The 55243-nt window shown below is 72.2% G+C and carries 57 protein-coding genes, 2 pseudogenes and 1 riboswitch (1 of these 60 cut by a window edge); of the genes and pseudogenes, 30 read left to right on the forward strand and 29 right to left on the reverse strand.

Annotated features, from left to right (window positions below):
- On the reverse strand, positions 1–696 hold a 696-nt coding region (locus tag P3T37_RS08340; protein ID WP_280722828.1), incomplete at its 3' end, for a hypothetical protein.
- Positions 697–975: 279 nt separating this feature from the next.
- Positions 976–1722 carry a phosphodiesterase gene (locus P3T37_RS08345; RefSeq protein WP_280722829.1) on the reverse strand — a complete coding sequence of 249 codons (747 nt, stop codon included), beginning with the start codon at positions 1720–1722 and terminating at the stop codon, positions 976–978.
- A gap of 84 nt (positions 1723–1806) precedes the next feature.
- Between P3T37_RS08345 and cbiE the strand changes: the two genes are divergently transcribed.
- A complete protein-coding gene (cbiE, locus tag P3T37_RS08350; protein ID WP_280723138.1) occupies positions 1807–3066 on the forward strand; it encodes a precorrin-6y C5,15-methyltransferase (decarboxylating) subunit CbiE in 1260 nt (419 codons plus the stop codon).
- Positions 3063–3815: a precorrin-4 C(11)-methyltransferase gene (gene cobM, locus P3T37_RS08355; RefSeq protein ID WP_280722830.1), complete on the forward strand. Its 753-nt coding sequence runs from the start codon at positions 3063–3065 to the stop codon at positions 3813–3815. Before cbiE ends, cobM begins: the two co-directional genes overlap by 4 nt.
- On the opposite strand, the gene P3T37_RS08360 is transcribed toward cobM, so the two are convergent.
- Positions 3812–4951, reverse strand: coding sequence for a cobalt-precorrin-5B (C(1))-methyltransferase (locus tag P3T37_RS08360; RefSeq protein ID WP_280722831.1), 1140 nt, complete (start codon positions 4949–4951; stop codon positions 3812–3814). The genes cobM and P3T37_RS08360 overlap by 4 nt on opposite strands.
- Positions 4952–4977: 26 nt before the next feature.
- On the opposite strand from P3T37_RS08360, the gene P3T37_RS08365 reads away from it, so the two are divergent.
- Together P3T37_RS08365 and P3T37_RS08370 are read left to right on the forward strand one after the other, a co-directional pair.
- Positions 4978–5730, forward strand: a complete 753-nt coding sequence (locus P3T37_RS08365) for a cobalt-precorrin-6A reductase (protein WP_280722832.1) — start codon at positions 4978–4980, stop codon at positions 5728–5730.
- Between the two features lie 22 nt (positions 5731–5752).
- Positions 5753–6691 carry an SDR family oxidoreductase gene (locus tag P3T37_RS08370; protein WP_280722833.1) on the forward strand — a complete coding sequence of 313 codons (939 nt, stop codon included), beginning with the start codon at positions 5753–5755 and terminating at the stop codon, positions 6689–6691.
- Positions 6692–7213: 522 nt separating this feature from the next.
- Here the strand turns inward: P3T37_RS08370 and P3T37_RS08375 are convergent.
- The 6 genes from P3T37_RS08375 to P3T37_RS08400 all read right to left on the reverse strand — a co-directional run bounded on the left by P3T37_RS08375 (position 7214) and on the right by P3T37_RS08400 (position 12038).
- Positions 7214–7822: a hypothetical protein gene (locus P3T37_RS08375; RefSeq protein ID WP_280722834.1), complete on the reverse strand. Its 609-nt coding sequence runs from the start codon at positions 7820–7822 to the stop codon at positions 7214–7216.
- Between the two features lie 168 nt (positions 7823–7990).
- Positions 7991–9511, reverse strand: coding sequence for a precorrin-2 C(20)-methyltransferase (locus tag P3T37_RS08380; RefSeq protein ID WP_280722835.1), 1521 nt, complete (start codon positions 9509–9511; stop codon positions 7991–7993).
- Entirely contained in the window at positions 9508–10134 is a 627-nt protein-coding gene (locus tag P3T37_RS08385; protein ID WP_280722836.1) for a precorrin-8X methylmutase, read from the reverse strand. Before P3T37_RS08385 ends, P3T37_RS08380 begins: the two co-directional genes overlap by 4 nt.
- Positions 10131–11354: a cobalamin biosynthesis protein CobG gene (locus tag P3T37_RS08390; RefSeq protein ID WP_280722837.1), complete on the reverse strand. Its 1224-nt coding sequence runs from the start codon at positions 11352–11354 to the stop codon at positions 10131–10133. Before P3T37_RS08390 ends, P3T37_RS08385 begins: the two co-directional genes overlap by 4 nt.
- Before the next feature lie 55 nt (positions 11355–11409).
- The gene (locus tag P3T37_RS08395; RefSeq protein ID WP_280722838.1) at positions 11410–11811 is read right to left on the reverse strand and encodes a type II toxin-antitoxin system VapC family toxin; all 402 of its coding nucleotides are present in this window, start codon (positions 11809–11811) and stop codon (positions 11410–11412) included.
- The gene (locus tag P3T37_RS08400) at positions 11808–12038 is read right to left on the reverse strand and encodes an antitoxin (RefSeq protein WP_280722839.1); all 231 of its coding nucleotides are present in this window, start codon (positions 12036–12038) and stop codon (positions 11808–11810) included. Before P3T37_RS08400 ends, P3T37_RS08395 begins: the two co-directional genes overlap by 4 nt.
- Before the next feature lie 57 nt (positions 12039–12095).
- Positions 12096–12247, forward strand: a riboswitch (cobalamin riboswitch).
- A gap of 107 nt (positions 12248–12354) precedes the next feature.
- On the opposite strand from P3T37_RS08400, the gene cobN reads away from it, so the two are divergent.
- Together cobN and P3T37_RS08410 are read left to right on the forward strand one after the other, a co-directional pair.
- Positions 12355–15987, forward strand: a complete 3633-nt coding sequence (gene cobN, locus P3T37_RS08405) for a cobaltochelatase subunit CobN (protein WP_280722840.1) — start codon at positions 12355–12357, stop codon at positions 15985–15987.
- A 201-nt stretch (positions 15988–16188) separates the two neighbouring features.
- A complete protein-coding gene (locus P3T37_RS08410; protein WP_280722841.1) occupies positions 16189–17307 on the forward strand; it encodes a nucleotide disphospho-sugar-binding domain-containing protein in 1119 nt (372 codons plus the stop codon).
- 15 nt (positions 17308–17322) lie between these two features.
- Here P3T37_RS08410 and P3T37_RS08415 read toward each other — a convergent pair whose 3' ends face one another.
- The 3 genes from P3T37_RS08415 to P3T37_RS08425 are packed head-to-tail and all read right to left on the reverse strand — an operon-like array spanning position 17323 to position 19223.
- Complete coding sequence (locus tag P3T37_RS08415; protein ID WP_280722842.1) at positions 17323–18048, reverse strand: zf-HC2 domain-containing protein; 726 nt, start codon at positions 18046–18048, stop codon at positions 17323–17325.
- Complete coding sequence (locus tag P3T37_RS08420) at positions 18045–18584, reverse strand: sigma-70 family RNA polymerase sigma factor (protein ID WP_280722843.1); 540 nt, start codon at positions 18582–18584, stop codon at positions 18045–18047. The genes P3T37_RS08415 and P3T37_RS08420 overlap by 4 nt, the downstream gene beginning before the upstream one ends.
- A gap of 48 nt (positions 18585–18632) precedes the next feature.
- A complete protein-coding gene (locus P3T37_RS08425) occupies positions 18633–19223 on the reverse strand; it encodes a hypothetical protein (protein WP_280722844.1) in 591 nt (196 codons plus the stop codon).
- A gap of 464 nt (positions 19224–19687) precedes the next feature.
- Between P3T37_RS08425 and P3T37_RS08430 the strand changes: the two genes are divergently transcribed.
- From P3T37_RS08430 to P3T37_RS08440, 3 genes are read left to right on the forward strand one after another with little or no spacing between them, the layout of a single operon-like run.
- Complete coding sequence (locus P3T37_RS08430; RefSeq protein ID WP_280722845.1) at positions 19688–20068, forward strand: hypothetical protein; 381 nt, start codon at positions 19688–19690, stop codon at positions 20066–20068.
- A 3-nt stretch (positions 20069–20071) separates the two neighbouring features.
- Positions 20072–23209, forward strand: coding sequence for a DUF87 domain-containing protein (locus P3T37_RS08435; RefSeq protein WP_280722846.1), 3138 nt, complete (start codon positions 20072–20074; stop codon positions 23207–23209).
- A complete protein-coding gene (locus tag P3T37_RS08440) occupies positions 23202–23918 on the forward strand; it encodes a hypothetical protein (RefSeq protein ID WP_280722847.1) in 717 nt (238 codons plus the stop codon). The genes P3T37_RS08435 and P3T37_RS08440 overlap by 8 nt, the downstream gene beginning before the upstream one ends.
- 65 nt (positions 23919–23983) lie before the next feature.
- On the opposite strand, the gene P3T37_RS08445 is transcribed toward P3T37_RS08440, so the two are convergent.
- The 3 genes from P3T37_RS08445 to P3T37_RS08455 all read right to left on the reverse strand — a co-directional run bounded on the left by P3T37_RS08445 (position 23984) and on the right by P3T37_RS08455 (position 26197).
- A complete protein-coding gene (locus P3T37_RS08445; protein ID WP_280722848.1) occupies positions 23984–24619 on the reverse strand; it encodes a vitamin K epoxide reductase family protein in 636 nt (211 codons plus the stop codon).
- Between the two features lie 2 nt (positions 24620–24621).
- Entirely contained in the window at positions 24622–25461 is an 840-nt protein-coding gene (locus tag P3T37_RS08450; RefSeq protein WP_280722849.1) for a thioredoxin domain-containing protein, read from the reverse strand.
- An 85-nt stretch (positions 25462–25546) separates the two neighbouring features.
- Positions 25547–26197, reverse strand: coding sequence for a hypothetical protein (locus P3T37_RS08455; protein ID WP_280722850.1), 651 nt, complete (start codon positions 26195–26197; stop codon positions 25547–25549).
- 138 nt (positions 26198–26335) lie between these two features.
- On the opposite strand from P3T37_RS08455, the gene P3T37_RS08460 reads away from it, so the two are divergent.
- The 6 genes from P3T37_RS08460 to P3T37_RS08485 all read left to right on the forward strand — a co-directional run bounded on the left by P3T37_RS08460 (position 26336) and on the right by P3T37_RS08485 (position 31805).
- On the forward strand, positions 26336–27373 hold the full coding sequence (locus P3T37_RS08460) for a lysylphosphatidylglycerol synthase transmembrane domain-containing protein (protein ID WP_280722851.1): 1038 nt from the start codon (positions 26336–26338) through the stop codon (positions 27371–27373).
- A gap of 71 nt (positions 27374–27444) precedes the next feature.
- Entirely contained in the window at positions 27445–28884 is a 1440-nt protein-coding gene (locus tag P3T37_RS08465) for an NAD(P)/FAD-dependent oxidoreductase (protein ID WP_280722852.1), read from the forward strand.
- Positions 28885–28913: 29 nt separating this feature from the next.
- Positions 28914–29276 (forward strand): thioredoxin, encoded by a 363-nt coding sequence (gene trxA / locus P3T37_RS08470; protein ID WP_280722853.1) that lies wholly within the window; start codon positions 28914–28916, stop codon positions 29274–29276.
- Between the two features lie 285 nt (positions 29277–29561).
- Positions 29562–30614, forward strand: coding sequence for a 2-oxoglutarate and iron-dependent oxygenase domain-containing protein (locus P3T37_RS08475; protein ID WP_280722854.1), 1053 nt, complete (start codon positions 29562–29564; stop codon positions 30612–30614).
- 83 nt (positions 30615–30697) lie between these two features.
- On the forward strand, positions 30698–31408 hold the full coding sequence (locus P3T37_RS08480) for a MerR family transcriptional regulator (protein WP_280722855.1): 711 nt from the start codon (positions 30698–30700) through the stop codon (positions 31406–31408).
- A 49-nt stretch (positions 31409–31457) separates the two neighbouring features.
- Entirely contained in the window at positions 31458–31805 is a 348-nt protein-coding gene (locus P3T37_RS08485; RefSeq protein ID WP_280722856.1) for a hypothetical protein, read from the forward strand.
- Positions 31806–31820: 15 nt separating this feature from the next.
- On the opposite strand, the gene P3T37_RS08490 is transcribed toward P3T37_RS08485, so the two are convergent.
- The gene (locus P3T37_RS08490) at positions 31821–33716 is read right to left on the reverse strand and encodes an ATP-binding protein (RefSeq protein ID WP_280722857.1); all 1896 of its coding nucleotides are present in this window, start codon (positions 33714–33716) and stop codon (positions 31821–31823) included.
- Positions 33706–34422 (reverse strand): response regulator transcription factor, encoded by a 717-nt coding sequence (locus P3T37_RS08495; RefSeq protein ID WP_280722858.1) that lies wholly within the window; start codon positions 34420–34422, stop codon positions 33706–33708. Before P3T37_RS08495 ends, P3T37_RS08490 begins: the two co-directional genes overlap by 11 nt.
- A 113-nt stretch (positions 34423–34535) precedes the next feature.
- On the opposite strand from P3T37_RS08495, the gene P3T37_RS08500 reads away from it, so the two are divergent.
- Genes P3T37_RS08500 through P3T37_RS08515 form a run of 4 tightly spaced genes read left to right on the forward strand, consistent with a single transcriptional unit; the run spans position 34536 to position 38392 of the window.
- Complete coding sequence (locus P3T37_RS08500; RefSeq protein WP_280722859.1) at positions 34536–35216, forward strand: hypothetical protein; 681 nt, start codon at positions 34536–34538, stop codon at positions 35214–35216.
- Positions 35200–36483, forward strand: coding sequence for a hypothetical protein (locus P3T37_RS08505; protein ID WP_280722860.1), 1284 nt, complete (start codon positions 35200–35202; stop codon positions 36481–36483). The genes P3T37_RS08500 and P3T37_RS08505 overlap by 17 nt, the downstream gene beginning before the upstream one ends.
- Positions 36480–37172, forward strand: coding sequence for an ABC transporter ATP-binding protein (locus P3T37_RS08510; RefSeq protein WP_280722861.1), 693 nt, complete (start codon positions 36480–36482; stop codon positions 37170–37172). Before P3T37_RS08505 ends, P3T37_RS08510 begins: the two co-directional genes overlap by 4 nt.
- Positions 37169–38392 (forward strand): ABC transporter permease, encoded by a 1224-nt coding sequence (locus tag P3T37_RS08515; RefSeq protein ID WP_280722862.1) that lies wholly within the window; start codon positions 37169–37171, stop codon positions 38390–38392. The genes P3T37_RS08510 and P3T37_RS08515 overlap by 4 nt, the downstream gene beginning before the upstream one ends.
- 6 nt (positions 38393–38398) lie before the next feature.
- On the opposite strand, the gene P3T37_RS08520 is transcribed toward P3T37_RS08515, so the two are convergent.
- Entirely contained in the window at positions 38399–38842 is a 444-nt protein-coding gene (locus P3T37_RS08520) for an SRPBCC family protein (RefSeq protein ID WP_280722863.1), read from the reverse strand.
- Between the two features lie 517 nt (positions 38843–39359).
- Here P3T37_RS08520 and P3T37_RS08525 point away from each other — a divergent pair.
- A complete protein-coding gene (locus P3T37_RS08525; protein ID WP_280722864.1) occupies positions 39360–40559 on the forward strand; it encodes a hypothetical protein in 1200 nt (399 codons plus the stop codon).
- Between the two features lie 6 nt (positions 40560–40565).
- Complete coding sequence (locus tag P3T37_RS08530; RefSeq protein WP_280722865.1) at positions 40566–42638, forward strand: tetratricopeptide repeat protein; 2073 nt, start codon at positions 40566–40568, stop codon at positions 42636–42638.
- A 9-nt stretch (positions 42639–42647) separates the two neighbouring features.
- Here the strand turns inward: P3T37_RS08530 and P3T37_RS08535 are convergent, their stop codons facing one another.
- On the reverse strand, positions 42648–42818 hold the full coding sequence (locus tag P3T37_RS08535) for a hypothetical protein (protein ID WP_280722866.1): 171 nt from the start codon (positions 42816–42818) through the stop codon (positions 42648–42650).
- A 137-nt stretch (positions 42819–42955) separates the two neighbouring features.
- Between P3T37_RS08535 and P3T37_RS08540 the strand changes: the two genes are divergently transcribed.
- Positions 42956–44191: a histidine kinase gene (locus tag P3T37_RS08540; RefSeq protein ID WP_280722867.1), complete on the forward strand. Its 1236-nt coding sequence runs from the start codon at positions 42956–42958 to the stop codon at positions 44189–44191.
- The gene (locus tag P3T37_RS08545; RefSeq protein ID WP_280722868.1) at positions 44188–44874 is read left to right on the forward strand and encodes a response regulator transcription factor; all 687 of its coding nucleotides are present in this window, start codon (positions 44188–44190) and stop codon (positions 44872–44874) included. The genes P3T37_RS08540 and P3T37_RS08545 overlap by 4 nt, the downstream gene beginning before the upstream one ends.
- A 9-nt stretch (positions 44875–44883) precedes the next feature.
- Here the strand turns inward: P3T37_RS08545 and P3T37_RS08550 are convergent, their stop codons facing one another.
- The 6 genes from P3T37_RS08550 to P3T37_RS08575 form a co-directional block, all read right to left on the reverse strand.
- The gene (locus P3T37_RS08550; protein ID WP_280722869.1) at positions 44884–45288 is read right to left on the reverse strand and encodes a hypothetical protein; all 405 of its coding nucleotides are present in this window, start codon (positions 45286–45288) and stop codon (positions 44884–44886) included.
- A 21-nt stretch (positions 45289–45309) separates the two neighbouring features.
- Positions 45310–46620 (reverse strand): amidase domain-containing protein, encoded by a 1311-nt coding sequence (locus P3T37_RS08555; protein WP_280722870.1) that lies wholly within the window; start codon positions 46618–46620, stop codon positions 45310–45312.
- Position 46621: 1 nt separating this feature from the next.
- Positions 46622–46984 (reverse strand): type VII secretion target, encoded by a 363-nt coding sequence (locus tag P3T37_RS08560; RefSeq protein ID WP_280722871.1) that lies wholly within the window; start codon positions 46982–46984, stop codon positions 46622–46624.
- A 59-nt stretch (positions 46985–47043) separates the two neighbouring features.
- The gene (locus P3T37_RS08565) at positions 47044–48330 is read right to left on the reverse strand and encodes an NAD(P)/FAD-dependent oxidoreductase (RefSeq protein WP_280722872.1); all 1287 of its coding nucleotides are present in this window, start codon (positions 48328–48330) and stop codon (positions 47044–47046) included.
- 105 nt (positions 48331–48435) lie between these two features.
- Positions 48436–48768 (reverse strand): DUF6191 domain-containing protein, encoded by a 333-nt coding sequence (locus tag P3T37_RS08570; protein WP_280722873.1) that lies wholly within the window; start codon positions 48766–48768, stop codon positions 48436–48438.
- Between the two features lie 104 nt (positions 48769–48872).
- Entirely contained in the window at positions 48873–49691 is an 819-nt protein-coding gene (locus P3T37_RS08575; protein ID WP_280722874.1) for a MerR family transcriptional regulator, read from the reverse strand.
- 118 nt (positions 49692–49809) lie between these two features.
- Here P3T37_RS08575 and P3T37_RS08580 point away from each other — a divergent pair, with 118 nt between their 5' ends.
- Both P3T37_RS08580 and P3T37_RS08585 read left to right on the forward strand, forming a co-directional pair.
- A complete protein-coding gene (locus P3T37_RS08580; protein ID WP_280722875.1) occupies positions 49810–50211 on the forward strand; it encodes a nuclear transport factor 2 family protein in 402 nt (133 codons plus the stop codon).
- A gap of 23 nt (positions 50212–50234) precedes the next feature.
- Positions 50235–50561 (forward strand): antibiotic biosynthesis monooxygenase, encoded by a 327-nt coding sequence (locus P3T37_RS08585; protein ID WP_280722876.1) that lies wholly within the window; start codon positions 50235–50237, stop codon positions 50559–50561.
- Positions 50562–50608: 47 nt separating this feature from the next.
- Here P3T37_RS08585 and P3T37_RS08590 read toward each other — a convergent pair whose 3' ends face one another.
- Entirely contained in the window at positions 50609–51391 is a 783-nt protein-coding gene (locus tag P3T37_RS08590) for a phosphotransferase (protein ID WP_280722877.1), read from the reverse strand.
- A 22-nt stretch (positions 51392–51413) separates the two neighbouring features.
- On the opposite strand from P3T37_RS08590, the pseudogene P3T37_RS08595 reads away from it, so the two are divergent.
- Together P3T37_RS08595 and P3T37_RS08600 are read left to right on the forward strand one after the other, a co-directional pair.
- Positions 51414–51638: pseudogene (locus tag P3T37_RS08595) on the forward strand (IS5/IS1182 family transposase); the annotation flags it as partial.
- On the forward strand, positions 51635–51946 hold the full coding sequence (locus tag P3T37_RS08600; RefSeq protein ID WP_280722878.1) for a hypothetical protein: 312 nt from the start codon (positions 51635–51637) through the stop codon (positions 51944–51946). The pseudogene P3T37_RS08595 and the gene P3T37_RS08600, both read left to right, overlap by 4 nt.
- 51 nt (positions 51947–51997) lie before the next feature.
- On the opposite strand, the gene P3T37_RS08605 is transcribed toward P3T37_RS08600, so the two are convergent.
- On the reverse strand, positions 51998–52375 hold the full coding sequence (locus P3T37_RS08605; protein ID WP_280722879.1) for a helix-turn-helix domain-containing protein: 378 nt from the start codon (positions 52373–52375) through the stop codon (positions 51998–52000).
- Positions 52376–52494: 119 nt separating this feature from the next.
- Between P3T37_RS08605 and P3T37_RS08610 the strand changes: the two genes are divergently transcribed.
- On the forward strand, positions 52495–52884 hold the full coding sequence (locus P3T37_RS08610; RefSeq protein ID WP_280722880.1) for a hypothetical protein: 390 nt from the start codon (positions 52495–52497) through the stop codon (positions 52882–52884).
- Between the two features lie 27 nt (positions 52885–52911).
- Positions 52912–53646: a class I SAM-dependent methyltransferase gene (locus P3T37_RS08615; RefSeq protein ID WP_280722881.1), complete on the forward strand. Its 735-nt coding sequence runs from the start codon at positions 52912–52914 to the stop codon at positions 53644–53646.
- On the opposite strand, the pseudogene P3T37_RS08620 reads toward P3T37_RS08615, so the two are convergent.
- Positions 53601–54029 (reverse strand): annotated as a pseudogene (locus tag P3T37_RS08620) (transposase); the annotation flags it as partial. The gene P3T37_RS08615 and the pseudogene P3T37_RS08620 sit on opposite strands and share 46 nt — an antisense overlap.
- A 57-nt stretch (positions 54030–54086) precedes the next feature.
- On the opposite strand from P3T37_RS08620, the gene P3T37_RS08625 reads away from it, so the two are divergent.
- Positions 54087–54707, forward strand: a complete 621-nt coding sequence (locus P3T37_RS08625; RefSeq protein ID WP_280722882.1) for an MBL fold metallo-hydrolase — start codon at positions 54087–54089, stop codon at positions 54705–54707.
- Here the strand turns inward: P3T37_RS08625 and P3T37_RS08630 are convergent.
- Positions 54694–55243: the 3' portion of a methyltransferase domain-containing protein gene (locus tag P3T37_RS08630; protein ID WP_280722883.1), read on the reverse strand. The gene runs 695 nt beyond the window's last position; the window shows 550 of its 1245 coding nt (coding positions 696–1245); its start codon lies off the right edge, out of view — the gene reads right to left on this strand; it ends in the stop codon at positions 54694–54696. The genes P3T37_RS08625 and P3T37_RS08630 overlap by 14 nt on opposite strands.

Genomic DNA, 55243 nt, shown 5'->3' on the forward strand with positions numbered 1-55243 from the left:
GCCGATGATCGAGTCAGCCGGGCCGCCGACCTGGCGCCAGCTCTGGCCTCCGGTCCACTCCATGACAGCGTTCTTGCCAGAGGTCAGACCGAAGACGTCGCCGTAGCCGTCCTCGGCGAACTGCGCACCGGGCCCGCCGATCTGGGTCCAACCGCTGCCCCCGGTGAACATCATGACGTTACCGGTCCCGGGGGTGGTGGCGAGCAGCCCCGCCGAGCCGCCGATGATCGAGTCAGCCGGGCCGCCGACCTGGCGCCAGCTCTGGCCTCCGGTCCACTCCATGACAGCGTTCTTGCCAGAGGTCAGACCGAAGATGTCGCCCTGGCCGTCGATGGCGAACTGCGCGCCGGGCCCGCCGATCTGGGTCCAGCTGCTGCCCCCGGTGAACATCATGACGTTGCCGACCCCGGGGGTGGTGGCGAGCAGCCCTCCGGCGCCCGCGTAGAGCGTGCCCGCCGGGCCGCCGATCTGGGTCCAGTTCTGCCCCCCGGTCCAGCGGTAGACGCCGCTCCCGTTGGGCGACAGCGCGACGAGGGACTGCACGGTCGACGCCCCCGACGACAGAGTCGCGGGTACGATCTTCGCTTCGGATGCCGGCTGGCCGGCCGCGTCGGCCGGCGCAGCCAGCAGAGCGCCACCGAGTACGAGCGTCACAGTGCTGAAGAGGATCTTGTGGAGCCTGGTGCGCAGGTTCATTTCGTCCTTCTCTCGTCTGATGCCGATGTGCAGGGCGATCTGCGCCGCTCGCAGGTGACGGTACGAACCCGAGCGGCCTCGACTCGCGGCCCTGGCGCAGGGACCAGGGAGTTGCGGTCTCCTGTTCGGTTGCAGTCGAGCCAAGGGCCTTGGTCGTGCGCTGCCCTCTCCTGCTGGTTCGACGTGTCCCGGAGCATCGCAGAGCCGAGTAAACGTCGGCTCAACGAGGGGCGCGCGGGAAACTGACACACGTGGCCGCCCAACCACACGGCATCGGCGTCAGTAGTGCCCGATCGTCCCCGCCGAGTGGCTGACGGCGACGGTGTGGGTGAGGCAGCCGGTGTCGGTCAGCAGGTGGAGCAGGAAGCCCGTCGGTTCGCCGACGTAGCCCAGCGGGCGGTCCTCGCGCATGGTCAGGTCGCTCTGCCGGTAGGTGCTGGGCGCGACCGCCAGGGTGCTGCCGGCGAAGTCGGCGGTGATCGGGCGGTGCACGTGGCCGGCCAGCACCCTGACGACCTGCGGGTGGCGGGCGATCACCTCGGCCAGCGCGTCGCCGTCCTCCAGCCGCATCGCGTCCAGGAACGGGATGCCGATCGGCACCGGCGGGTGGTGCAGGCAGACGAACGCGGGCAGCTCCGGGCGGCGGGCCAGCGTCTCGTCCAGCCAGGCGAGTTGCTCGGCGCCGAGCCGGCCGCCGGGCGAGCCGGGCAGGTGGGAGTCGAGCACCACGACGGTCGCCGCGGGGTAGTCGACGGTGTAGCGGGTCTGCGGCAGGGCGGCCGGGTCGTCGTGGTTGCCCGCCAGCAGGTGGACCGGCAGCGGGAAGCCGTCGAGGATCTCGCGCAGGGCGGCGTACTCGTCGGGACGGCCGTGGTTGACCAGATCACCGGTGATCACCACGCAGTCCGGCTGCGGGTCCAGCGCCAGGGCCCGGCTGAGCGCCCGGTGCAGGCCGGCCGCGGGCTCGCCGGCCAGCACGCCGGTGGTGATGTGCGGGTCGCTGAGGTGCGCGAGGGAGAAGGTCATCCCCGTACCGTACGGGCTGGTCCCCCAGGTCGGGGAAGGGCCCGGTAGGCTGCCGGTGCCCCTGCCCGGACCTGCGAGGAGACCCTGTTGACCAGCCCAGCAACCACCCCGCCGGTGACGGTCGTGGGCATCGGCGCGGACGGTTGGGCCGGACTCGCGCCGGGCTCGCGGGCGGCGCTGGAGGAGGCCGAGGTGGTGATCGGCGGGCCCCGGCAGCTGGAGCTGCTGCCCGCCGGCGTGCCGGCTGCCCGGGTGGCCTGGCCCTCGCCGCTGCGGCCCGCCGTTCCCGGGCTGCTGGCGGAGCACGCCGGGCGGCGGGTGGCGGTGCTGGCCAGCGGCGACCCGATGTTCTTCGGGATCGGCCGCACGCTGACCGAGCTGCTGGGCGCCGAGCGCCTGCGGGTGCTGCCGCACCCGTCCTCGGTCAGTTACGCCTGCGCCCGGCTGGGCTGGGCGCTGGAGGAGACCGAGACGGTCAGCCTGGTCGGGCGTCCCCTCGCCACGCTGGCCGGGGCGCTGTACGACGGGCGCCGGCTGCTGGTGCTGAGCGCCGATGCGGCCACCCCGGCGGCGGTGGCCGGTCTGCTGAGTGAACTCGGGTACGGGTCCAGCGGGTTGCGGGTCCTGGAGCAGCTGGGCGGGCCGGCCGAACGCGAACTGGACGGGCTCGCGCGGGACTGGGCGCACCCGGCCGGCGACCCGCTGAACATCGTCGCGCTGCACTGCCGGGCCGATCCCGACGCCCTGCCGTCCTCACTGGTCCCCGGCCTGCGGGACGAACTCTTCGAGAGCGACGGCCAGCTGACGAAGCGTCATGTCCGTGCGGCGACGCTGGCCACGCTCGCGCCGCGCCCCGGCGAGCTGCTCTGGGACGTCGGCGGCGGTTCCGGCAGCATCGCGATCGAGTGGCTGCGCGCGCACCGCAGCTGCCGGGCCGTCAGCGTGGAGCGCGACCCCGTGCGGGCCGGGCGGATCAGCCGCAACGCCGACGCACTGGGCGTGCCGAGGCTGCGCGTGGTGACCGGCGCCGCGCCCGCCGCCCTGGCCGGACTCCCCACCCCGGACGCGGTGTTCATCGGCGGCGGACTGACCGCTCCGGGCCTGCTGGAGGCCTGCTGGGCGGCGCTGCCGCCGGGTGGGCGGCTGGTCGCCAACACCGTGACGCTGGAGTCCGAGGCGCTGCTCACCGAGTGGTACCGCCGCGTGGGCGGCGAGTTGCTGCGGCTCGCCGTCGCCCATGCCGTCCCGGTCGGCGGCTTCACCGGGTGGCGGCAGGCGATGCCGGTCACCCAGTGGTCGGTAACCAAATCTGGCGTCAAGTCCCCTGTAGGAGAAGCATCGTGACTGTCTACTTCATCGGCGCGGGCCCCGGCGCCGCCGACCTGATCACGCTGCGCGGCGCCCGGCTGCTGGCCCGCTGCGAGGTCTGCCTGTACGCGGGCAGCCTGGTGCCCGCCGAACTGCTGGCCGAATGCCCGCCGGGGGCCAGGCTGGTGGACACCGCGCGGCTGGATCTGAACGAGATCACCGCCGAGCTGGTCCGGGCCCACCAGGCCGGCCAGGACGTCGCGCGGCTGCACTCCGGCGACCCGTCGGTGTTCAGCGCGGTCGCCGAGCAGATGCGCCGGCTGGACGCGGCCGGGGTGCCGTACGAGATCGTCCCGGGCGTGCCCGCGTTCGCCGCCGCCGCGGCGGCGCTGGGGCGCGAGCTGACCGTCCCGACGGTGGGCCAGACGGTGATCCTGACCCGGATCGCCCAGCAGGCCACCCCGATGCCCGCGGGCGAGGATCTGGCCACGCTCGGGCGCAGCGGCGCGCTGCTGGTGCTGCACCTGGCCGCCCGGTACGTCGACCGCGTGGTGACCGAGCTGCTGCCGAACTACGGCCCGGACTGCCCGGCGGCCGTGGTCGCGATGGCCAGCCGCCCCGACGAGCTGGTGCTGCGCGGGACGCTGGCCGACATCGCCGAGCAGGTGAAGGCGGCCGGCGTGGTGCGGACCGCCGTCATCATGGTCGGCCGGACGCTGGCGGCCGAGCAGTTCCCCGACAGCCACCTCTACTCCTGCGACCGCGACCGGTCCTGCCAGCCCTAGGGCCGGTTGGCCAGCGGCTCGGCGCGGCCCACGATGGTGCCGGCCCGGTCGATGCAGATCACGTCGACCGCGACCGGCGCCTCGCGCAGCACGCCGAGCGCCGTCGCGCGGGCGCCGCGGGCCACCAGGTCGCCGAGCGGCACCCCCGCCGCCGTGCAGAGCTGGACGGCCTCCAGGCCGGTGTTGGCCGCCGCCACCGCGGCCACCAGCTCGGGCCCGGCGCCGCCCTCGCGGGCGAGTCCGGCCAGGAACCCCTTGTCCACCTGGGAGCGTGCGGAGTGCAGGTCGAGATGGCCGGCCGCCAGCTTGGAGAGCTTGGCGAACCCGCCGGCGATGGTCAGCCGGTCCACCGGGTGGCGGCGCAGGTACTTGAGCACGGCGCCGGCGAAGTCGCCCATGTCGAGCAGGGCGTCCTCGGGCAGCCCGTGCTCGGCCACCGCGACCCGCTCCGAGGTCGAGCCGGTGCAGCCCGCGACGTGCGTACGGCCGGCGGCGCGCGCCACGTCCACGCCGCGCCGGATGCTGTCGATCCAGGCCGAGCAGGAGTACGGCACCACGATGCCGGTGGTGCCCAGCACCGAGAGGCCGCCGAGGATGCCCAGGCGCGGGTTCCAGGTGCTGCGGGCGATCTCGGCGCCGTTGTCGATCGAGATCTCGATCACGACGTCGCCGGTGCCGCCGTGCCGGGCGGCCACCGCGGCCACCGCGTCGCGCATCATCTGGCGCGGCACCGGGTTGATCGCGGGCTCGCCGACGGCCAGCGGCAGGCCGGCCTTGGTCACCGTGCCGACGCCGCTGCCGGCCAGGAACCGCACGCCGCTGCCGGCCGGCCCCAGGCGCACCGTCGCGCGGATCACGGCGCCGTGCGTCACGTCCGGGTCGTCGCCGGCGTCCTTCACGACGGCCGCCATCGCAACCTGATCTGCCTGACGTTCCGTCAACTCCTCGCCGGCCAGGGCGAAGGCGGGCTGCTGGCCCTTCGGCAGCGTGATCGCCACCGGGTCGGGGAACTCGCCGGTGAGCAGCGCGGTGTAGGCCGCGGTGGTGGCGGCGGTGGCGCAGGCGCCGGTCGTCCAGCCGGGCCGCAGACCGCTGCTGCGCAGCTGCTCCTCGCGACCACCGGTCACGTCAGACATGCCACCACCCCAGGGAAGGACCAACCGTGCGGCACATCCTGATCCTCGGCGGTACCACCGAGGGCCGCCGCCTGGCAGCCGAGCTGGCCGCCGACCCGAACGTACGGGTGACCAGCTCGCTGGCCGGCCGGGTCGCCGAACCGCGGCTGCCGGCCGGGGAGGTCCGGGTGGGCGGCTTCGGCGGCGCCGAGGGCCTCGCCGACTGGCTGCGGTCGCAGCACGTGCACACCCTCATCGACGCCACGCATCCCTTCGCCCAGACCATCAGCCGCAACGCGGCCGAGGCGGCCGCCGCCGTCCATACTCCCCTGCTCGCCCTGCGCCGGCCCAGCTGGGTCCCGGAGCCGGCCGACCGCTGGCATCCGGTCGGCTCGCTGGAGCAGGCCGCCGCCGTCCTGCCGGGCCTTGGACGGCGGGCGCTGCTGACCACCGGGCGCCTCGGCATGGCGGCCTTCGCCGGGGTCCGCGGGGTGCACATCGTCGCCCGGTCGGTGGAGCGGCCGGACCCGCCGCTGCCGGCCGACCTGCTGGTGCTGCTCGACCGGGGGCCGTTCCACCTGGACGGCGAGCGCGAGGTGTTCCGCGAGCACCGGATCGACGTCCTGGTGACCAAGGACAGCGGGGGCGCGGCGACCGCGCCGAAGCTGGCCGTGGCGCGCGAACTCGGCCTGCCGGTGGTGATCGTGGAGCGGCCCGCGGCGCCTGCCGGGGTGCCGGTGGTGGCGGATGTGCAGGGTGCACTGGACTGGCTGCGCGCGCACTGGGATACCGTCGACTGAATGCCGTCGAGAGGAGCCCGTCGTGGCCCGTAGGCCCCAGGACATCGCCATCCCCGACCAGAGCGGCCGACTGGCCGTGGTGACCGGGTCGAACAGTGGAATCGGCTTCGAGACCGCACGGCGACTGGCGCTGGCCGGCGCCGAAGTGGTGCTCGCCGTCCGGGACAGCGCCAAGGGCGAGGCCGCGGCCGAGCGGATCCGCCAGGACGCCCCGGACGCCGCGGTGTCGGTGGCGGCGCTGGACCTCTCCAGCCTGGACTCGGTGGCCGGCTTCGCCGCCACGCTGGCCGAGCGCGGCACGCCCGTCGACCTGCTGGTGAACAACGCCGGGGTGATGGCCGTACCCACCCGGCACTCCACCGCGGACGGCTTCGAGCTCCAGTTCGGCACCAACTACCTCGGGCACTTCGCCCTCACCGCCCGCCTGCTGCCGCTGCTGCGCGCCGCCAAGGCACCCCGGGTGGTCACGGTGAGCAGCCTGGCCGCGCACCCGGGCCGGATCGACTTCCGCAACCTCAACGCCGAGCGCCGCTACAGCGCGTGGGACGCCTACTCCCGCTCCAAGCTGGCCGACCTGATGTTCGCCCTGGAACTGGACCGGCGCAGCGCCCGGCACGGCTGGGGCATCCTGAGCAACGCCGCGCACCCGGGCTTCACCCGCACCAACCTGACGCGCAGCGGCCCCACCCTGGGCCGGGCCCCCGGCTCGTTCAACCTGAACGAGTGGTCCACCAGGGTGCCCGGGATCTTCCAGGACCCTGCGCTCGGCGCGCTGCCGAGCCTGGTGGCCGCCACCAGCGCCCGTGCGGTGGGCGGCGGTTACTACGGTCCGGACGGGCTCGGCGGCCTCACCGGTCTGCCGACGACGGCCCGGATCCCCTTCCAGGCCCGCAACGCGACGACGGCGGCCCGGCTCTGGGCGGTCTCCGAGCAGCTCACGGCGGTGTCGTTCACCTCCTGAACACCCTTCCCCGCTACGGCCCGTCGCGCCCGCTCCGGCGCGACGGGCCGTTGTCAGTGCCGGCCGATAGGTTGATGACATCAGCCGGGGGAACAAGCCCCCGGCCCGGCCCGTCGGCGGACGGGCCGGCAGCAGGAAATCCAGTACCGCCGACGCCGGTACAGCCAGTACCGTCAAGCACGTCAAGCCGGAACCGTCGGCTGCCACACAGGGGATGGCAGCCGCGACACGGCCAAACACCTCAGCTGGACCCCTCCGCGCACACGGGTGTCGTCGCCATGCCGTCATCCGGGCGCCGAAGGGTCACCATCACCGCAGTATCGAGAAAGAGGGGACAGTCATGTCGGTTTTCGGGGGAGTCTTTCAGGTCGTGTCCGCCCAGTTCCAGAGCAACGGCTCCGGGGAGGACACGAGTTGGACCTAGAGAGGAACTGACTCCACATCAAAGTGCTGATGATCGGCACTGATTGACGAAACGACACCGGCCCGGCCGCGGAGCGATCCGCGACCGGGCCGCGGGTGTCATACGGTCATCGCGACGGCCTCCAGGCGCAGCGACTGCCCGGTCGTGCCGACCAGCGCGGTCTGCATGGCGTCCGCGCACTGCCACTGCTGCCAACCGGTGTTCTGCACGTACCCGTCCACGCAGACACCGCCGCTCGCGACGCTGACCGCGAGCGCCTCCATGCGCAGCGACTGGCCGGTGGTGCCGACGACGACGTCGGTTGCGTCGTCGCCGCAGCGCCAGCCCTGCCAGCCGCTGTACTGCTCGTAGGCGTCCGCGCAGACGCCGCCGATGCCGGTGACCAGGATGTCCAGCGCCTCAAGTCGCAGGCTCTGCCCCTGCGTTCCGGCGACTCGCCCGTCGCAGACCGGCGGCTGCCAGCCGATGTTCTGCACATGTGCCGCGTAACAGATGTGCCGGACCTGGGAGTTGGGGTTCTCGGCCTGTGCCCGCTGCGCGGCGGCCACCAGTGCGGCGTGGGTGGCCGGGTCGGCGGCGACCGTGACCGGGGGCACCCGCCCGCCGTCCGGGTCCGCGGCCGGCGCCGGTGCGGCTCCCATGGTGAGGCCCGCCATCAGCAGGGTGGCGGCGAGCACTCCGGCCGGGGTTCGACGGTTTCGCTTCATCGCGCGGGGTCCTTTCGCGTGCGCACGGCCCGTCGGTGACAGGCCTTTCGGGGACAGCCACTGCGGAAACTAGTGCCCGCACGGCGATGGCCCGCGCGCCCGACGCGAAGACTCGGGAAACTCTCGCCCGGTTGGCCGCGCAGCTGACTGCGCGGCCAACCCCACGTCTCAGTCCTCCGGGTAGCGGCGCGGGGTCCAGACGACCTCGGTGCCGTCGCCGCGGCGGACCGCCTGGGTCTGCGAGGAGCCGATCAGCAGGATGGTGCGCATGTCGACCTCGGCCGGGTCGAGGTCGGCGAGCCGGACCGTGCGGACCCGCTCGGTGGGGCCGCCGACATCCCGGGCCAGCACCACGGGGGTGTCCGGCGCGCGGTGTTCGAGCAGCAGGTCGCGGGCCAGGCCGACCTGCGTGGTGCGGCTGCGCGAGCCGGGGTTGTAGAGGGCCAGCACCAGGTCGGCCGAGGCCGCCGCGCGCAGCCGGGTCGCCACCGCCGACCACGGCTTGAGCCGGTCGGAGAGCGAGACCACCGCGTAGTCGTGGCCGAGCGGGGCGCCCGCGCGGGAGGCCGCGGCGTGCGCGGCCGTCATCCCGGGGACGATCCGGACCGGCACCTCGCGGTACGGGTCGGCGCAGGCGGCCTCCAGGACGGCGGTGGCCATCGCGAAGACGCCCGGGTCGCCGGAGGAGACCACCGCGACCCGGCGGCCGCGCCGGGCCAGGTCCAGGGCGAACTCGGCGCGCTCGGCCTCGACCTTGTTGTCCGAGCCGTGCCGCTGCTGCCCGGGGCGCACCGGGACCCGGTCCAGGTAGGTGGTGTAGCCCACCAGGTCGTCGGCGGCGGCGAGTTCACCGCGCGCCTCGGGGGTCAGCCAGAGCGGTCCGGCCGGGCCGAGGCCGACCACGACCACCTGGCCCTCCTTCGAAGAGGGAGCTTCGTCCGTCGGCAGCCCGATCCGGCTCGGCAGGATCGCGACCGAGAAGTACGGCACGGACTCCGGGTCCACCTCGGCGAGCGGCGCCATCCGCTCCCCCGCCATGGTGGCCCGCTCGACGAACTGCGCGTCCGCCAGCCGCCCCGAGCGCTCCAGCGCCCGGCGCACGGTGGGGAAGGTCCGGCCGAGCTTGAGGATCGCGGCCGAGTCGGTGGCGGCCAGCCGGGCCGTCAGCTCCTCCTCCGGCAGCGTGCCCGGCAGGATGGTCAGCACCTCCTCCGCCTCGACCAGCGGTCGTCCCAGCCGGGCGGCCGCGGCGCTCACCGAGGTCACCCCGGGGACCACCTCGGTCGGGTAGCGGTGCGCGAGCCGCTTGTGCATGTGCATGTACGAGCCGTAGAACATCGGGTCGCCCTCGGCGAGCACCACCACGTCGCGGCCGGCGTCCAGGTGGACCGCGAGACGGGCTGCGGCCTCCTCGTAGAACTCGTCCAACGCCCCCCGGTAGCCGCCGGGGTGGTCGGTGGTCTCGGTGGTGACCGGGTAGACCAGCGGCTCCTCGATCTGGCCCTCGCGCAGGTAGCGGGCCGCGATCGAGCGGGCGATCGAACGGCCGTGCCGGGCGCTGTGGTACGCCACCACGTCGGCCTTGCCGATCAGCGCGGCGGCGCGCACGGTCATCAGGTCCGGGTCGCCCGGACCGAGGCCGACGCCGTACAGCCGACCGGTCCCAGCTGCTATCTGACGGTCCGTCATTCGATCTCACTCGCAATCGCGTTCAGGGCCGCCGCCGCGATGGCGCTGCCGCCGCGCCGCCCGCGCACCACCAGGTGCTCCAGGCCCGCGGGGTGGTCGGCCAGCGCCTGCTTGGACTCGGCCGCGCCGATGAAGCCGACCGGGACGCCGATCACGGCGGCCGGGCGGGGGGCGCCCGCCTCGATCATCTCCAGCAGCCGGAAGAGCGAGGTCGGCGCGTTGCCGACGGCGACCACCGAGCCCTCCAGGCGGTCGCGCCACAGCTCCATGGCCGCCGCGCTGCGGGTGGTGCCGAGCTCGGCCGCGAGCGCGGGCACCGAGGGGTCGGAGAGCGTGCAGATCACCTCGTTGTCGGCGGGCAGCCGCTTGCGGGTGACCCCGCTGGCCACCATCGAGACGTCGCACAGGATCGGCGCACCGGCCCGCAGCGCGGCCCGCGCGGCGGAGACCACGCCGGGGGTCCAGAGCAGGTCGGAGACCAGGTCGGTCATCCCGCAGGCGTGGATCATCCGCACCGCGACCTGGGAGACGTCGGCGGGCAGACCGGCGAGGTCGGCCTCGGCGCGGATGGTGGCAAAGGACTCGCGGTAGATCGCCGCGCCGTCCTTCTCGTACTCGATCACGTGGTCCTCCGGGCCGCAGCGACCGCTGCCGCCATCTGTTGGTTCGTCACTTCGGTGGCACTGCCGGGCAGTTGGGAGATGCGGTAGCCGTCGCCGGTGGCCAGCACGTCGACCCACTCGCCGACCGGGTGCCCGCAGCGGCGCTCGCAGCCCGACCAGTGCACGGGCAGCAGGGGCGGCACGGGCAGGCCGGCGAGACCGGCGGTGGCGTCCAGCGCGGCCGCGGCCTCGGTCCGGACGTCGGCCAGCGACTTGGCGCAGCCGGGCGAGCCGGTGCAGGCGGTGGCCCGCTCCCAGGGCGAGTGGGGGTCGGTGCGCAGTCCGGCGGCGGCCAGCTCGGGCAGCCGGGCGGGGTCGGCCCCGGGCAGCACCACGCCGCGCCAGGGGGTCACCCGCAGCTCGTCCACCGTCGCCGCCAGCAGGCGCCACTGCTCCGCGCTCGCCCGGCCGAAGCGCAGGCCGACGCAGAGCGCTCCGTCATGCTCACCGACCACGGGACGGGTCCCGGGCAGAGCGGGCAGCGGGCGCGGGTCCAGGCCGAGCGCGGCCGCCAGCAGCGTGCCGTCCGGATCGGCCTCGCGCACCCGCCAGGATCCGCTGTCCAGCCGGACGAACGCCTCGGCGGCGGCCAGCGCCGCCCGCACGGGATCGGCCACCGGCGCGGCCGTCGCCGCCCGGCCGAGCCGCAGCAGGGCGGTCCCGGCGGGCTGTGCGATCAAGGTCACATCGGCGTCCAGCGCCGCGACGTCGCCGGTCCCGTCGTCCAGCGCGAAGAGGAACCGGCCGGAGAGCGCCCGGGCACTCTCGCTCCCCTGCAGCAGTTCGTCGAGCTGCCGCACCCAGCCGCGCAGGTCCGCCCCAGCACCGGGCAGCCCGGCCAGCGGCGAGGCGACGATGTTGCGCACCCGGTCGTGGGTGTCCGAGGGCAGCAGTCCGGCCGACCGCAGCCGGGCGCCCAGCTCCGCACCGGCATCGGCGGCCAGGCCGCGCAGTTGGACGTTCCCGCGCGAGGTGCTCTCCAGCCGGCCGTCGCCCAGCGCGGTCGCGGCGTCCGCCAGCACCCGCACCTGATCGGACGACAGCAGCCCGCCCGGCACCCGGACCCGCGCCAACGCCCCGTCGTCCGCCGCATGCAGCCGCAGCGCGCCCGGACAGGCGTCGTCGCGCCCACGAACAGCCCGGACGGGGGCAGGCTCGAAGGGGGAGGGTGAGGGTGACATGGCCGCGAGCATACCGATGATCCGACCGCCCGTAAGCCCCGCATCAGGCAGTACGTCAGTCCGAGGCGAAGACCTCGATGTCACACTTCGCTGCGCCACTGCGCCCGATCCGCGCGTCACTCGTGATCAGCGGCGCACCGAGAGCCTCGGCAAGGGCGACGTACTGGGCGTCGTAGGCGCTGATGTTGTGGTTCAGCTCCCGCACGCGCCGCCACAGCGCCAGGGTCTCGTGGCGGGTGACGGCCAGTGCCTGGTAGTCGGCCACGGCCTTCGCCGCCTCGCGCTCCGCCAGTTTTCCGCCGCGGACCATCCCGAACACGGCCGAGACGATCTCGTAGTCCAGCAGACCGGGGGCCGCAAGGGCGGTGGCGGCGCTCAGACGCTTGCGGACCGCGGAGCCGGCCGGGCCGTGATCGGTGAGCGCATGGACGAGCGCCGAGCAGTCGACGACGATCACCGGCGCTCCCGGCCGCCCTCGATGGCGGCCAGGACGTCGGCCGTGCTGATATCCGTACGCGCCTCCCGCTCCAGGCGTTCCATCATCTCGGCGAGGCTGGGCTTGGACGTCTCGCGAGCGAGCAGGTCCAGCGCGTACGCCTGAAGGGACTGACCGGCCTGCGCGGCGCGGGTCTTCAGGGTCTGCAGCATGTCGTCCGGGACGTCCCGAATGGTGAGTGCCGTCATGCCTGCATTTTAGCAGCAGTGGCAGCATTTTGCCTGCACTGGCACCCGGGACGGCCCGTTACTATGACGCCGGGTGGGCCCATCAGTCCGCCCACGCCAGCGACGGCGCAAAGGGGAGGAAGCCGGTGCGAAACCGGTGCGGTCCCGCCACTGTGACCACGGCTCACCCGCCGTGGGAGCCAGGAACTCCCAGCCGTCCTCATCTGCCCGCGGCCACCGGCCACGGGCACCCCCACGGGGCGCGGACCCCGAGGAAGGCACGCCGTATGCGCACCGTCATGCCCGTCCCCGCCGACCACCGCGGGAGGGCCGCCGCGTGATCCTGCTCCTGTCGACCTCCGACACCGACCTGCTCTCCGCCCGCGCCGCCACCGGCCCGGTCCCCTACCGGCTGGGCAACCCGGCCCGGCTGACCGCCGAGGACCTGCCCGCCCTGGTCGAGGGCACCGACCTGGTGGTGGTCCGCCTGCTCGGCGGCCGCCGCGCCTGGGAGGAGGGCCTGGACGCGCTGCTGGCCGGACCGCGCCCGGTGATCGTGCTGAGCGGCGAACAGGCCCCGGACGCCCAGCTGATGGAGCTCTCCACCGTCCCGGCCGGCCTGGCCGCCGAGGCGCACGCCTACCTCGCGCACGGCGGCCCTGCCAACCTCGGCGAGCTCGCCGCGTTCCTGTCCGACACCGTGCTGCTCACCGGCCACGGCTTCGCCGCCCCCGCCTCGGCGCCCGACTGGGGTCCGCTGGAGCGCACGCCCCGGCGCACCGAGGGCCCGCTGGTCGCGGTGCTCTACTACCGCGCCCACCACATGAGCGGCAACACCGCCTTCGTCGACACCCTGTGCGCCGCGATCGAGGACGCCGGCGGCCGGGCGCTGCCGCTGTACTGCTCCTCGCTGCGCGGCGCGAGCGCCGAACTGCTGGCCGAACTCGGCCGCGCCGACGCCATCGTGACCACCGTGCTGGCCGCCGGCGGCACCCGCCCGGCCGACGCCTCGGCCGGCGGCGACGAGGAGGCCTGGGACGCGGGCGCGCTCGCCGCGCTCGACCGCCCGATCCTCCAGGCGCTCTGCCTGACCTGGTCGCGCGCGGTCTGGGAGTCCAGCGACGAGGGCCTCTCCCCGCTGGACACCGCCACCCAGGTCGCCGTGCCGGAGTTCGACGGGCGGCTGATCACCGTGCCGTTCTCCTTCAAGGAGCTGGACGAGGACGGCCTGACGGTCTACGTCGCCGACCCCGAGCGCTCGGCCCGGGTCGCCGGGATCGCCGTGCGGCACGCCCGGCTGCGGCACATCCCGGCCGCCGAGCGGCGCCTGGCGCTGGTGCTGTCCGCGTACCCGACCAAGCACGCCCGGGTCGGCAACGCGGTCGGCCTGGACACCCCGGCCAGCGCCGCCCGGCTGCTGCGCCGACTGCACGGCGAGGGCTGGGACATCGGCCCGCTGGAGGGTCCGGACGCGCTGCCCGGGCTGGCCGACGTCGAGGGGCAGCACGAGGGCGACGCGCTGATCCGCGCGCTGATCGACGCCGGCGGCTACGACCAGGACTGGCTCACCGAGGACCAGTTGGCCCGCAACCCGGTCCGGATCCCGGCCGCCGACTACCGGCGCTGGTACGCGGGCCTGCCCGAGGGTCTGCGCAGCAAGGTCGAGCAGCACTGGGGTCCGGCGCCCGGCGAGCTGTACGTGGACCGCAGCCAGAACCCGGACGGCGACATCGTGCTGGCCGGCCTGCGGGCCGGCAACCTGCTGGTGCTCGTCCAGCCGCCGCGCGGCTTCGGCGCCAACCCGGTGGCGATCTACCACGACCCCGACCTGCCGCCCTCGCACCACTACCTGGCCGCCTACCGCTGGATCGCGGCCGCCCAGGACGACAACGGCTTCGGCGCCGACGCCGTGGTGCACCTGGGCAAGCACGGCAACCTGGAGTGGCTGCCCGGCAAGACCGCCGCGCTCTCCGCCGACTGCGGGCCGGACGCCGCGCTCGGCGACCTGCCGCTGATCTACCCCTTCCTGGTCAACGACCCGGGCGAGGGCACCCAGGCCAAGCGCCGCGCGCACGCCACCCTGGTGGACCACCTGGTCCCGCCGATGGCCCGCGCCGAGAGCTACGGCGACATCGCCCGCCTGGAGCAACTCCTGGACGAGCACGCCAACATCGCCGCGATGGACCCGGCCAAGCTGCCGGCCGTCCGGGCGCAGATCTGGACGCTGATCCAGGCCGCCCGGCTCGACCACGACCTCGGTCTGGAGGACCGCCCCGAGGACGACGGCTTCGACGACTTCCTGCTGCACGTCGACGGCTGGCTCTGCGAGATCAAGGACGCCCAGATCCGCGACGGCCTGCACGTGCTGGGCCAGGCGCCGGCCGGCACCGACCGGGTCAACCTGGTGCTGGCGATCCTGCGGGCCCGGCAGATCTGGGGCGGCGTGCGCGCGCTGCCCGGGCTGCGCGAGGCGCTCGGCCTGGACGAGGCGGCGCTGACGCTGGGCAGCGTCGACGCCGTCGAGGCGCAGGCGCGCGCGCTGGTCGAGGCGATGGAGGCCGCCGACTGGGCCCCCGAGGCCGTCGAGAAGGTCGCCGCCGGGCTGCCGACCGCGGTGGCCGAGGTGCTGGACTTCGCCGTCCACCAGGTCGTCCCCCGACTGGCCGGTACGGTCAACGAGTTGGACGCCGTGGTGCACGCGCTGCGCGGCGGCTTCGTGCCCGCCGGGCCGTCCGGTTCGCCGCTGCGCGGGCTGGTCAACGTGCTGCCGACCGGCCGCAACTTCTACTCGGTGGACCCCAAGGCGGTGCCCAGCCGGCTGGCCTGGGAGACCGGGCAGGCGCTGGCCGAGTCGCTGGTCGACCGCTACCGGGCCGACAACGACGGCGCCGTGCCGCCGTCGGTGGGCCTCTCGCTCTGGGGCACCAGCGCGATGCGCACGGCCGGCGACGACATCGCCGAGGCGTTCGCGCTGCTCGGCATCCGGCCGATCTGGGACGACGCCTCGCGCCGGGTCACCGGCCTGGAGCCCATCCCGCTGGCCGAACTCGGCCGTCCGCGGGTGGATGTGACGCTGCGGATCTCCGGCTTCTTCCGCGACGCCTTCCCGCACGTGGTCGCCCTGCTGGACGACGCGGTGCGCCTGGCGGCGGCTCAGGAGGAGTCGGCCGAGGAGAACTTCGTGCGCGCCCACGTGCAGGCCGACCTGGCCGAGCACGGGGACGAACGCCGGGCCACCGTCCGGGTGTTCGGCTCCCGCCCGGGGACGTACGGGGCCGGCCTGCTGCAGCTGATCGACAGCCGCGACTGGCGCACCGACGCCGACCTCGCCGAGGTCTACACGGCCTGGGGCGGCTACGCCTACGGTCGCGGCCTGGACGGGCGCCCGGCGCGCGAGGAGATGGAGACCGCCTACAAGCGGATCACCGTCGCAGCCAAGAACACCGACACCCGCGAGCACGACATCGCCGACTCGGACGACTACTTCCAGTACCACGGCGGCATGGTGGCCACCGTGCGGGCGCTGACCGGCTCCTCCCCCGCCGCGTACATCGGCGACTCCACCCGGCCCGAGACGGTCCGCACCCGCACGCTGACCGAGGAGGCGGCCCGGGTCTTCCGCGCCCGGGTGGTCAACCCGCGCTGGCTGGAGGCGATGCGCCGGCACGGCTACAAGGGCGCCTTCGAGATGGCCGCCACGGTCGACTACCTGTTCGGCTACGACGCCACCACCGGCGTGGTCGCGGACTGGATGTACGAGCGGCTGACCCAGGAGTACGTGCTGGACCCGGTCAACCGGGAGTTCCTCACCGACGCCAACCCCTGGGCGCTGCACGGCATCAGCGAGCGCCTGCTGGAGGCCGCCGAGCGCGGCCTGTGGGCCGAGCCCGATCCCGCGCTGCTGGACGAGCTGCGCGCGGCCTTCCTGGAGGCCGAGGGCGATCTGGAGGACGGCGCCGCAGGGAGCTGATCGCCGCAGGGCCCGTCCTCGCGACGGGCCCTGCGCATGGCGCGATCTGGGTGCAGGCCTCCGGGGATTTGGCAAGGGGCGCCCACGAAACGTCCGGTAGTCGTCGCTTGGACAGGATGAATTTGACCGATCATCAGGTCGGCCAGGGAGACTGAAACCAGCCTCATCTGATGATCATCCGCCCTGGCAAGGAGAACTACCGTGCGCGTCCTCTTCACCGGCCCGGCTTCGGCCGGACACCTGTTCCCGATGGTCCCCACCGCCCAGGCACTGCGGTCCGCCGGACACGACGTGCTGTTCGCCATGGCCTCGCCGATGGACCCGATCCTCAACTCCGGCATCCCGGTCACCGAGATCGGCGACGGCACCACCATCAAGCAGCTCGTCGCCGAAGCCACCCAGCAGGGCGAATCCCTCAGCTACCTCTCCCGCCGGAGCCAGGACGAGATCCTCGACGGCGCGGCCGTGCTCTTCGCCAAGCTCTCCCGCGCCACGGTCGACGGCCTGCTGGACACCGCGACCGCCTGGGGCGCGGACGTCCTGGTCTACGACTCCTTCCAGCCCGCCGCCCCCCTGGTCGCCGCGAAGCTCGGCATCCCCTCGGTGGTGCACAACTTCGGCGTCGCCTCGGGCCACGCCATGATCGCCCGGCTGGCCCGCAACTTCACCGAGGCCTACGAGACCTACCAGGTGGAGGGCCCGGCCCGGCCGATCGCGCTGGACGTGCTGCCCGCCTCGCTCGGCGGTGACGGCGACGGCTGGCGGGTGCGCTACGTCCCGTACAACGGCGGCGGCGCGGTGCCGTCCGACCTGCGGCACCGCGGCGAGCGGCCGCGCATCGCGGTCACCCTGGGCACCGTGCTGACCCAGGTGGACGGCGTGAACGCGATCGTCCAGCTGGCCGAGGCCGCCGCCGGGGTGGACGCCGACTTCCTGCTCGCGGTGGGCGGCACCGACCTCAGCCCGCTCGGCGAACTCCCGCCCAACGTCAAGCCGCTGCCCTGGGTCCCGCTGGCCGAGCTGCTGCGCGTCTCGGACGCGCTGGTGCACCACGGCGGCTCGGGCACCATGATGACGGCGGTGGTCGCGGGCGTGCCGCAGCTGATACTGCCGCAGGGCGCGGACCACTTCGGCAACGCGGACGCCGCCGTGAAGTCCGGGTTCGCGCTGAGCGCCGGCTCGGCGGACGTGGACGCCAAGCTGCTCGGCCAGCTGCTCACCGACCCCGCCCTGGCCGCCGGCGCGCAGCAAATTCAGGCCGAGAACGCCGCGATGCCCAGCCCGGCCGACCTGGTGGCGAACTTCGAGCAGCTGGTCTGACGCAGCTGGTCCGACTCAGCCGCCGGCCGGGATGCTCACCAGGATCTGGTGGGTGGCGAGGTCCTGGACCTCGAAGTGGCTGATGTCGGCCGGGTGGAAGCCCGCGCCGCCGGTGGTCTGCAACTCCTTGCCGGCCTGCGGCTGGGACGGGGCCTGCGGGCTGTAGCCGGTGGGCGCGATGTGCCAGCTGGTGACGGTCTGCTGCTGGCCGCTGGTGGAGACGGCGACCAGGTCGCAGTCACGCGGCCCGCTCACGCCGTTCAGCGTGAGGGTGACGGCGCTGCCCCAGCCCTTGGCGGCCACTCCGACGGTCGCGCTGATCGTGCCGGTGGGGTCGGTGGCGGTGTGCAGCACGCCCGCCTGCACGGTGGAGTGGCCGCCGGCGTCCAGCACCGCGGCGGTCACCGCAGGTCCGCCCAGCACCAGCACCGCCGCCGCGGCCACCAGGACCAGCCTCCTGGTCCGGCTGCGGCGGCGTACCGAGCGGACCTCGCCGAGCAGGCCTTCCAGCAGCCGCGGACCGGGCTCGGGCAGCGACTCTCTCACCCCCGTGTCGGCCAACTCGGCAAGCAGCGGCTCCAGTTCACTGAGCTCGGCGACCTCCGCGGCGCACTGCGCGCAGTGCGCGAGATGGGCCTGGAACGCGATGCGGTCCGCCTCGTCGAGCACGCCGAGGACGTACGCGCCGGCATCGAGGTGCCGGTCCTGCCCCTGGGGGACCTCGCGGTCCTGGCCGTTCACGACGTCACTCCTCGTTCCTCGAGCGCGAGCTTCAGCGAGCGCAGCGCGTAGAAGACCCGGGACTTCACCGTACCGGCCGGAATGCCCAGTTCCTCCGCGGCCTCCCCGACCGTCCGGCCCTTCAGGTAGGTCTCCACGATGACCTCCCGGTGCGCCTGGCTGAGCGCCCCGAGCGCGTCGGTGATCGTCATCAGCCGCAGCGCCCGGTCCAGTTCGTCCTCGGCCGGCAGCAGCTCCAGCGGCGCCGCGTCGGTCTCCGGCGGGCGGGCCGCGCCGCGCCGGTGGTTGTCGATGACGATCCGCCGGGCCACCGTGACCAGCCAGGGCCGGACCGACCCCGCCGCCACGTCGAGCCGGTCGGCGTTGCGCCAGGCCCGGACCAGGGTCTCCTGGACCACGTCCTCGGCGCGCTGCCGGTCGCCGCCCACCAGGTGCAGCACGAACCCGAAGAGCGGCCCGGCGTGCTCGTGGTAGAGCGCCCGCATCAGCTCCTCGTCCGTGGCGGCGCCGCGGCCGGCCCGGGAATCATCGGTCACCACGCCATCTTGGCGCACCCCTAACCTCCAGGTCGAGCGAACGACTCGTCAGTAGCCGTAACCGCCACCGGACGGGCTGCTGGGCTTGGCGGGCGTGCTGGGCGCAGCCGGGGCCTGCGCCATGGCCTTGCCGCCGGTCGGCGTACTGGCGAACCAGAGGCCCATGACCCCCTGGCCGTTGGTGTCGCCGGGTGCCGTGTCGGGGCTGTAGCGGTAGAGCGGCCAGCCGTTCAGGGTGAGCTGCTTGGTGCCGTCGGCGCGGGTCAGCGTGCCGACCAGGCTCGCGTTGACGCCGTTCGCGGTGACCGCTCCGCTGGGCGCCATGGCCGGCGGCCAGAGGGTGGCACAGGAGCCGGTGCAGTTGGACATCGAGGGGTTCGCGGAGTCCTTGTCGAAGCGGTAGAGCGTGTGGCCGGCGCCGTCCGTGACGATCTGGCCCAGCTTGGCGTTGGTGGTCACCTGGAGGTCGGCCAGGGTGTGGCTGGGCGAGGACGAAGGCGAGGACGAGGCCGCCGGCGGCATGCTCGCCGCGGGCGACGGGGACGAGGACTTGCCGCTGGACCCACTCGACCCGCAGGCCGTCGCCAGGGCGAGCACCGCGGCCGCCGAGGCCGTCAGCAGTCCGGCACGCTTAGTCATGTACATGGCATACACCCCAGCAGTCTGATGAACGGACCGAGCGGCACGGTCGCCGCTCCACCGGGGAGTACGCAACCCGCCGCCCGGTCGTTCAACCGCGGGGGGATTTTCTTCCGCGTGACGGAGGGGAGTTGCCGCGTCCGACAGGCGGGTGTCTGCTGGAAGGCGGAGCGGCACAGGGAGTGGTCCCCATGGATGATGCCAGGACGTGCCCCAGCTGCGGTTTCTCCATACCGTCGGCTGCTCGGTTCTGCGGCGGCTGCGGTCGTCCCCTGAACGGCCAGGCGTTACCGGCCGAGCCGCCGGGTCCGGTGCGCCCGGGCGGCGGCGGCTGGAACCCGCAGCCTCCGGCACAGCCCCCGGCGGCAAGCCGTCCGGCGCCCGACAGACCGAGGGCCGAGCACCAGGCCCCCGTCCAGCAGTCGGGCGGGGCGGCGTTCGAGGGCGAGGTACGCAGCCTGCAGGTGCGGACCGAGCAGCTGGCGAACAAGCAGACGGAGGAGATCTGGACGTTCCGGGTCGAACGGTTCGACGACGCGGGCAAGCGGGTGGCCCTGATGCCGGTCGAGATGCGCGGCGAGACGTTCCACGGCTCGATCAGCGAGGGCGAGCGGGTCCGGGTCGTCGGGAGGATGCGGGCCGGGACGTTGTACGCGACGGGGCTGGAGAACCTCTCGACCGGCGCCGGGGTGCGCGTCAAGAAGGCACCCGTGCTCCCCAAGGTCATCTTCGCGATCATCTTCCTGGCGGTTCTGGGCTGGATCGCCTATGCCGCCTACATGGCCACCACCTCCGGCAACGGCAGCTCGAACGGACTGCTCCTCCCACCGATCGGCGGCCTGTGAGCCATGGCGGTCGAAGATCTCATGGCGGAGGCGCTGGACTACCTCCAGCGGGTCGGATTCGAACCTCCCCTCGTCCGCGTCGGGGCCGCGGTGACCCAGTCGCCGCCGGACCTGCGGACTCTGGTGCGGGTCGCCGGCATCGGCTGCCTGGACAAGGCCCCGAGCCGGTCCGACGCCGAGCGGGCCGACCCCCTCATGCAGGACCTTCTGGTCGGCCTCTACCACTACAAGGTGCCGCTGGCGTTCCGGGTCGGCGGGGGTCCGGGACGGGTGTCCGTCAGCATCGGCACCTGGCTCCCGGTCGGCTCCCCGCCGCAGTCGGTCCAGGGAAACGGACGACTGCTCGAAACCGCCCTGCGCTCGCTCTACCCGGCCGTCGACCTCCAGGCGGAGGAGCCGGCGACCGGCTTCTGGCCGGTGGGCGGGCTGGTCACCGGGATCCCCACCCTCAAGTCCCCGGACGAGACCGACGGGGCCCGCCAGTTGGACCGGCTCTTCCGGGCGCTGAGCCGGTCGCCCTGGGCCGCACTGGTCCTGGCGCAACCGGTGGACGAGAGTCCGGTCCACGCCCTCAGACTCAGCCTCATCAACGAGATGCGGGCCGTGCAGAGCGCGGCCAAGGCGGGCAGTTCCTCAGCTCCCCTGGCAGAGCACTACACCGCGCTTCTCACCCGCCAACTCGACCACTTCACCGACGCCCAGGGCATCGGGGCCTGGCGCACCTCCGTCTACCTGCTCGGCGACGCGGAGGGCTATCCCGAGGCCGCCAGTCTGTGGCGCGCGGTCTTCTCGGGGGCGCACTCCGTCCCGGAGCCCGTCCGCGTCTGGGACCGGGAGGAGGTACCGGAGCTCGCCGCCGCCTGGGCCATGGCCGATCCGCTCGCCGAAGCCACCGCGCCCCCCGGGCTCTACCGGCAGCCGTTCCAGCACCAGACCCTGCTCACCTCGCGCCAACTCGCCGCCTATGTGCACTTCCCCGCCGAGGAGACGAACGGATTCGCCGTCACCGTGGTCCCCGACTTCGACGCGGTCCCGCCACCCGCCGACAGCCGGACCGCGGTCCTCGGCACGATCGTCGAGCACCAGCGCGTCACCGGCGTCGAGTACGGGATCGACCCCGACAAGCTCACCCGCCACGCCTTCGTCACCGGTGTCACCGGCTCCGGCAAGACCAACACCGTCTTCCACCTGCTGCGCGAGATCTCCGGCCGCGGCATCCCGTTCCTCGTCCTCGAACCGGCGAAGACCGAGTACCGGTCGCTGCTGCGCGACCAGGCGCTCGGCGCGCAGCTCCAGGTCTTCACGCTCGGCGACGAGACGACCTCGCCGTTCCGGTTGAACCCCTTCGAAGTCCCTCCGGGCATCCCGGTCGCGGTCCACCTCGACCTGCTGCGATCCGTCTTCCACGCGAGCTTCGGGATGTGGACGCCACTGCCGCAGGTGCTGGAGATCAGCCTGCACGAGGTCTACGCCGACTGCGGCTGGGACGTGACCAGCAACACCAACCGGCGGCTGAACGGATCCGACGGCGCCGAGGACCGCTCGGTGGCCTTCCCCACCCTCGGCGACCTCCTGCGCAAGGTGGAGGAGGTGGTCCCCCGGCTCGGCTACGAGGAGAAGGTCACCGGCGATCTGCGGGCCGCGCTGTCCACCCGCCTGAACAGTCTGCGCGCCGGCGGCAAGGGGCGGATGCTCGACGTTCAGCGCTCGCTGCCGATCGACCTGCTGCTCGCGGGCCCGAGCGTGCTCGAACTGGAGAACCTCGGCGACGATGACGACAAGGCCTTCCTGATGGGCCTGTTGATCATCCGACTCGCGGAGTTCCGGCGCACCCAGGGCGAGAGCGACGGCCTGAGACACCTGCTCGTCGTCGAGGAGGCCCACCGGCTGCTCACCAACGCGGCCCGCCCGAGCGGCGGCGAGGGAGCGGAGGCCGATGTCCGCGGCAAGGCGGTCGAGACCTTCACCGGACTGCTGTCCGAGATCCGCGCCTACGGACAGGGAGTCCTGATCGTCGACCAGGTCCCCACCAAGCTCGCCTCCGACGTCCTGAAGAACACCAACCTCAAGGTGGCCCACCGCCTGGTCTCCGGCGAGGACCGCGGTGTCCTGGGTGACGCCATGGTGATGACCTCCCGTCAGGACACCGCGCTGGCCACGCTGCCGACCGGTCGGGCCGCCGTCTTCACCGAGGGCGAGGACGCACCGCTCCTGCTCCAGGTGCCCCCGTCCAAGGCACCCGCAGGACGGACGCCCTCCGACAGCGAGGTGCGCGAGCACATGCTGCGCAGCGGGCTGGGCACGAGCGCGGACCTCGCGCAGCTGCTGCTGCCGTCGCGGGGCTGCGACCGGCGGTGCCTGGAGGTGCCCGCCGCCTGCGAGAGAGCCCGCGCCCTCGTGCTGGAGCCGACGGTGGCGCGTTCCTTCGCGCGACTCGTGCTGTCCGCCGTACAGAGTCCCGGCGGCCTGGAGCGGACCTGGCCCGACCTCGCCGCCACGGTGGATCCGCTGCGCCCGCCGTGGCTGGACCGCACGGCGCTGCTGGACCGCGTCGCCCGCCATGCCGTTCAGCAGTTCGCCGACTCCCGTGGTGCCAGGGCGGGTTGGAGTTACCAGCAGACCGCCGAGGTCGCCGAGCTGCTCGACCGGGTGCTGACCGCCCAGTTCCAGGGCCACCCGACCGGCGAGGAGGTCGCACGACTGCGGAGCAGGCTGCTGGTGCTCCGCGGCGAACGCTACGGTCCGTTCCAGGGCTGCGCCCGGATCTGGCAGGAGCGCCCGAACCCCTGCCTGTGCGCCGACCCGGTGGCCGAACTCGTGGCGGCAGGCGGCTTCGCAGGCGTGTGGGCCCAGGCCCGCGAGAGCGATCGCGCGCCGGACGTGGACGGGCGACCCGCCGTGTGGGACGTCTGCAGGGACGCCGCCTACCACCTCGTCGAGTACCCGGCCCAGGACCAGGATCCCGAACTCGCCACCCGGTTGCGGGACATCGCCGACTGCACGGCCCTGTGCTTCGCCCAGCAGATGTTCGCCGCCGAGGACTGGTCCCACCCGGCCACCGGCCGCCGCGCACTGACCGACCTGCTCACCATGGCAGACCGGGACGAGGATTCGCCGCTGGAAGGAGAAGAGGATGCGTGAACGCACCGACCGCCTGTCGGAGGCGGGCGAATCACGACGCTACCTGGCCCGGGCCGGCGCCGGAGACCGAGGCGACGCCAAAACGGCCCAAGAACGCAAGGGCGCGGGAGCAGAACGGCAAACGGAACGCACCACCCATCGGCAGTACACGACCTCGGATGGTCACAAGGGCGCGAGCGAGGACACCAAGATCACCTACAACAAGGACAGCCGGACAGAGACAAGGCGCACCGACTACACGGGAGCGGACGGTAAACCCAGCGGCGGCAAACAGACAGAGACCTACATGACCCCGGACAACAAGGAACACATCTGGACGCAGAACTGGGATGCGAAGAACAAACTGACCGGAACCGAGCAGGGAGAGCGGCACCAGGGGAAGGACGGAAAGACCTATACCCACACGGAATACTTGGATGCGAACAACAAGAAAACCATGAGCAAGGACGACGTGACCTACAAGGACAAGGACGGGACTCATACCCACACGCAGATCACCGATCAGAACGGCAAATCGCTCAGCAGTTCGGACAGTCTGACCCAAACCAGGGACGGGAAGACAACCACCACCACGGAGTATCGGGATCCGAACGAGAAACTGATGGGCAGTAGAGAAGTGGTGCAAAGCAAGGGCCGTGACGGGCAAGAGCACGGATCGATCAAAATTCAGGACGCGGACAAAAACACAAAAGTCAATGTCACCTATTAGACGCCCCACTCCGAACCACGACCGGGGCGCCACCCGTCCGCCAGGCAGCGCCCCAAGCACCGTCGTCAGATCAGCGTGCTCCAGTACGACCAGAACCGGTTGAGCACCAGCAGCAGGATCACCGCGTACCAGAGCACCGGCACCACCCAGTGGTAGCGGTTGAGCTCCCGCACCACCGGGCGCAGCTTCGGTGGCACCGGGATCACCCCGGTGCGCAGGTTGTGCAGGGTGGTGTACCAGAAGAGCGTGATGGTCGACGCCCAGACCAGCATGCAGTAGGGGCAGACCGCGCCGATCGAGTAGAGGGTCTGCCCGATCAGCCAGTGGATCAGCATCAGGCCGAAGACCGTCCCGGCCTGGAGGCCGAGCCAGTACCAGCGGCGGTAGCGGGCACCGGCCAGCACACCGACGCCGGTCGCCACCACCACGGCGAATCCGATCAGCCCCAGCAGCGAGTTGGGGAACCCGAACACCGAGGCCTGCTCGGTGCGCATCACCGAGCCGCAGCTGATGATCGGGTTGATGTTGCAGCTCGGAACGTAGTTCGGGTTCTGCAGCAGCTTGATCTTGTCCGTGGTGAGCACGAACGCGGCGGCCAGGCCCAGCACCCCGGCCACGCAGAGCAGCAGGGCGTAACCGCGGGACGGTGCGGGAGCGTCGACGTGCTCGCTCGTGTTCTCGGTGGCGACATCGGCTCTCATCGTCAGCCGCCGATCTGGGACTTGACCAGGGCGGTGTACTGGTCCGGGCTGATCGGACCGGAGTTGCCGAGGACGGTCAGCGTCTTGCCGTCCAGCTTGAGGGTCGGCGTGCCCTGGACCCCGCTGGTGTTGAACTGCTCGGCGACCTTCTTGGCCCACGGCAGGTAGGTGCCGTTCTTGACCGCCGCGGTGAAGGCGTCGGTCTTCAGGCCGGGGACCTTGCCGGCCAGGTCGAGCAGGGTGTTGACGTTGCCGAAGCCGTCGGTCTGCTCGTCGGGCTGGTTGGCGTAGAGCACGTCGTGGAACTTCTTGAAGTCGTCCACGCTCTGGTTCAGCGCGGCGCCGGCGGCGGCCAGCGCGTCGATCGAGCCGGTGCCGCCGTTGTTGTCGTCCAGGAAGGCGGCGATGTGGTAGTCGATCTTGTACGTGCCGTTGTCGGCGAGCGTCTGCGCCGCCTGGCCGTCGGTGGCCTCGAAGGCCCGGCAGATCGGGCAGCGGAAGTCCTCGTACACGGTGAGGGTGTGCGCGGCGTCGGCCTTGCCGTAGGTGATCACCGTGCCGTCGCCGGTGGTGTTGGCCGGGGTCACCAGCGGGCCACTGGCGGCTGCGCTGCCGCTGCTCGACTTGCTGCTGCCGGCGCTGTTGACGGCGATCGCCACACCGCCCGCCAGGGCGACCACGACGGCGGTGGAGACGCCGATCACGATCCGGCGCCGCAGGGTGTCCGCGCGCTGCTCGCGCCGGCGGGCCTCGTGCAGCCGCTGGCGGCGGGCGTCCTGCTGGTCGCCGGAGTTGCCGGGCTTCGGGGTGCGGTTGTTCGGGTTGTTCGGGTTCTTGCCCATGGGGAACGTCGGTCCTGTCCGCGAAGGGGGTGATGTGGGGCCGGCGGCGCACGCCGCGAGCAGCCCCCTCGTCGCGGGGACGGGCTCAGCAGGCGAGCGCGAAGGCGGCCGGCGGACCCCGGCGGCGGGACGGGCCGAGCGGCAGGTCCTCGGTGGGCGCGTGCTCGGGGCGGGGTTCGGGCAGGGGTACGCCCGGGGCCGGTCGAGCCGACAGCGGGGCGAGGGCGAGCCGCAGCAGGGCGAGCAGCGTGCCCGGGGTCAGCCGGGCCAGCTCGCCGACCAGCCGGGGCAACCGCACCAGCGCGGCCTCCGCCAGGCGCAGCCAGAGCGCGGCCAGCAGGGTGGCCACCACGTGGACGACCAGCAGCAGCAGCTCCACGAGCGCCGGGGCGAGTGTGAGCGGGGTGCCGCCGCCGTTGCCGACCGTGCCGCCGCCGCAGACCATCAGGTCCAGGCCGTGCGTGCGGGTGGGGCTGGGGCAGGCGTCCTGGCCGAGGTTGAAGGTGGTGTTGAGCAGCAGCTCGACCGGCAGGAAGATCGCCGCGATCTGCAGGAACCCGCGCTCGGCGCCGGACAGTACGACGGCCAGCAGGAAGACCACGGCCCCGGCGGCGATCACCAGGTCCAGCGGCAGCGGGCGTCCGGTGACCAGCACGTGCCCGAGAGCGGACAGCGGCACGGCAAGCGCCGCGAACACCGTCGCGCGCAGGGCTCGTGTCACGCTGCTGCCAGTCACGATTCGGAGTATGCCATGCGGCTCCGGGCGAACACGAGGGTGCGTGAGGCACCTCATGCGGTCTTCATTCACCTCTCATCCACCGGAGTTCGCCGGAGTTCGCCGGACCCGTACCGGGTGATCGTGGGAGCATGCAGCGTGACAACGGGGATATCCGAGATTCAGGAGACAGGCCGGACGGACCAGGCGGACCAGGCGGACCAGGCGGACCCGGCGGACCCGGCGGACCGGACGAGGCGGCGGATCAGGCCGGGCGTGCTGATCACCGTCGTGGGGGCGGTGGTCTTCGGCTGCCTGCTGTACGCACAGGGGACGCGGGCGGACGTCGATCCGGTCCGGCTGGTGCGGGAGGCGGATCCGGGGTGGGTGCTGCTCTCCGTCCTGGCGGCGGCGGCCAGCTATCCGGCGGCCGCGATGGGCTTCCTGGGCTTCGTGCCCGAGCGCCTGTGCTTCGGACGGGCGGTGCTGGCGCAGCTGGCCGGCGCGTTCGTGAAGCTGGTCGCACCCGGCGGCCTGGGCGGGATCGCGCTGAACACCCGCTTCCTCCAGCGCGCGGGGATCACGCCGGGCCGCGCGGTGTCCAGCGTCGGCGCCGGGCAGCTGATCGGGCTGGGGCTGCACCTGCTGCAACTGGCCTTCTTCCTCTCGCTGATCAACGTCGACCAGGTGCCGCAGGAGCCCTCGCACGGGACGGCGACGCTCGTCGCGGCGGGGCTGGCCGCCGCGCTGGCGGGCGGCGCGCTCGCGGTGCCGTGCGTCCGGCGCTGGCTGCTGGCCCGGCTGCGCCCGCTCGCCGAGGGCTCGCTGACCCGGCTGCGCGACCTGCTGCGGCACCCGGGACGGCTGGCAGTCGGCGTCGTCGGCCAGCTGCTGGTGTCGATGACCCTGGCGACCAGCCTCTACTGCGCGGTGCGGGCCGAGGGCAGCCACCCGCGGTTCGCGGCCGTGGCGGTGGCCTTCCTGATCGGCAACGCGGTGGGCTCGGCCGTCCCCACCCCCGCCGGCCTGATCGGCATCGAGACGGCGACCGCCGCCGTCCTGTCCGCCACGACCGGCCTGGGCGCCGCGACCGGGGCCCTCCACGCGGTGGTGCTGTTCCGGCTGGTCACCGTCGTCCTGCCGGTCCTGCCGGGCTGGCTGGCGCTCAGCACACTGCAACGACACAAGGCGATCTAGCTCACACCGCGGCCCCCGGTGGCCCAGGATGGTGCGGACAGCCGTCCCGGCAGCGACCCCGAGGAGCGCCCGTGAGCACCCAAGTTGAGTCCTACGACGTCGTGGTGCTGGGCGGCGGCCCGACCGGCGAGAACCTCGCCGACCGCACCCGGGCCGCCGGGCTCAGCACCGCCGTGGTGGAGAGCGAACTGCTCGGCGGCGAGTGCTCGTACTGGGCCTGCATGCCGAGCAAGGCGCTGCTGCGCCCGGGCGCCGCGCTGGCGGCCGCGCAGGCCGTCGCCGGCTCGCGCGAGGCGGTGACCGGCCCGCTGGACGCCGCCGCCGTGCTGGCCCGGCGCGACAGCTTCGCCTCGCACTGGAAGGACGACGGCCAGGTCTCCTGGCTGGAGGCGACCGGCGCGGTGCTGGTCCGCGGCGAAGGGCGGCTGGACGGCCCGCGCCGGGTGGTGGTCCGCACGCCGGACGGCGGCGAGCGGGTGCTCACCGCCCGGCACGCCGTCGCCGTGTGCACGGGCAGCCGCGCGCTGCTGCCGTCCGACGTCCCAGGGCTGGCCGAGGCCGCGCCGTGGACCAGCCGCGAGGCGACCAGCTCGCCGGTCGTGCCGCGCCGCCTGGTGGTGGTCGGCGGCGGCGTGGTCGGCGTGGAGATGGCGGCGGCCTGGCAGGCGCTGGGCTCGCGGGTCACCCTGCTGGTGCGCGGCGGCGGGCTGCTGCCGCGGATGGAGCCGTTCGCCGGGGAGCTGGTCGCCGCCGGGCTGACCGAGGCCGGTGTGATCATCCGCACGGGAGTGTCGGTGAGCTCGGTGGACCGCGAGGACGGCCTGGTGACGCTGCGCCTGGACAGCGGCGAGGGCCTGGAGGCCGAGGAGCTGCTCTACGCCACCGGACGCGCACCGCGCACCGCCGGTCTCGGCCTGGCCACGGTCGGCCTGCGCGACGGGAGCTGGCTGGAGGTGGACGACAGCTGCCGGGTGCGCGGCGTCGAGGGCGACTGGCTGTACGCGGCCGGGGACGTCAACCACCGCGCGCTCCTCACCCACCAGGGCAAGTACCAGGCGCGGATCGCCGGCGCCGCGATCGGCGCGCTCGCGCACGGCCGTCCGCTGGACACCGCGCCCTGGGGCGCCCATGTGGCCACCGCCGACGCGGCGGCCGTCCCGCAGGTGGTCTTCACCGAGCCGGAGGCCGCCTCGGTCGGGTTGACGGCGGCCGCCGCCGAGCGGGCCGGGCTGCGGTTCCGGGTGGTCGACTACGACCTCGCGAAGGTGGCGGGGGCCTCGTTGCTTGCCGACGACTACCGCGGCCGGGCCCGGATGATCGTGGACGAGGAGCGCGGCTGCCTGGCGGGCGCCACCTTCGTCGGGCCGGGCGCGGGCGAGCTGCTGCACGCCGCGACCGTCGCGGTGGCCGGCCAGGTTCCGCTGGCCCGGCTGTGGCACGCGGTGCCCTCGTACCCGACGGTCTCCGAGATCTGGCTGCGGCTGCTGGAGACCTACCGGGACTCGGAATAGAGCACAGGACGCCTGCTGTTGACGGCTGCATGACTACCGTCGAGCTCACCAAGGACAACTTCAACGACGTCGTGTCCGAGGACTCCTTCGTCCTGATCGACTTCTGGGCGTCCTGGTGCGGTCCCTGCCGCAACTTCGCCCCGGTCTACGACAAGGCCGCCGAGAACCACCCCGACCTGGTCTTCGGCAAGGTGGACACCGAGGCGCAGCAGGAGCTGGCCGCCACGTTCGAGATCACCTCGATCCCGACGCTGATGATCGTGCGCGAGGGCGTGGTGCTCTTCTCGCAGCCCGGCGCGCTCCCGGCGCCGGCGCTGGAGCAGCTGATCCAGCAGGCGAAGGCGCTCGACATGGACGAGGTGCGCAGCTCGGTGGAGTCGCAGAAGTCCTGACACCCTCGTTTTTTGGCGCACCCGCGCGGATAATCCTGGAGCATGCATGCCACGTGCCGACCGCCACCGCGGTTCGTCTAACCTGGTTGACGTGATTGTTCTTGTCAGCCGCCGCCACGTGGACCTGCTCCGCGTCACGAGCATGTCCTGTCGACGCTCCCGCTGACCCCTCACTCTCACCTTTCAGGACCCCGGCCCCGGGGGCGCGGCCCACTTCCGCCGCTCCCCCGGTGCTCCCGGCCACCGCCGGGACCGACCGGGCCTCACCCAGCGGATGTCACCCTCATGTCGCAGCAGCACACCCCCACCCCGGCCGACGCTCTCCCGGTGAACGATCTCTCCGACGATCTCCCGGTGATCGACCTCTCCGCCGCCTCCGGCAGCCCCGAGCAGCGTGCGGCGCTGCACGCGGACCTGCTCCACGCGGCCACCGAGGTCGGCTTCTTCCACCTCACCGGTCACGGCATCACCGCCACCGAGACCGCCGACCTGACCAGCGCGATGCACGCCTTCTTCGCCCTCCCCGAGGCCGACCGGATGGCGATCAGCAACCTCAACTCACCGCACTTCCGCGGCTACACCCGGATCGGTGACGAGCGCACCCAGGGCCGCAGCGACTGGCGCGACCAGATCGACATAGGCGCCGAACGCCCCGCCCACCGCCCCGCGCCCGGCGAGCCCGCGTACTGGTGGCTGGAGGGCCCCAACCAGTGGCCGGCCGGCCACCCCGAACTGCGCGCGGCGGCACTGAACTGGATCGAGCGGCTCAGCACGGTCGCCGAACGCCTGCTGCACGAACTGCTGACCGCCATCGGCGCCCGTCCCGACTTCTACGACGACGCCTTCGCCGGCCACCCGCACCTGCGCCTCAAGCTGGTCCGCTACCCCGGCAGCGGACCGGACGGGACCGGCCAGGGCGTCGGCGCGCACAAGGACTACGGGTTCCTGACCCTGCTGCTCACCGACGGCGTCCCGGGCCTCCAGGTCGAGCGGGCCGACGGCAGCTTCCTGGACGTGCCGTCCCGCCCCGGCGCCTTCGTGGTCAACCTCGGCGAGCTGCTCGAAGTCGCCACCGACGGCTACCTCAAGGCCACCAACCACCGGGTGGTCAGCCCGCCCGGGGGCCGCGAGCGCTACTCCGTCCCGTTCTTCTACAACCCGCGCCTGGACGCCCACATCGAGCCGCTGGACTTCCCGCACGCCCACCACGCCCCGGGCGCCACCGAGGACCCGGACAACCCGCTCTTCGCCGAGTTCGGCCGCAACGAGCTCAAGGGATACCTCCGTGCGCATCCCGCGGTCGCCCGCCGCCACCACGCGGACCTGCTGGTCAGCTGACCTGCTTCTGCGCTGATCGCCTCCTGGCGGGACAGTCACACTGCTAGTGTCACAGCAGGACTGTCCCACCAGGAGGCGAACCCATGTCCACACCCCTTCGCCTCACCGTCGACGAACTCGCCGCCCGCGCCGGGGTCACCGTGCGGACGCTGCGCTTCTACAGCGGCAAGGGCCTGCTCCCGCCGCCCGAACTCGGCCCGCGCCGGGTCGGCCTGTACGGCACCGAGCACCTGGACCGGCTCGAACTGATCGAGGAACTCCAGCGGTTGGGCCTGACCCTCGCCGCCATCGAACGCTACCTGGACCAACTCCCGGCCGACATCAGCTCGCTGGACCTGGCCATCCACCGCGCCCTGATCGCCGTCTGGGCCCCGGAGACCGCCGAGCAGGCCACCGTCGAGCAACTCTCCCGCCGCACCGGGCGCGAGCTGTCACCGGCCGACCTGGAACAGCTGGTGGCCATGGGCGCCCTGCAACGAACCGACCAGGACACGGTGTTCACCCTCGACCCCGGCCTCCTCCCGCTCGGCGCCCGGGTGTTGGACCTGCCGATCCCGCTGGAGACCATCGTCACCGCCCGCGCCGTCGTCCGCCTCCACAGCCGCGCCGCCGCCCGGGAGTTGAACCGCCTCTTCCGCGAAACGGTCTGGAAGCCGTTCCGCGAGAGCGCCCCCGCCGAAGCCGAGGTCGAGCGGATGCGCGAACTCTCCGAGCAGATCGAACCCCTGCTCACCCAGGCCCTGGTCACCGCCTTCCACCGCTCCCTGGCCGAGCAGTTGGCCGAGAACAGCTGACGGGGCGCAGGTCGGCCACGTCGAGCAGGGGAGGACCGTACGGTTCCCGGTGGCAGCCGGCACCCACACGGTTCGGTTCACCGCGAAGGACCGCACCCGCTCCAACACGGTCACCGTGGAGGTGGTCGAGGGCCGGGAGTTCCTGGTCACGTCGCGCGGCACCGGACTGGCGGCCGCCCTTCTGACGCCGTTCCTGGCTGACATAGCGGTCCCGGCGATCTATGCGGTCGGGTGCGTCCTGCTGACCGGCGCGCTGTTCTACGCCATCCCCGGCGTGCTCTTCCGGGTCCGCGCCGACGGCACCCCGGCCGGCGAGCAGGGGGACGGCGGGGGCGGCCTGTGGTGGGAGTCGGACCCGGCTCTCGCCGAGCGGTACCGCGCGGGCGCCATCTCCTGACACCGCCGGTGCCGGTCAGCCTCCGGCGGTTCCGTCCGTCCGAGGCAGCCGCAGGGTGAAGACCGCGCCCTCACCGGGCCGGCTGGTCGCGGTCACCGTTCCGCCGTGGGCCTGCGCGAGCTGGCGGACGATGGCCAGCCCCAGGCCGCTGCCGCCGGTCTGCCGGCTGCGGGACTTCTCGGCCCGCCAGAACCGGTCGAAGACGTACGGGAGTTCATCCGGACCGATACCCGTGCCGGTGTCCGTCACCTCGATCACCAGGTGGTCGCCGACCGGGCCGGCCCCGACGGTGACGCTTCCGCAGGCCGGCGTGTGCCGTACGGCGTTGTCCACCAGGTTCCCGACCGCCTGGCGCAGCCGCACCGGGTCGGCCACCATCTCGGCGTCCCGGTCCGCGGGCAGCACGCTCAGCCGCACCCCGGCGGCCCCGGCGCGGGCCCGGTGGGCCGCGGCGACCTGGTCGAGCAGCTCGGCGATCCGGACCGGCTCGCGGTGCAGGCGGAAGCTGTCCGCGTCGGCCGCGGCCAGGTCCCGCAGGTCGTCGATGATGTGCTGGAGCAGTACCGCCTCCTCCAGCAGCGACGCAAGGAACGCCTGGTCAGGGGTGGCCACGCCGTCCTGGGCGGCCTCCAACCAGCCCCGGATGTTGCTGAGCGGCGTGCGCAGTTCGTGCGCGACGTCGCTGACCATCGCCTTGCGCTGCTCCTCGATCCGCTCGCGGCGTTCGGAGAGGTCGTTGAACGCGGCGGCCAGGTAGCCGATCTCGTCGTGGCCGGTCACCGGGACGCGGGCGTGCGGCTCGGTGGGGTGCTGGGCGGCGTCGGTCAGCACGCGTAGCGGCCGGACCAGCCTGGTGGCGAGCAGGACCGAGAGCGCCACGGTGAGGGCCAGGACCAGGCCGGTGACGCCGGCGATGCGCAGGGTTCCGGCTCGGGTCAGGTGGAAGGCGGGGGCGGTGGTTCCGTTCCGGTCGCTGATGAACAGCAGTGCGGCGGGGGCGACATAGGGAGCGAGCTGCTGGCGGCGGCTGGAGTCCACGCAGCTCGCCACGGCCTGGTCGGCGCTGTCGGCACTCGGGTTGGGCACCGGACCGGGTGTGGCCGAAGGGGAGGGCCTGACGGCGGGAGTCGGGACGGACGACCCGGGGGCCTGCACCCGGGGGATGACCACCTGAGGGCTGGGCACCACCCCGCCGGGTCCGATTCCGAGCTTGACCGGCCCCAGCCCCTGGGGCGACAGGCAGGCGTCGACCAGCTCGCCGAGCCTGCTCAGCGCCGTCTGCTCGGTCGGGGTGGGAGCGGACAGTTGGGGGAGGCCGCAGGCGGTGGCGGTGCCGTCGTCGGGGGCCGGCCCGGCGACGGTCACGTTCGGTCGGCCGCCGGGGTCGGTGCCGGTCTCGGCGGCGAATCCGCGGGTGCGCAGACAGCCGGCGGTCCGGCCGGCCTCCGCCCGCAGCTGGGCGCGTTCGTCGGGGGTGAGGGCGAACGGACCGACGGCGCGCGGGTCGATGCGGGTGGTGGTGCCGCCGGGTGCCAGCGTCTGGTCCACGTCGAGCGGGTCGATCACCGCCGACGCGTTGGACGGGACCGGCGACGCGTGCGGGGCGGCGGAACCGCCGACGGGTTGGCGGCTCTGGTTGGTCAGGGCGATATGACGGCCCGTCTGCTTCGTCAGGCCCGCCAGCACGGCGGCGGCGCCGTCCCAGTTCTGGTGGGTCGCGGCGTAGCCGAGCAGGGTCTCGTAGATGCCGGCGTCACCGGAGAGGGTCTGGACCTGCTCCTGCTGGATCTCCTGCGAGGTGGTGTTCACCGCGAGCCAGGCGGTGGCGGCGACCGAGCAGACGGCGACCAGGATCGAGGCGGCCAGCAGCCGGATCAGCAGGCTCTTGCGCAGCGGTACCCTACGGCGCACTGCGGCGTCCGCCGGTGCCGTCGGTGAGCTTGTAGCCGACTCCGAAGACGGTCACCAGGCGCACCGGGTGCCGGGGGTCGGGCTCGACCTTGCGGCGCAGGTTCATGATGTGCACGTCGATCGTGCGCTCGGATATGTAGTGGCCGAACCCGCCGGTGTCACCCCGCAGTTGGGCCCGGCTGAAGACCTGCTCGGGATGCCCGGCCAGGGTGCGGAGAATGTCGAACTCCCCCGGTGTGCACGGCACCGGGGTTCCGGCGACGCGGACCTCGTGGCGGTCGGGGTCCACCGTGAGCTCGCCGACCCGCAGCACCGGGTCGGCCGGGCCCTTCCCCTGCGTCCGCTGCGCGCGCCGGAGCAGGACGCGTACCCGGGCCATCAGCTCACGAGGGCTGAAGGGTTTGGTCATGTAGTCGTCGGCGCCCAGGTCGAGCCCGAGCAGCAGGTCGTCCTCGGCGGACCGGGCGGTCAGCACCAGGATCGGGAGTTCGGACTCACGGCGCAGGATCCGGCACACGTCGAGGCCGTCCACCCGGGGCATCATCACGTCGACGATGAGCAGGTCCGGCTCACGCCGCCGGACCTCGTCGATCGCCGCGCGTCCGTCGTGGACGACGGCGGCGCTGTGGCCCTCGCGCTCCAGATAACGGCGGATCAGCTCGGCCTGCTTCGGGTCGTCCTCGGCCACCAGGACATATGCGCTCACGTTTTCGATCATAGGTGAGCCACTGCGGGGGACGGACCGGGCGGACGGACTCGGCGTCAGAATCGAAAGAGTTCCTGACAGGTTCCACATATCCGTTGGCGATCATCGCAGCCATGCCGAAGTCAACTGATGACCGTTCCCCGCGCCCGGACCGCCGGTTGCTGCGGACCGCGGTGCTGTCCGCTGCTCTGCTGGTCCCGCTGGCCGCGCTGACGGCGTGCGGTGCCGGCCCGGGGGCGAAGAGCAGCGCGCAGGGCTCCGCCGTGGCCTCGCTGCCGAGCGCCGCAGCGCCGAGCCCGTCCGCCGCAGGCTCCTCCGCCGCCTCCCCCACGTCCCCCGCGTCCCCCGGCTCCCCGGCTTCCACCGCCGACCGCCCCCAGGAGCGGCTGGACGACACCTCCGCGCACGACGCGCAGCTCTGGGGCGGCTACTACGCCTGCCTGGGCGACAACGGGGTCCCGCTGACCGGCGGGATCTCCTACCCCGGACAGCCCATGCAGAAGCAACCGGCGCCCGGCGCCTCCATCCCGCAGGCCGCGCTCACCGCCTGCCTGCCCAGGATGCCGCTGATGCCGCCGCAGACGGATCCGAAGCTCAACCCGAACTTCAACGCCGATTTCAGCGCCTGGGTCAACTGCATCAACGGCAAGGGGCTGAAGATCAAGGCCTATGGCACCGCGGGCAGCGGGGACAGCGGGTGGACCTTCGACGGACAGCCCACGATGCCCAAGGCCCAACAGGACCAGGTGATTTCGGCCTGCAAGGTGGAGGCGTTCAGTGGCAGCGGGCACTGACGCCGCGAGCGCCGAGATCGACGGCGGCCCTCTCGACGATGCACCCCCGCCGCGAAGGCGCAAGCGGCGCGTGGCCATGGTCGTCGCCCTTGCCGTGACCGTCGGCGTCGGCGGAGCGGGCGCGCTGGAGTTGGGCGGCCGGGGAAAGCCCTCCGCGGTTGCGAGCAGCGCCGCGCAGGCGCAGACGGTCGCCGTGGTCAAGACGGACCTGTCGAACACGCAGACCCTGAGCGGCACCCTGGGTTTCGGCACGCCGCAGACGGTGACGGGCGCCAAGCAGGGCATCATCACCGCGCTGCCCGCCAGCGGAACCACCGTGACCAGGGGGCAGGAGCTGTACCGGGTGAACGACCAGCCGGTGCCGCTCTTCTACGGCGGGACCCCGCTGTTCCGCGCCCTCGACAGGCCCGGCCTGGTGGGTCGGGACGTCCAGGTGGTCGCGAGCAACCTGAAGGCCCTCGGCTACGACATCGGCCCGCAGCCGAAAGTCGGAACCGTGATCACCCAGGCCGCGCCCGACCAGGCCTCCGCCCCCGCCGGCACCGGACCGTCCGGTGGGGCTTCCGCGGCTCCGACTTCTGCTGCGCCCGCGGCGCCGACCCACACCACGGTGGAGTCGGGCGACGGGGTTCTCACCAAGTCCCTGATCGAGGCGGTCAAGCGCTGGCAGAAGGCCGCCGGCCTGCCGGCGACGGGAACTCTCGGGATCGGCGACGTGGTGGTTCTGCCGGGCGAGATCCGGGTCGCCTCCCTGCAGACGCAGCTCGGCCAGCAGGGAGCCGAGGCGCTGATGGCGGTCACGCCGACCGGCAAGGTGGTGACCGTGCCGGTGGATCCGGCCAATGTCGGCTCGATCAAGCAGGGCGACAAGGTCACCATCACCCTGCCCGACAACACGACGACCCCGGGAACGGTCGGCGGCGTCGGCACCGCCGTTCAGGGGAGCCCCGCAAGCGGCTCCGGTGGCGGGGCGGCGGCCGGGCCCAACAGCCCGCCCACGGTCAATGTGACCGTGGCCATCGACGACCCCTCGGCGGTGAAGAACTTCGACTCGGCCACCGTCCAGGTCGCCTTCGTGTCGGGGACCGCGACCGGAGTGCTGGCCATCCCGGTCGCCGCGCTCCTCGCGCTCAGTGGCGGCGGCTACGCCGTACAGCTGCGCGGCGGCGGGCTGGTGGCGGTGCAGACCGGCATGTTCGCGATGGGCCTGGTGGCGATCACCGGCAACGGCATCGCGGCGGGCACCCAGGTGGTGACCGCCTCATGACCCCGGTGCTGGTGGTGCGCGGGGCCGGGATGGCCTATCCGGGCGGAGTCCACGCCCTGACCGACGTCTCGCTCTCGATCGACGAGGGCGAACTGCTGGCCATCCTCGGACCGTCCGGCTCGGGAAAGTCCACCCTGCTCAACATCATGGGCACCCTGGACCGGCCGACCAGCGGCACGGTGGAGATCGGCGGCCACGACATCGCCCAGCTCTCCGACCGCCGGCTGTCCGCGCTGCGCGGACGCTGGCTGGGCTTCGTGTTCCAGCAGTTCCACCTGACGGACGGACTCAGCGCCGCGGAGAACGTGGCCACCGGGTTGCTCTACGCCGGAGTACCGCGCCGCCGACGGGGTCGGCTGGCGCTGGAGGCGCTGGGCCGGGTCGGTCTGGCCCACCGGGTCGGGCACCTGCCGCACCAGCTCTCCGGCGGCGAGCGGCAGCGGGTGGCGATCGCCCGAGCGCTGGTCAACGAGCCTGCCCTGGTGCTCGCGGACGAGCCCACCGGCGCCCTGGACACCGCCAACGGCAGAGCGGTGCTGGCTCTGCTGACCAAGCTGAACGACGAGGGAACCACCATCGCGATCATCACCCATGACCGAGGCATAGCCGAACTGATGCCACGTCAGATAGCCATCCTGGACGGGCGCCTGGTGTCCGACACCCGCACCGGGGTCGGGGTCGGCGCATGAGCGACGGCGACACGCACGCGAACCGGACCAAGCCGGTGCGGTTGGCCCCGGCCGACATCCTCGGCCTCGGACTGCTGGGCATCCGCACCCGCAAGGCACGTGCGGCCCTGTCGGCGCTGGGCATCTCCATCGGCATCGCCACGATGATCATCGTGATGGGCATCCCGGCGTCCAGCCAGAAGGCCCTGCTGGAGCGGCTGTCGGCGCTCGGCACCAACATGCTCCAGGCCACGGCCAACCCCGGCCAGAATCCGCCGGTGGTCTTCCCGCCCGAATCGCCGGACATGGTCGCCCGGATCGGCCCGGTGACCATCGCCAGCGCGGTCGCCAACACCAACAGCGTCGTCGCGCGCTCCGACAAGGTCGACCCCGACAACGACACCGGCCTCGCCGTGCTGGCCGGCAAACTGAACCTGCTCCAGGCGATCAACGGCCACGTCCAGTCGGGGCGCTTCCTCGACGCGGCCACCGAGCGGTTCCCCACCACGGTGCTGGGTTCCGCGGCCGCCTCCCGACTCGGCATCACCACACTGCCGCCCGGTCGGCCCGGCCCGCAGGTCTACATCGGCAACCACTGGTTCACCGTCATCGGGATCCTCGCCCCGGTTCCGCTCGCCGGGGACATCGACCACGCGGTCCTGGTCGGCTGGGACGCCGCCAAGGCCCAGCTGGGCTTCAACGGCAACCCCACCGTGATCTACGTCCAGTCCCAGGAGTCGCAGATCGAAGCGGTCCGCGCGGTGATGCCCGCCACCATCGATCCGCAGCAGCCGGACCTGGTGCAGGTCAGCCGGCCCTCCGACGCGCTGGCCGCGAAACGCGACACCCAGACCACCTTCTCCGCACTGTTCCTCGGGCTCGCGGGCGTGGCCCTGCTGGTCGGGGGCATCGGCGTGGCCAACACCATGGTCATCTCGGTGCTGGAGCGGCGCAGGGAGATCGGCCTGCGCCGGGCACTGGGCGCCAACCGAGGGCAGATCCGCGGCCAGTTCCTCACCGAGTCCGTAGCGCTGTCCGGGCTCGGCGGCATCGCCGGCACGGCCATCGGCGCCGCGGTGACCTTCGGCTACGCCACCTCGCAGGGCTGGCCGCTGGTCATCCCGCTCCAGGCGCTGCTCGGCGGCATCGGCGGGGCGGTCGTGATCGGCGTGGTGGCGGGCGTCTACCCGTCGATCCGCGCCTCACGACTCACCCCCACCGAGGCCCTGGCCTCGACCTGAACCGAACTAGCGGACCAGTGCGGTGTCAGCGGCGGCGAGGATGTTGCTGAAGGTGCGGGTGATGATCGGGCGCGCGAAGTGCCGGGTGAGGAAGGTGCCGACCAGCGGGACGGGGATCTCGGCGCGTGTGGTCCACACGACCCGGGTGCCGCCCGCGACCTCGGTGAACGTCATGCGGCCGATTTCGTGCCGTGCGGGCGGCAGACTGCGCTCGACGACGTACTCGGTGGCGTACGGCGGTTCGTAGCTGGTGATGCGCTCCCGGAACCAGCCGATCAGCCAGAGGTGGTCGCGCACCGCGCCGACTCCGTACGGCGCGCCGGCGCCCTGCCGGGTCAGGCGGCAGCGCAGGATCAGCGGCGACTTCGTGTAGTTGGTGGTCGCGGTGAGCCAGGCGAACACGTCCTGGATCGGGGCGTCGATGACACGTTCGACGGTCATGGTTTCCACGGCTGGTGCCTCCTCGGTCGAGTGCGAGCTACCCATCCAGACACGCGGCGGCGGCGAAGTGTGACAGTCGATTCTCGGCCATCCTTGCGGGAGTGGCGCGAGGTCTATACCACTCCTCGGAAACGTAGATCTTTGCCGAGAGTTCGCAAGCGGAATGCAGCAGCTCAGATGCGCAGAGATGGTCGAGCTTGCCACCTGCCTCCATTTGAGTTTATGTCAGATGCCTTGACGTGCCATGTTCACAGGGGGAGGTTGGGCCCCGCTCGGCCGCCGGCCGGGCTGCCATCGAAACTGGGAGTCCCCATGAAGTCGACCGTCGCGATGAAGAAGGCCACCAAGAAGATCACCGTTCGCCGCACCGGCGACGTGCGCCTCACCTCGGCCATGTGCCAGTGCCCGTACAGCGCCAACGCGTAACGGTAGCGCGCTGATTCACTGCCCGGGTGTGCCGAGTACCGGCGCACCCGGGCAGTGCCGGACGCCAACCGAAGCCGGCCAACCGACGCTTGGGAGCGCTGTGAGCGGATACACCCTTGCCGTACACGAGTTGAGTTTTGTCCCCGAGGGTGACGGGGTCGTGGTCGGCCGGTTGGACACCGGTTCCTACGCGGTCTTCCCGTCCGACGGCGCGGAGTTGCTCAAGCGGCTGACCGAGGGCATGGCGCTGGACGAGGCCGCCGCCTGGTACGAGGAGACCTTCAGCGAACCGGTCGACGTCGAGGACTTCGTGTCCACGCTCCACGAGTTGGGCTTCGTCCGCGAGGCCGGCGGCGCGCCGCTCGCACCCGCCGCGCCGGTCCGGTTCCAGCGGCTGGGGCGAGCGGCCTTCTCCCCGGTGGCCTGGGTCTGCTACCTGGCGGTCCTGGCGGCCTGGGTGGTGACCGTCACGGCGCACCGCGAACTGCTCCCCGCCCCCTCGCAGATCTTCTTCGTCAAGTCACTGCTGGTGGTCCAGCTGGTGATCACCTTCGGTCAGGTCCCGCTGCTGCTGGCCCACGAGGGCTTCCACATCCTGGCCGGGCGGCGACTGGGCCTGCCGACCAAGCTGCGGCTGAGCAACCGGCTGACCTACATCGTGGCCGAGACGCAGACCAACGGCCTGATGAGCGTGGACCGCCGCAGGCGCTACCTGCCCTTCCTCGCGGGGATGGTCTGCGACGGCGTGGTGCTGGCGACCCTCGGGCTGATCGCCGAGGCCGGCCGGCACGGCGGCGGCGGCTTCTCGCTGACCGGCCGGCTCTGCCTGGCGCTGGCGTTCACCGTGGTGATGCGGATCGTCTGGCAGTTCCAGCTGTACCTGCGCACCGACCTCTACTACGTCTTCGCCACCGCTCTGAGGTGCTACGACCTGCACGACGCGAGCAAGGCGCTGCTGAGGAACCGGTTCTGGCGCCTGCTGCGCCGCCCGGAGCGACAGGTCGACGAAGGGCAGTGGACCGACCAGGACCGCAAGGTCGGCACCATCTACGGGCCCTTCGTCCTGCTCGGCTTCTGCGTCCTGGCCGCGATCACGGTCTTCGCGAGCATCCCGGTCACCGTGAGCTACTTCCGGCTGGCCGGCCATGCCATCGGATCCGGCCGCATCGACTCGCACTTCTGGGACTCGCTGCTGTCGCTCGTCCTGAACGCCGCCCAGACCACGGCGCTGATCGTGCTCTCCCGCCGCAAGCGCCGCGAGCAGCGAAGCGCAGCTCCAACCTCCTTGAACGAAGGGTGAACTGACATGGCCGGTCATCGCACGATCGTGGGCGCGAGCCCGGCAGCCCGGCTGGCCGCGGCCGATGCCGGCAGCAGTCTCGCGGTGGTGGCCCGCTGCCATCGGCGGCTGCGCGGCCCCTACACCGGCGTCGACACCGTGCTGCGGGCCGTACTGCCCGAGGCGGCCCGCCGGTGGCCGGCCCTGGTCGAGCACCACCGGATGGAACTCCTCTACGGGATCCCGGAGTTGGCCGAGCTGGTCGGTCCCGCGCCGCGGACTCTGGCCGGCGAGTCCTCGTTCCGGGAGCGCACCCGCTTCTTCGGTTCCGGCATGATCCGCTGCATGAGCCAGGGCATCGTCTCCTTCCTGCTCGACTACGCCCGCCGGGTGCGGTCCTGCGGCGAGGTGGCGCCGTACCTGGTCCTCGACGAGGTGGACCAGGCGGATCCGACCACCCAGGAGTTGATCGCCCTGCTGGTGCGCCGGGCCGATCCCGCCCACCTGCGGGTGGTGGTCTGCGTCGCGCCGGGCGAGCTGCCCGAGGAGCTGGACCAGGTGCTGGCCCGCCACACCGAGCGGATCGACGCCGAGGACGGCCCGCACGCGGACGGACTGCCGCGCAGTGCGGCCGAGTTGGTCGAAGCGTACGTCCTCGGCGACGGCACCGGCAGCGACCCCGCCGAGCTGCTCGCCTACCAGCAGGCCGACCCCGCGCTGCGGGCTCGGCTGCACGACCGGCGCGCCGACCAGCTGGAGCAGGCCTCCCCCAGCCGGGGCGTGCGGGTCGGCGCCCTCGCCTACCACCGCGAGCACGGCAGCGACCCCGCGGGCGCCGGCCGCCTCGCCCTGCTGGCGGCCCAGCGCTACTGCGTGGAGGTCGGCTTCTCGGCGGCGGTGGTCGACCTGGGTCTACGCGGTCGGGCTGTCACGGATCCGAACGTTGACCAGCACGACTTCTGGGAGTTCACCCATCAGGCCGCGGCCGCCTGCATCCCGCTCAACCGCAACAGCCAGTCGATGGAGCTCTACCTCGACGCCATCCAGCGCTTCACGGACCCCAAGGTCCACATGATGACCAGCTACTCGATCGCGATGCTGCACACCCGCTTCCTCCAGCCGCGCGACCACGACCTGGCGCTGCGCTGGCAGAACAACGCCGTGGCCATCGCGAGCATCCTGCCCGATCCGGCCGAGCGGCTCACCTTCAGCGTCTTCCACGACAACGGCCTCGCCCTGGTGGAGATGCACCGGGGCAACCTGGCCCGCTCGCTGGAGCTGGTCACCTCCTGCCTGGCCCGCCTGGACGCGGAACTGACCGACGAGCAGTGGCGACTGCACCGCTCGCAGCTGCTCTACAACCGCGCCCGACTGCTGACGGCCACCGGTCGGCTCGACGAGGCGCGCGCCGACTACTCGACGCTGATCGACCTCGACCCCTACTACACCGACTACCTCTCCGAGCGGGCCCGGATCCACCGCAGCCAGGGCGACTTCGCGGCCGCCCTCGCCGACTACGACCGCGCGGTGGAACTGGCCCCGCCGTTCCCCGAGCTCTACTACAACCGCGGGACGGCCCGACTGGAGACCGGCGACACCGAGGGCGCGCTGGCGGACTACGGCTACGTCCTGGAGATGGAACCCGACGACTCCGACACCCGGCTCGCCCGCGCCGAACTGCTGCTCGACAGCGAGGAGTTCGACGCCGCCGAGGCCGACGTCGCAGCCGGCCTGGCGCTGCGGCCCGACGAGCCCCGACTGCTCTGCATGCGCGGCACCATCGCGCTCCAGCGCGGCGCGCTCACCGAGGCGTTCCAGGCGCTCAGTTCGGCCCTCGCCCTCGACCCGGGCTACCCCGCCGCCCTGCTGAACCGCGCGGTCGTCCACTACGAGCAGAGCCGCTACCGGGCCGCCGTCCAGGACCTCACCGCCACCCTGGAGTTGGTCGGCGACGACCCCGACGTCCTGCTCAACCGCGGCATCGCCTACCAGGCGGAGGGCCAACTCGACCTGGCCCTCGCCGACTTCGACCACGCCCTCACCCTGCCGGGCGCCGACGTCGCCGAGTTGGAGGAACAGCGCGAACGCTGCCGCGTCTAGCCGACCGGACTACCCCCCGGTGCGCAGGGCCTTCATCAGCGTCCTGCAGCACTGGTAGATGTGGTGGAACCGGTCCCAGTCCTGGCTCCTGTGGGTGTACCGCAGGACCAGGACCGCGGCCAGGACGGACACCGCGATCGCGATCAACAAGGTCCGCGCCTCCCTGCTCGGCCTGTTCATCAGCCGCTCCCTCTCTCGACGTGGCAGAGCACGATCCTGCGGTCCGGGCGCAGGGGCGCACATCGCGGGAAGGCGGGAGGAAACGCTCCCCCGATCGGGGGAGGCCGCCGCTGAGCTGCCCGGTCATACTGTCGATCATGATCAGGGGAATCCGGCCGCTGCTGCGCGGCTCCACGTACTCGGGTGCACTGTTCGCCTACTGCGGCGCGCTGGTGAGCTTTCCGCTGCTGCCCTTCGCCATGCTGCCTGCGCTGCTTCTGCGACAGGCTCCCTACGCGGTCCAGGCTGTGCTGGCGCTGCTGGTCTGGGCGGCACTGGTCGCCGCGGTCGGGTTCGCCCGCACCACGCGGCGGGTGCTGATCACCTGCGCCCGTCGACTGCTGAAGGTGCCGCTGCCGGACCCTGCCGCGCCGTCGCCCGCCCTGCCGTCCGCTGCCGGCCGCTGGCGGACGCCGCTGTGGCTGCTGCTGCACGTGGCACTGGGGTGGACGGGCGGCCTGGCGAGCATGGTGCTGCTCGGCGCGGCCGTTGCCCTGCCGGGCGGGTGGACCTCCGGCGACGCGGGGCTGACGCTGTTCGGCTGGTCGGTGCAGGTGGAAGGCGGCTGGAGCTGGGTGGCGGCGCTCGGCTGCCTGCTGCTGGCGGTGGCCGTGTGCGTGCTGATAGCGAACGCGCTGCGCTGGCTGGCGCCCAGGCTGCTGGGGCCGTCGTCGGCCGAACAGCTCGCGCTGGCGGCCGAGCGGGAGCTGCTTCTGGCCGGACGCAACCGGCTGGCCCAGGAGTTGCACGACTCGATCGGACACACGCTGACGGCGGCCACGATCCAGGCGGCGGTGGCGGGCGAGGTGCTCTCCGCCGACCCGGTGGCGGCACGGGCCGCCCTGCGCAGCATCGAGGAGTCGACCCGGGCCGCGCTGGAGGATCTGGACTACGTGCTGGGCGTGCTGCGCGAGGAGCAGGCGGGGACGGCACCGACCCGGACCCTGGCCGACCTGCCCGAGCTGCTGGACCGCCTGCGGCACGCCGGGGCAGTGGTGGAGCCCGAGCTGTCGGGCGACTTGGCGCAGGTGCAGGGGACGCTCTCCCGGGCGGCGTACCGGATCGTCCAGGAGGGGCTGACGAACGCGCTGCGGCACGGCGCCGGCGGTCCGATCGAGGTCCGGGTGGCGGTCGCGCCGGACGGCCTGGAGCTCAGCGTGGTCAACCGGACGGGAGGTGCGGGCCCGGGCGCGGGCGCCTTCCCGACGTCCGGGCACGGCCTGCCCGGACTGGCCGAGCGCGTGCGGCTGCTGCACGGCGAGATCCAGGCCGGCCCGCACGGACCGCAGCACTGGCGGCTGGCAGTCCGGCTGCCGGTACGGTTGTCGGCGTGACCGGCCCCGACACCTCCGCAGCCGTCACCCTCCTGATCGCGGACGACGACGAGGTGACCCGCAGCGGTCTGCGCACGCTTCTCGCGGCGCAGCCGGGGATCACGGTGATCGGGGAGGCAGCCGACGGCGTCGAGGCGGTCGAGCAGGCGCGGCAGCTGCGGCCCGACGTGGTCCTGATGGACGTCCGGATGCCGCGTCGCAACGGGATCGAGGCCACCCGGCACCTGCTGGCCGAGGCGACCGGGCCGGCCGACGCGCCGAAGGTCATCGTCATCACCACCTTCGAGAACGACGACTACGTCACCGCCGCGCTCAGCGCCGGGGCCAGCGGGTTCGTCCTCAAGCGGCTCCCGGTCCGGCAGATCGCGGAGGCGGTGCGGGTGGTGGCGGCGGGAGAGGCGATCCTCTTCCCGGCCGCCCTGCGCCGCATGGTCGCCGCCCGCCCGCTGACCACCGCCGAGGCGCTCCCGAGGGCGGCGCTGACCGGGCGGGAGGAGGAGGTACTGCGGTCGATGGCCACCGGCCTGTCCAACCCGGAGATCGCGGAGTCCCTCAGGGTGAGCCTGGAGACGGTGAAGACGCACGTCGGCAACGTCCTGACCAAACTCGGCGCGCAGAACCGGACCCACGCAGTGGTGATCGCCTACGAGTCCGGCCTGGTCGTACCGGGCTTCGCCGGCTGACAGGCGAGATCAGCCGCCGCACAGGTCCGATCCCGCGAACATGCCCGCGTTCATGCGGTGCATGTAGCTGACGTCCGCCCAGCCGGGTGCGACGCCGCCGACCATGGCGACGACCCACAGCAGCACGGCTGCCGGCACTGCTCCGCGGCGCGGTCGTACGGCGCGCCACGGGCGGCGCGCGGCGATCCAGAGCAGCGGCAGCAGGCCGGCCAGCACCCAGGCGGTCGCGAGCCAGGTGTACGTCGTGAGACCTTGCGGGAGCGCGATCGGGGTGCAGTGGATGTTCCGTGCGTAGTCCGGCCGGTGTGCTTCGTAGGTGAAATGCGCGAGCAGCCCGATGCCCAGGCCGGCCAGGCTGAGCCCCGCCGAGGTGAGGACGGCCGACGCGGCGTGGCGTGACGTGGGAATCGACATGGTCTCTACTTCTTCTCTACTTCACCAGTTGGGTTGGACGCGGACGACGACGACGTTCTGCTGACCCTCCTCCTGGAGCTCCGACGGCAGGCGCGTGTTGAGGCTGGCGTTGAGGTAGCTGTTGGTGTGCTGGGTGTAGTGGATGTCGCCGTCAGGGGTGATCGACGTGATGATGCACGCGTGGTGGATGTCCCCGACGGCGGCGTTGGGGCCCGGACCTGCCTGCTGAAGGAAGATGATGTCACCCGGGCGGGCCTGGGAGATCGGCACGGTGGTGCTGCCGTTGTTGAGCAGGAAGTCGTGCAGGCCCCCCGCGAGCGCCCAGCTCCTGGTGTGGCTCTTGTCGTGCGCGTCGATCCAGTTGGTGACCGGACCTCCCCAGCTGCCGAGTTGGGCGCCCTTGAACCAGTTGTTGTCGCCGAACGAGCCGTCGCCGTCGTTCTTGTAGGCGAGCCCGGCCGCGTGCAGCGCGTCGGAGGTGAAGTTGGTGCAGTTGTTGTCGAAGGTGTCGAGGCCGGTGTTGTCCCAGTTGTCCATCGCCCACTGGATGAACTTCGAGCGGTCGAACTTGCCGTCCGTGCCGATGAGCTGCTGCTGGACGCTGGTGGGGATGCCGTCGAGGTGGGCGAGCGAGGCCGGGACGGCGAGTTGGAGCTGCTGCTGCTGGTCCGGGGTGAGGCTGTTCCACCAGGCGGCGACGAGGGTGGGGTCGGTGCCGGCCGGGGGGACGGTGCCTGCGATCAGGCTCACTTCGAGCGGTGACGCGTCCTTCTGGACGTTGTCGAGGGCGGTGCTCGGATCCGTGACGTTGACCTGGCCGGCCAGCCGGTTCAGGGCCGCGGCCGCCGTGGTGTCCGCCTTGTTCGCGTCGGCGAGGGCCTGCTGGATCAGCCAGGAGGTCTGGCTGACCTGCTGGTTGATCTGCTGGCGGTCGCTGGGGTCCAGCAGGTTGTGGGCGTGCGGCATCGTCAGCGTCGTACTGGTGACCGTGCCGTCCGCCGCGACGGCCATGCCGTTCTGGTCGGCGTAGGACAGCGCCGAGCCGAGCGAGCGCTGGGCGAGTTCGAAGGCCTCGGCCGCGCCGTCCAGCACCGCGACCACGCCGCGCATCTCGTCGTACGCCGCCTCCAGCGCGTCCGCCTGGGCCGTCATCTTCGCCTGGGCGAGGTTGCCGGCGTTGCTGGACCAGACGGGGGCGATCTTCTGGGTGGCCTGGTGGCGCAGCTCGGTGGAGGCCTCCCAGCAGTGCTTGGCCATTGCGGCCCAGTCGTTGGCGGCGGTGGACCAGAGGCCGGGCTGGGCGTTCTTGAGTTGGTCGAGCGTGATTGCCATGTCAGTTCGCCCCCTGTCCCTGTCCCGGTCCCTGTCCCTGTCCCTGTCCCTGTCCCTGCAGGAGCTGGTTCGCGTCGTGGTGGAAGTTGCCGGCGAGCGCGGCTTCCGTCTGGACGTAGTTGTCCGCCGTCTGGCCGAGCGCGTCGGCGGTGGCGTTCAGCCCGCCGGCGAGCTGCTGGAGGTGCGTCTGCCAGGCAGTCGCGCAGGCGTTGAGCGCGCCGCCGGTGGCGAAGCCCGGGTTGCCGGTGGCGGCGGCGGCACTGGACTGCATGCCGCTCTGCGCCTTCTGGTTGACGCCGTCCGCAGTCGAACCGACCTGCGTGGCAGCCTGACTGAGCGTCGGCGGATGGACGGATATCGACATGCTTCCCCCTGAAGTCAGTCGGCCAGCAAAAGCAAACGATCATCGTAGTGGACGAGGGATCAAACCGCCTGGTTCCGCTGACCCTTGGACAGCGCTGCGCCGCGATGCCTGAGGTTGACGGCCGAAGCCCTGGCCAGTGCCACGGGGTTCAGGAAGCGCAGCGGACCGATCAGGCGGGATGCGAACAGATGCATGTGCCGCGCCACCGACTCGTCGCGCGCCGCCGCCGAGAACATCAGCCGCTCCACGGGATTGAACGGACGGGCCTTCGCGAAGTCGGCGCCCAGGTACTGGTGACCGCTCAACTCGCGCCGGTGCCTGCGTGCGTAGACCGCGAGCGACCGGTCAAGGTCACCCTGGCCGGTCGCGCTCGAGCCGACCGCCTCTGCCAACCACCGCGCGGACTGCAGAGCCCACCCGCAGCCCACTCCCCACAGCGGGTCGCCGGTCAGGGCGGCGTCGCCGATGAACGCGACGCCGGGTGCGGTCGGCCTGCGGCTGTGCAGCGGGTAGTTGACCGTGCCGGTGATCTTCGAGACGCGCTCGGCGGAGTCGATGGGCGGTGCCTCGGGCAGAGCACGCACGAAGTCGAGGAAGCTGCCCTCCAGATCCTCCCGGAAGGCCGGCAGCCGCTTCTTGTCCGGGAGCACCGCGAGGACCGTCACCCCGCCGTCGTTGGGGAACGCGTACGCCATGTCGGGCTCCAGGAACCAGGTCTGACCGACCCCGCCGGACAGCGGAAGGTTGCGGAACTGCGCGAGATAGCCGAACCGTGCGTTCTCGTACAGCCGAGCAGGCACCCCGGCGAACTTCGCCACCGCCGAGTCCTTGCCATCGGCTCCGACCACCAGGCGGGCCCGGATCTCACGCTCGCCCTGTGCCGTCGACACGCGTACCCCCGTGGTTCGCCCGGCCTCCCGGACCAGCCCGATCACCGGGTGCCCGAGGAGCAGATCGACGCCGGGGGTCTGCGCCGCACGGGACCTGATCAACGGGTCGAGGGTGCTGCGCCGGACGTTGTACGCGTACGGCAGCTCAGGGCCCCCCGGCGCCGCCCTCGGCTCTATCCATCCCCAGCGGGTGTACCAGCGGGCCTCGCTGCGGACGGCTCCCGCCTTCTCCAGCGCGGGGACGAGGCCGAGTTCGTCCAGCACCGGGTAGGCGCTGGCCTGGAGGGAGTGGGTGCAGAGCGCCTTGTACGCCTCGGGGTCCGAGCGTCGTTCCAGCAGTGCGACGCGGACACCGCGTCGAGCGAGCAGGATCGCCGCGGCGCTGCCGGCGAGGCCGGCTCCGCTGATGACGACGTCGTAGTCGTAGTCGTATCCCGCGCTCTCGGACTCGGTCATGCGCTGATCGCTCCGTTCGTGGGAGTGGTGCTCTTGCACAACTGGTCCCAGGAACATGAGCAGTTGTCAAGAGTTCTGGACCCGCTCACCTCCTCGACGCCAGTGCTAACGGCTCTCGTGCCGGTCCGCCGAGGACGGCGGCGGCGGTCGGCGAATCGCAACCCGCCCGGACTCGAGGTCGATCCGGCGATCGAGCGTCGCGCCCACCCCCTCGTCGTCGCGCAGCACCAGTCGACGCTCCTTCTCCTCCGCCACGTGCCGTTGGGCCGGGGAGAGAAGGGTCTGAATCTCGTTGATCACGCTGATCATCGACGCCGCGCCGGTTTCGGACTCACGTTTGCGCCAGTAGATCCAGCCGCGCCGCTCCATCCACAGCAGGGACCGATCGGCGAGGAACAACGTCGGCACGGCTGCGGCCGCTACGAGGAATATGTTCATCTACTTGGCAACGCGACACCCGGCACCAGCGTGCCCAGCTACCGGCCGAACCAGCGACCCCGAACCTGCGACCCCGGACCACCGCCGGGGACGCCCGGCCACCGCTAGCCGTTGGAGCGGAAGATCGGCCAGCCGACCTCGGTGACCCAGTCGTGCTCGTCGGCCGCGTCGAGGGGGCTGCGCAGGTAGAACTCGCGCAGCGGGCCGTCGACGCCGATCTCGTGGCGTGCGGCGTAGGTGCCCAGGTCACCGTAGGTGAGGTCGATGGTCTGCAGGGGTCCGCGGTGGACCGCGACCGCGAGTTCGGCGCCGGGCACGAGCACCGCGCCGATCCGGCCGACCGGTCGCGCATCGCCGTCGACCGGGACGAACACCAGCGCCTCACCGCGCTCGTCCGTGAGCAGCTCGCTCGCGAACAGACCGCCCATCGGCCCGGCGCGGCGCAGTCCCCGGGCCGCGACGAAGCCGTGCAGCTCGCCGAGGGCGCCCTGCCACCAGCTCACGACGTCCTGCCGGTCGACGACCTCGCGGATGCCGATCGCCGGCTGCTCGCGGACCGTGCGGTACTCGATGGTCGACCCCTGCGCCGGCCGGGACAGTAGCTCGCGCAGCGACTCGACGGCGCTCTGGGCCTGCGCGAGCCGGTCCTCCAGCCGCGCGAGATGCGCGCTGATCAGCTCGTTGCGGGTGCTCACGTCCTCTGCGGCGAGCACGGCCCTCACGTCCGGGACGGGCATGTCCAGGTTGCGCAGGCGCAGGATCACCTGGGCGGTGGGCACCTGGTCCAGGGAGTAGTACCGGTAGCCCGTGACCGGATCGACGTCGGCCGGCGCGAGCAGTCCGACGTCGTGGTAGTGCCTCAACGTCTTGACGCTCAGATGGGTCACGCGGGAGAACCCGCCGACCGTCAGGCCTGTGTGCATGGCGCCAGTATCAACCCTCCCCCTGCCGGAGGGTCCAGCGCACAACCCCTGGTTGACCCTCCCGTGGTGGGAGCGCCCAACGTGTCCGGTACGCACCACACCGGAAGGAACTCCCCTCATGAACACCACCGACCCGGCCCACCCGGCCCACCCGGCCCACCCGGCCGACGCACTGGCCGAGGTCGTCGGCGCCTACGTCGCGGCGGTCAACGCCTTCGACCTGGATGCCATCATGGCGACCTTCTCCGACGACGCCCTGGTCAACGACGTGCGACGCGAGTTCGTCGGCACCGCCTCGATCCGCGCCTGGGCGAGCCGCGAGATCGTCGGCGACAAGGTCACCATGGACGTGACGGAGATCGTGCGCCGCGACGCCCTGACGATCCTGCGGGCGCGCTACGACGGCGAGTACGACAAGACGAACCTGCCCGACGAGCTGGTGCTCACCAACTACCTCACGGTCGCCGACGGCAGGATCACCTCCCTGATCATCATCCACAACGCCCCGGCTCCCTACTGAACCCGAGGCCAAGGAGGCACCCCGTGAGCACGCTGGTCATCACCGAACTCCTCTCCCAACCCGGCCGCGGCGACGACGTCGCGAACCTGCTGCTGGACATCCTGGGCGAGAGCCTCGAACACGAGGGCTGCGAGGAGGTCCGCATCCTGCGCGACCAGGGCGACCCCGACCACGTCGCGGGCCTGACCCAGTGGACCGAGGCGCACCACTACACCGACTACCTCGCCTGGCGCACCACCCACGGCTTCACCGCCACCTTCGAAGCCATGCTCACCCGCCCCCTGGTGATCCACTACTACGACGAGATCTACCGGGGCCAGGGCAACGCAGCACGCACAGCTCGCCGATAGCCTCTCGGACGTGTGGGCCGTCGGCGAGCTCCTACACTGATGTGCCGTCAGCACGCACTTACAGCAGTCGGGCCCGCGCAGCCTCGCATTCGGGATCTCAGCACGTCGACCTCACAGCCGGGCGCGAAGGGGTCGAATCCGTGCTCGATCAGCCAGCGAACTGCCAGCAGGCTTCGCAACGACCACCACGCGTGGATCACATCGAGGTCGACGTCGGTGCCATAGCCGGCGATGACGTCGTCGAGGTGCTCCTCGTGTCCGAGCGTGAAGGTGGCGAGGTCGTACAGGGCGTCACCCTGGCCCGCCTCGGACCAGTCGATGATGCCGGTGACCTCGCCGCCGTCGACGAAGACGTGCGCGATCTGCAGGTCGCCGTGCGTGAACGCCGGAGTCCACGGGCGGAGTGCGGCCTCGGCGACCTGGCGGTTGCGGGTGACCAGGTCAGCGGGCAGGACACCATTCGTCACGAGCAACTCGCACTCGTCGTCGAGTTCCGCCGCAAGCGCGACGATGCTCCGGCCGGCCCGGCCGGGCCGGGGCGGTAGCGGCGCGTCGTGCAGCTTCCGGATGGCGGCGCCCGCCGCGGCCCACGCCGCCGGCAACCCGGTCGACGGCCCGCCGAGGCGCCCAAGCGTCGTCCCCGGGAGCGCGGCGAGCGCGAGCACGGGCGGCTTGCGCCACAGGACCTCCGGCGTCGGGACCGGCGCGAGGGACATCGCCTCGACCTCGACGTCGATGCGCGCCTGATCGGCGTCCACCTTCAGGAACACATCGCCGACGCGCAGGGTCGCACGCTCGGAATGGGCGACGACGACTTTGACCTCATCCATGGGCGACCAGTATGAGCTGTAGGCGTACGGCTCCCGCGCGAACCGCGTCTACCTGCGCAGACGAGGTATCGGCTGCATGATCCCGGAGAAACGCGACCAGATCGCGAACCGCAAGAAGCGCGGTTCCCACGGGGGCCGGCCACCGAAGTTCGACAAGGACGACTACAAGGAGCGCCCCAGGTATGACAACTTGACCGTTCGCTATGAGGCAACCGTGCTGGTCGCAGCCATAAACGAGTGGCTATGAACGTCATCCGCTGCGATCATGCGGCAGTGAACGCAGGCCTTCCCGACGGGTGGACGATCGAGCGGGTGCGCTCCGCATCAGGGGACCCCGAAGCGGCCCTGCTCTCCCCTGAACGACTCGTCGTCGTTGAAGAGTACGGCCGTGCCGACTACACCCCTCTCCAGCCCGACGTCATCCTCTCCTTCCATGACCTGTGCCTCGTGAGAGCCGGCGACGACTGGCTTATGGGGCAGCTCGGCACCGACGGCTCAGTCATCTGCTGGGCCTCCTACGGCCCTGACCTTGGCGAAGCCATCCGAGGGCTGTGAGTTGTCAGGCAGCTGTCCTGATCGCTTTTGAAACAGGCCCTGGTTTGTCGTTTATGGTCCGAATGGCCGCTGGACGGGCTGGCTGACGCCGGCTTCGGGTGTTCCTGCCGGTGCTGGAGTCATCGTTGCGCCCCAGGCGCCCAGCGCGCGAATCGCGGGCTCGAGGCTGAGGCCTGTGTCGGTCAGTGTGTACTCCACGCGTGGGGGGACCTCCGCGTAGATGACGCGCAGGACCAGCCCGTGCTCCTCCAGGGAGCGCAACCGGTCGGTGAGGGTCTTGGGGCTGATGCCGACGAGCGAGGTCCGCAGCTCTGTGAAGCGCTTGGTGCCGCCGAGCAGGTCACGGATCACGAGCATCGTCCACCTGCCGTCGAGGATCTGCACGGCCCGGGCCACCGGGCAGCCGTCGTCGGCGCATTCCTCATCCATGACATCTCCCTGCTCGGACCCAATAGTTCAGTTACGGATACTAGTTCACTCTTTGACAATCGACCCTGGTGCTCGCCTACCGTCACGGCATCGTCCACCTGCTGAACGGAGCATCACCCGTGCGAGCACTACGCATCACCCTTGTCACCGTCGGAGTCTTCCAGCTGGTCCTGGGGGCACTGTTCCTGCTGGCACCCGTGGCAGGCGCCGGGGCGCTGGGCCTGCGCCCGGCAGCACCCTCGTGGGCGAACTGGCTGTTCGCGATGATGGCCGGCCGCTTCCTCGGCTATGCCTACGGCATGTTCACCGCGGCGCGGGCACCGCGCCTGCGCGTCGGCTGGATCGACACGATGATCGTCATCCAGGCCATCGACTGGATCGCCACGCTCGCCTACCTGGCCGGCGGAGACCTGAGCCTGAGCCAGGTCAGCACCGCCGCGTTCGCGCCGGCGCTCTTCATCGGCGCGCTCCTGTGGTTCCACCCGCGCCGACTGCCGGCCAACCGCTGACCGCCGACCACAGCCGAGGAGTCCCCCATGCGCCGCACCTACCGCACGCTCTACCGGCTGGGCATCGTTCCCTGGGACCAGCCAGGGGCGCCGGCCCCTCTAGTCGACATCGTCGAGGGCCCGACAGCGCTGCCACCCGCCCAGGCCCTCGACCTCGGATGCGGTACCGGCCGCCAGGCCCACTACCTCGCCGCGCACGGCTGGTCGGTCACGGCCGTCGACTACGCGCCCGAGGCCATCGCCACTGCCCGCCGCAGCCATTCGCAGGGCCACGTCGTCTGGCGTGTCGCGGACGTGACCGAGCCCGGTGCGGTCGACCCCGACGGCCGACTCGCCGGTGCCACCTCACTCCTGCTCGACAACGGCTGCCTGCACGGGGTCCCGGTGGGACGCAGGACGGGTTGGGCCACCACGGTCAGCACCCTTGCCGCACCAGGGGCCGTCCTCCTGGTGCGCGCCGCGCCGCGCCGACGCCGCGGTATCGGACCCCGCGGGATCGACGAGAGCGAGATCACCGCGCTCCTCGCCCGCCGTTGGCGACCGCTCGTAGCACTCGAGTCGACCTGGTTCTCCTACGCTCTGCTGCCAGCAAGTCCCCTGCCGAGCCAGGACACAGTGGGCGATCCCACGGCCCCTGCCGTCGAGGCAGCTGACCGGGGCGACCCAGGAGACCTGGTCGATCCGGGGGTGAGCTCGTTCGAGGGCAGGGGCCGCTCCCACAGCGGCTTCGGATCCCCGCCGCTCGGCAGGTGGTCGACCTGAAGGCGGATGACGGTTCCGGCGATGATCGGCAGGTCGCCCTCGTAGTCCTCCCACGCGGCGCGGCGGGTCAGGCGCGGGTGCAGCTTGTCCCACGCCTTCGCCTCGGCGGTGCCGTAGCGGGTGGTCACCGTTGTGGTGGTGGCGATGGTGCCGCCCCACGTGGCAGGGTTCTTGAAGACGAACTCGCCGCCGTGCTTCGGGGGCCGCCCATTGATGCCGTGCCACCGCGGCGGTGCCGGGCGGCGCATCACACGGTCCGAGCGCAGGCGCCCGAGCACCTCCACGGGCAGGTCCCGCAGTAAGTGGGCCAGGCGCTGGGCGTCCAGGATCGCGGTCCACGAGGTCCGCCCGGTCTCCAGGGCGGCGATCACGGAGTAGGGCCAGAAGTGGCCGCTGGAGAAGAGATGGACCCGCCAGACGCCTGTCAGTAGGTTGATCAGATGCGTCTGACCAAGTACGGCCATGCCTGCGTGCGCCTTGAAGCCGGCGATCGAGTACTCGTGATCGATCCGGGCACTTTGTCCGAGATGGAGTCGCTTTCCGACGCCGATGCCTTGCTCATCACTCATGAGCACGACGACCACATCGACGTCGACAAGCTGAGAGCAGCCCGCGCCGGCAACCCTGCACTGACCGTCCACACGTATGCCTCGCTGGCCGCGGTCCTCGGCGACGGGGTGACGGCGGTCGCACCGGGTGACACGTTCAGCGCGGCCGGGTTCACGGTGCGCGCGGTCGGCGGTGAGCATGCCGAGATCATCGATGGCCTGCCGGGCTGTCCCAACCTCGGCTTCATCGTGGACGGCGTCTACCATCCCGGGGATTCGCTGTTCGTCCCCGACCAAGCGGTCGACACACTGTTGGTCCCGGCGTCGGGTCCGTGGCTCAAGCTCGCCGAGGCCATCGAGTTCGTCCGGGCAGTCAGCCCGGCTCGGGCATTCCCCATCCACGACGCCAATCTCAGCGAGGTGGGCCGGGACAACTTCGACGGGTGGCTGGAGGAGAAGGGACGGACCGACTACGCACGCATCCCGTTGGGCGGATCCGTCAATCTCTGCTAGCACCTTCCGCCCGCAGTGCGCAGCCGCGTCGCCCTCGCTTCGAGTTCGGCGATGTCGAGTAGGCCCTGCGGGAGGCTCTCCGCACCGGAACCGGGCGGTCCGGGGTGTCCAGCCATACCGTCTGGCCGGTAGGGGTCACCGTCAGGCCGAACCGCTCGAATCCCGGGCGGCCCTGGTCCTCCCACCAGCGCCACGCGGCGCCGACTTCGTCCCAGAGTCGGCGCGGGCCGGACTGGACGGTCTCGTACTCCGTCCGGTCGGGTTCCCAGTCTGCCGTGGCCCAGGACGTGACGGCCGTGTCGTGGATCCACAGGGTGTAGGTCCCGTCGTCGTACCGCTCGACCAGCGGGAACACTCCGGGCACCTGCACCCCGATCGCGAACATCACCGACCACGGGCCCAGCGCCTCCGGTGAGAGGGCGCTTGCCCCCCGCTCGCCGTCCGCCGGCCAAGGCGCGGACAGATACGCCGAGCTGTCCGGACGCACGGCACGCTGCTGACGCAGCCGCATGAACGCCGAGGACGACAGGAACGGG

The sequence above is a fragment of the Kitasatospora sp. MAA4 genome (genome assembly GCF_029893355.1).
Taxonomy (GTDB): Bacteria; Actinomycetota; Actinomycetes; order Streptomycetales; family Streptomycetaceae; genus Kitasatospora.

What these genes read in the sequence shown, in the direction of transcription:
- P3T37_RS08345 (WP_280722829.1), bottom strand. Translation starts at nt 1,722, where the DNA reads ATGACCTTCTCCCTCGCGCACCTCAGCGACCCGCACATCACCACCGGC.
- P3T37_RS08360 (WP_280722831.1), bottom strand. Translation starts at nt 4,951, where the DNA reads ATGTCTGACGTGACCGGTGGTCGCGAGGAGCAGCTGCGCAGCAGCGGT.
- P3T37_RS08375 (WP_280722834.1), bottom strand. Translation starts at nt 7,822, where the DNA reads ATGAAGCGAAACCGTCGAACCCCGGCCGGAGTGCTCGCCGCCACCCTG.
- P3T37_RS08380 (WP_280722835.1), bottom strand. Translation starts at nt 9,511, where the DNA reads ATGACGGACCGTCAGATAGCAGCTGGGACCGGTCGGCTGTACGGCGTC.
- P3T37_RS08390 (WP_280722837.1), bottom strand. Translation starts at nt 11,354, where the DNA reads ATGTCACCCTCACCCTCCCCCTTCGAGCCTGCCCCCGTCCGGGCTGTT.
- P3T37_RS08400 (WP_280722839.1), bottom strand. Translation starts at nt 12,038, where the DNA reads ATGACGGCACTCACCATTCGGGACGTCCCGGACGACATGCTGCAGACC.
- P3T37_RS08425 (WP_280722844.1), bottom strand. Translation starts at nt 19,223, where the DNA reads ATGACTAAGCGTGCCGGACTGCTGACGGCCTCGGCGGCCGCGGTGCTC.
- P3T37_RS08435 (WP_280722846.1), top strand. Translation starts at nt 20,072, where the DNA reads ATGGCGGTCGAAGATCTCATGGCGGAGGCGCTGGACTACCTCCAGCGG.
- P3T37_RS08440 (WP_280722847.1), top strand. Translation starts at nt 23,202, where the DNA reads ATGCGTGAACGCACCGACCGCCTGTCGGAGGCGGGCGAATCACGACGC.
- P3T37_RS08445 (WP_280722848.1), bottom strand. Translation starts at nt 24,619, where the DNA reads ATGAGAGCCGATGTCGCCACCGAGAACACGAGCGAGCACGTCGACGCT.
- P3T37_RS08450 (WP_280722849.1), bottom strand. Translation starts at nt 25,461, where the DNA reads ATGGGCAAGAACCCGAACAACCCGAACAACCGCACCCCGAAGCCCGGC.
- trxA (WP_280722853.1), top strand. Translation starts at nt 28,914, where the DNA reads ATGACTACCGTCGAGCTCACCAAGGACAACTTCAACGACGTCGTGTCC.
- P3T37_RS08475 (WP_280722854.1), top strand. Translation starts at nt 29,562, where the DNA reads ATGTCGCAGCAGCACACCCCCACCCCGGCCGACGCTCTCCCGGTGAAC.
- P3T37_RS08480 (WP_280722855.1), top strand. Translation starts at nt 30,698, where the DNA reads ATGTCCACACCCCTTCGCCTCACCGTCGACGAACTCGCCGCCCGCGCC.
- P3T37_RS08500 (WP_280722859.1), top strand. Translation starts at nt 34,536, where the DNA reads ATGCCGAAGTCAACTGATGACCGTTCCCCGCGCCCGGACCGCCGGTTG.
- P3T37_RS08510 (WP_280722861.1), top strand. Translation starts at nt 36,480, where the DNA reads ATGACCCCGGTGCTGGTGGTGCGCGGGGCCGGGATGGCCTATCCGGGC.
- P3T37_RS08515 (WP_280722862.1), top strand. Translation starts at nt 37,169, where the DNA reads ATGAGCGACGGCGACACGCACGCGAACCGGACCAAGCCGGTGCGGTTG.
- P3T37_RS08530 (WP_280722865.1), top strand. Translation starts at nt 40,566, where the DNA reads ATGGCCGGTCATCGCACGATCGTGGGCGCGAGCCCGGCAGCCCGGCTG.
- P3T37_RS08535 (WP_280722866.1), bottom strand. Translation starts at nt 42,818, where the DNA reads ATGAACAGGCCGAGCAGGGAGGCGCGGACCTTGTTGATCGCGATCGCG.
- P3T37_RS08540 (WP_280722867.1), top strand. Translation starts at nt 42,956, where the DNA reads ATGATCAGGGGAATCCGGCCGCTGCTGCGCGGCTCCACGTACTCGGGT.
- P3T37_RS08550 (WP_280722869.1), bottom strand. Translation starts at nt 45,288, where the DNA reads ATGTCGATTCCCACGTCACGCCACGCCGCGTCGGCCGTCCTCACCTCG.
- P3T37_RS08555 (WP_280722870.1), bottom strand. Translation starts at nt 46,620, where the DNA reads ATGGCAATCACGCTCGACCAACTCAAGAACGCCCAGCCCGGCCTCTGG.
- P3T37_RS08560 (WP_280722871.1), bottom strand. Translation starts at nt 46,984, where the DNA reads ATGTCGATATCCGTCCATCCGCCGACGCTCAGTCAGGCTGCCACGCAG.
- P3T37_RS08565 (WP_280722872.1), bottom strand. Translation starts at nt 48,330, where the DNA reads ATGACCGAGTCCGAGAGCGCGGGATACGACTACGACTACGACGTCGTC.
- P3T37_RS08570 (WP_280722873.1), bottom strand. Translation starts at nt 48,768, where the DNA reads ATGAACATATTCCTCGTAGCGGCCGCAGCCGTGCCGACGTTGTTCCTC.
- P3T37_RS08575 (WP_280722874.1), bottom strand. Translation starts at nt 49,691, where the DNA reads ATGCACACAGGCCTGACGGTCGGCGGGTTCTCCCGCGTGACCCATCTG.
- P3T37_RS08580 (WP_280722875.1), top strand. Translation starts at nt 49,810, where the DNA reads ATGAACACCACCGACCCGGCCCACCCGGCCCACCCGGCCCACCCGGCC.
- P3T37_RS08590 (WP_280722877.1), bottom strand. Translation starts at nt 51,391, where the DNA reads ATGGATGAGGTCAAAGTCGTCGTCGCCCATTCCGAGCGTGCGACCCTG.
- P3T37_RS08600 (WP_280722878.1), top strand. Translation starts at nt 51,635, where the DNA reads ATGAACGTCATCCGCTGCGATCATGCGGCAGTGAACGCAGGCCTTCCC.
- P3T37_RS08605 (WP_280722879.1), bottom strand. Translation starts at nt 52,375, where the DNA reads ATGGATGAGGAATGCGCCGACGACGGCTGCCCGGTGGCCCGGGCCGTG.
- P3T37_RS08615 (WP_280722881.1), top strand. Translation starts at nt 52,912, where the DNA reads ATGCGCCGCACCTACCGCACGCTCTACCGGCTGGGCATCGTTCCCTGG.
- P3T37_RS08625 (WP_280722882.1), top strand. Translation starts at nt 54,087, where the DNA reads ATGCGTCTGACCAAGTACGGCCATGCCTGCGTGCGCCTTGAAGCCGGC.